This window comes from Paraburkholderia sp. 31.1 (assembly GCF_014397645.1).
GTDB lineage: Bacteria > Pseudomonadota > Gammaproteobacteria > Burkholderiales > Burkholderiaceae > Paraburkholderia > Paraburkholderia tuberum.
In genome coordinates, this window is record NZ_VZQN01000015.1 from 56,789 (window position 1) to 114,179 (window position 57,391).

The window sequence follows — 57,391 nt, forward strand, 5'->3', positions numbered from 1 at the left end:
AGCGTATCCCCTCCTTGCCGTGCTGCGCGGCGACGTAGCGCGTCAGCGCCTCGATACCGGCCTTGCAGACACCGTACGCGCTGTACCCCAGCGCGCCCGCCTGAGCGGCACCGGAAGAGGTATTGATAATCGAACCGCCGCCTCGTGCGCGCATCAGCGGCAGCGCGCACCGCGAGGCCAGCATGGTGCCGCGAAGATTGATGCGCATCGTGTCGTCCCAGACGCCGACGTCGAGTGCCTCGACTGCCGCATCGACCGTACTGGAAAGCGATGTGGCCGCGGCGTTGTTATGCAGGATATCGAGCCCGCCCCAAGTCTTGAGCGTCAGATCGAACAATGCATCGATCGAACTTTCGTCGCCGATATCGACCTGCGCCGGGACCGCGTGCCCCCCCGCTTCGTTAATACGACGAACCTGTTCCTGCGCGCCTTCGAGATTCAGGTCCGCCACGACGACCAAGGCGCCCTCCTGCGCGAGCCTGGCGGCACAGGCAGCGCCGATACCGGATGCGGCCCCGGTCACGATGGCAATCTTTTGCTTCACGCGTTGCATGATCTGCTCCCTGTCTCAGGCCGTTATCGGTGTCCGGCCGCCTGCTGCAACGCGGTCGAGATGAAAGTCGATATCGCCGAACATCTTCTCCATCATCGTCATCTTGCGGAAGTAGTGCCCTACCGGATATTCCTCGGTAAGCCCCATGCCTCCGTGCAACTGGATGCCCTGCGCGCAAACGAAGCGATTGGCGCGCGCGGCAACGGCTTTGGCCGCCGAGATGACGCGGCTGCGTTCGGCCGCCGGGCCGTTCAGGTGCGCGATCCCGCAGTACAGCATCGAGCGCGCTTCCTGCGTGGCCACGAACATCTCAGCCATGCGATGCTGCAACGCCTGGAACTTGCCGATCGGCTGGCCGAACTGCGAGCGTCCCTTGATGTACTCCGAGGTGATCGCCATCACGGCTTCCATCATGCCAAGGCTCTCGGCCACGCTCGCGAGACTGGCGAGTTCCGTTGCCTGCGTGAGCACCTGCAGCGAGCGTTCAGGTCCGACGATCAATGCATCTTCACTGAGCTCGACGTTGTGCAGATCGATATCCGCGGCACGCGATCCATCGAGCAAGCGGTACGACCGGCACGTTACGCCCGCGGCCCGGCGATCGACAAGAAAAACGCCCACGCCTTGCGACGCGCCTTCGACTCGCGCGGTCACGAGCAGCTGGTCCGCCGACGCGCCGGCGATCACCAGCGTCTTCGCGCCGCTGATCAGGTAACCCGAGGCGCTCTCGAGCGCGTGCGTTTGCGCGTGGCATCCCAGCTTGTACCGGCTTCCCGCTTCGCTGTCCGCGAGCGACAGCAGCAGCGTGCCGTCGATGACGGCGGGCAGCAGCGTCTCACGCCGGCGCCGCGCATCGCCTCGTTCGACGATCGTGGCGCAAAGCAGCGCCGTCTGCACGACCGGCTCGAGCGCCATACCGCGGCCGAGCGCCTCCATCACGATCGCCGTTTCGACGAACGAGCACCCGAGACCGCCGACGTCTTCCGGCATCGTCAGCCCGAGCCAGCCAAGTTCGGCATAGGCGCGCCAATGTTCGCGGCTGAAACCCTCTTGCCCCGATGCGATGCGCGTGCGCGCCTCGAATCCATACTCCTGCTGAACGTAGCGCTCTGCGCCGTCCTTCAGCATCGATTGTTCTTCGGAGAAGTTGAAGTCCATGGCTACAGTCCAAAAGCCAGCTTGGCAATGATGTTCTTCTGCACTTCGCGCGCGCCGCCATAGATCGTGGAGGCGCGCGCGATCAGATAGCCCGACGTGCGGCCGCCCATGTAATCTGGCCAATTCTCGTCGACCGCCAGATCGCCCTGCGGCTCGCCGTGGTCGTCGAAACGCATCGCGCGGGGACCGAGTGCGTCCATTTGCAGCTGCGTCACGCGCTGTTGCATCTCCGACCCACTGATCTTCAGCGCAGAGACGACCGCATCGAGATTGCGCTCGCTCTTCTCTTCCGCAAGGATGCGGAGCACCGACCATTCGAGCGCCATCAGGTCCGCTTCGACCTCCGCGACCTTGCGCGCGAAGCCGGGTGTATCGATGAGCCGCACGCCGTCCTCCCGCTCCTGCCCCGCGATGTCTTTCGCGCGTTGCAGCTCGCGTTTGTTGAAGTACAGGAACGCGCTCGCCGTGCGCTCCTTCTCGAGGAGGTACTTCGCATAGGTCCATCCCATGCCGGCCTCGCCCACGAGATGCGACTTCGGCACACGCACGTTTTCGAGGAACACTTCATTCAGGCCCTTGCCGCCCTCGATCGAAACGATCGGACGCACCGTGATGCCCGGTGTGTCCATGTTGACCAGCAGGAAGGAAATGCCTCGTTGCGGCTTGACGCTCGTATCGGTCTTGACGAGGAAGAAGCCCCAATCGGCAATCGTTGCGTCGCTGGTCCAGATCTTCTGGCCGTTGATCACGTACTCGTCACCGTCGAGCACGGCCGTGGTCTTCAGTCCAGCCAGATCCGAGCCCGCGTTCGGCTCCGAAAAGCCCTGGCACCAGAACTCGTCGCCGCGCAGAATAGGCCCGAGAAAACGCTCCCTCTGCCAGTCCGAACCGAACGCGATGATGACGGGCGCCACCATCTGCGTCGACTGCCACCCATAGTCCATGGCATCGGCGTTGTACAGCTCTTCCATGAAGATATGCTTGCGAAGCGCGCTCCAGCCGGTGCCGCCATGTTCGACGGGCCAATGGGGCGCACCCCAGCCGCGCTCGTACAGAATGCGCTGCCATCTGCGGATGTCATCGCGCGCAGGCGGATGCACGCCGACACGCCAGCGGCGTGAAATGTCGGCCGGCGCATGCTCACTGAAAAACGTTCTGACTTCCCGACGAAATGATTCGTCTTCCTCGCTATAGCCGAAATGCATGCCTGACTCCTGAATCTCTTGCGCCCTCGTTGTCTGCTCTGTCGCGCCACTGCGCCGCGCTTGTGCGGGTGCTCCGCCTAGCGGCCTCTGAAAGCCGGGGCGCGTTTTTCTCTCGCGGCGAGCCGGCCCTCCGCGGCGTCCTCGGAGTTCACCGCGAGCGCCACCGCGTTCAGTTCCTGCGCAAGAAACTCTTCCATGCCACCGGGGTTCAACCTGAACAACTGCTTGGTCAGCCCGAGCGAGAAAGTCGGGCCAGCCGCCAGCTCGCCAGCCAGCTTTTCGGCGGCCACGTCAAGCTCGCCGTCCTCGACGAGATGGCTGGCAAGACCCATATCGAGTGCTTCCTTGCCGCTCAGCCGGCGATTCAGATACATGATTTCCTTGGCGCGAAACTCGCCGCAATGACGCGCAAGCAGATAGACCATGCCGCCTTCCGGTAAGGTGGCGCGCATCAGGAAGGCGGGAATGAACTGCGCCGTATCGGAAACGATGAGCTGGTCCGCGCACAGCGCAAAGCTCCAGGCAATTCCCACGGCAACGCCTCGTACCGCCGCGACCACTGGCTTGTTCAGGTTGTACAACCGAAGCGCGATCTTCTGATACACCGCCATCGATGCGCGCGCGTGCGCCACGCTCATCTGCGGTGGCGCGGCGCCGCTGCCCTTGATGTCGGCACCGGCGCAAAATGCGCGGCCTGCGCCAGTGAGAATCACCGCGCGAATCTCCGGATCCTTTTCGATGCGATCGAGGTGGCCGAGAATCAAATCAAGCATTTCCGGCGTCAGCGCGTTGAGCTTCTCGGGGCGGTTCAGACACAGCGTCGCAACCGCGCCGTTCAAAGTGAGTTCAACATCCATGATGGTCGGATCTTCGTCTGAGTTTGGTTCGTCCGTTCGACGGTCTGGTCAACTGCCGCGAGCATGCAGGCGGATCATCCCGTCGCCGAACGGCTCGTCGCGGCGCTTGAGCGCTTCCTTAAGCCCAACCGCTTCCATGTCCGCCTTGAACTGCGCGCGGCGCGGCCCCAGGCTCTGGTGAGCCCGTGAGTCGTTTTCCACCGCGAGCCGCTGAAGCGTGCGCGAACCGGCCAGCTCCAGCCCGATGTTGACAATGCGCTTGTTGGCCGCAAGCAGATCGGCATCGACAAACGACAGACGGCGTGCCAACTCGCCCACCTCCGCTTCGAGCTGCTCTGCCGGCACCGCATCCATGACGAGCCCGATCTTCGCGGCATCGCGGCCCGTCAGCGAGTCGCCAGACAGCAGCAGACGCTTCGCCCACTGCGGGCCGACGTGATAGAACCACATATGCGCAGGCGGCGAGCCGTTCGCGCGCGTGGCGGGAAAGCCGATCCTTGCGTTGTCGGCGGCGATCACCATGTCGCACGCCAGCGCGAGATCCGTGCCGCCCGCAAGACAGTTGCCATGCACCTGCGCGATGATCGGCTTGTGGATATCCGCCATCAGATTGACCGTCTCCGACTGCCGCTCCATCGACCAGCAGTCGTCGTCGAAGCTGCGAATCGTTCCACGATAGTCACCCGGATCAGCGGCGTCCGCGGCCCGATCCGAATACGTCGTCACCAGATCGTAGCCTGCGCAGAAGTCGCGGCCAGCTCCCGACAGTACGATCACGTTCACCGATTTGAGGTCGTCGGCTTCGAGCAACGCCGCCTTGAGTTCCTGCAGAAGCGGATTGTTGATGGCGTTGCGCTTGTCCGGACGACTCAGCGTGATGCGCGCAACGCGTTGCGCCACTTCAAACTTCACGCACTCCGATGTTTTCAGCCATTTGGCCATGGTCGATTCCCTCCAATTGAGGCGATTGCCGTTCACCGGGCAAACTGCGCGCGCAGACTCACCTTGCTGATCTTGCCCGTCGGCAGCCTCGGCAATTCGTCGACGAATGCAATGGCTTTCGGACATTTGTAGCTCGCGATCAAGCCGCGACAGAACTCGATCAATTCGGCTTCGCCCGCTTGCTCGCCACGGCGCAACACGACGATCGCCTTGACGCACTCTCCCCACTTCTCGTGCGGCGCGCCGATCACCGCCACGTCGATGACTGCCGGATGCTGGAGCAGCGCATCTTCGACTTCACGGCTGTAGATGTTCTCGCCGCCGGAAATGATCATGTCCTTCTTGCGGTCGACGAGGAAAATGTAGCCGTCCTCGTCCTGGTAGCCCATGTCGCCCGAGCGATACCAGCCATCGCGCAGTGCTTCCACCGTCGCCACGCTGTTGTTCCAGTAGCCACTCAACTGCGTCTGCGAGCGCAGCCAGACCTCGCCGGTCTGGCCTTGCGGCAGATCGTTGCCTTGATCGTCGACGATGCGCAGGTCGATGCCGGGGCACGGGCGCCCCACCGATGCGAGACGCCGTACCTGTTCCGGAGACCCTTTGGGCTTGACCTCGTGCGCAGGCAACCAGCAGGCGTTGCTCTCGGTCATGCCGTATTGGACCGAAAACACCGGGCCGAGCACCTGAATGCCGCGCGACAGCAGCGGTGCAGGCACCGGGGCTGCCGCCGTGACGATGTTTTCGATGCTGGACACGTCATAGCTCGACAGTTCGGGCACATCGAGGACCGCCTGAAGCATCGCGGCAACCATGAACGTGAAGGTGATGCGTTCTTCGGCGATCGTCTCGAGCATTTGCTTCGGCTCGAAGACGCGATGCACGACCGTCGTGCCGCCCATCCAGGCCACCGAATTAACGAAGCCAATTCCACCGACGTGGAACGCCGGGGTCGTCTGTAGCACGCGGGTATTGCCCGAAAACTCCGTCACCAGCGCGCAGCTTTCGGCGGTGACGCACATGGCATGGTGCGTGCGCACGACGCCCTTGGGACGCCCCGTGGTGCCGCTCGTGTACATCAGGTACGCGTAGTCTTCCGGTTTCGAACGGATCGGCGGCCCTTCCACTGGGCCGGCTTCCATCACCGCCTCGAATGAAACGGCCCATTCCGGCGCGTCGCCAATGCAGATGTACTGCTCGATTTCGGGCAGTTGCGAACGCAGTCCGTTCACGACATCGGCATACTGAGCCTCGAATACGAGCGCCTTTGAGGCCGCGTCCTTAAGAATATAAAGAATCTCCGCGGGGGCCAGTCTGAAATTGACGGTTGCCAGAATGAAGCCGGCCCACTCGCATGCACGGTAGCTCTCGTAGTACTCCGCGCAATTCATCGCGAGGATCGCAACCCGGTCCTGACGCCGCAGGCCGCGCTCATATAGCGCTCCCGACAAGCGGCGTGCACGCTCCGCCAACTGACTGTGCGTCAGACGCCGGTCGCCGTACACGAGCGCAGTGTGGTCGGCATGCAAGCGAGCGTTTCGCTCGACCATCTCGCCAAGGGTTCTCATCTCAATCCCGTCGTTGTTTTGTCAGATCGACTGTTAGCCAGCGAGCGTCTGCGGATCGGCCAACACGGTTCCAATGAATGCGGCGAACCGCGCTGCGTCGGCTCCGTTGATCACTCGATGGTCGTAGCTGAGCGACAGGGGCAGCATCTTGCGCCAGCTGACGCCGCCGTCGTCCGCCGGCGCGGCTGCCAGCCGGGTTTTAGTCACACCGAGAATCGCCACCTCCGGCGCATTGACGATAGGCGTAAAACCAGTACCGCCAAAGCCGCCGAGCGAACTGATCGAAAAGCAACCGCCCGACATCTCTGCCATCGATAAACCCTTTTCGCGAGCCTTCTGCGAAATTGCCGCAAGTTCCGCCGAGAGTTCTTCGACGCTCTTCCGGTCGCAATCGCGCAGCACCGGCACCAGCAATCCGAAGCGCGTGTCCACGGCGACCCCGATGTGGAAGTACTTCTTCAGAACGATGTTTTTGCCGTCACCGTCGAGCGACGCGTTGAATTGCGGGAACTCCTGCAAAGCCCGCACCACTGCTTTGATAAGGAAGACGAGCGGCGTCAGCTTAACCGCCGTGCCCGCCTCGTTACGGGCCTTGCGATAAGTTTCGAGCGACGTAATATCAGCGTCGTCGTGGTGGGTCACATGCGGGATCGTCAGCCAGTTGCGCGACAGGAAGGCTCCTGTGAGCTTCTGGATGCGCGACACCGGCTTGACTTCCACTTCGCCGAATTCGGCGAAATCGACCTGCGGCCAAGGCGGCAGATTCGCGCCGAAAGCGGGGACTGCAGCCTCGCCGGGGCCGGTATTCACATCGGACTGCGGTCGCGTAGCAACGGATTCGACACTCATCGCGGATGCCTCTTCGAACGACTGTTGGACAGCGTGACGGCCTATGGCCAATCAGACGATTTCGGCCAGCACCGTGCCGACGGGATACACTTCGCCAACCTGGGCAACGATGCGCAGCGTGCCCGACGCGGGCGACTCGACCTCCTGAATCGATTTGTCGCTTTCGAGCGCGTAGAGAATCTGCCCTTCGCTCACGGTTGCGCCGTCGTCCGCCAGCCATTCGGCTAGCGTGCCTTCGTTCATGGAAAAGCCCAGTTTGGGAAGCAGCACTTGTGTGGTCATGGCCTTGCTCTATTGATGATGGAATTCCGGGTGTTCGTGCTGGTCATTTCAGCGTCGCGCGAACCGCCGATTCGATTTCGGCCACGCCCGGTACGAACGCGTCTTCGAGCGGCTTCGAGAACGGCACGGGGCAGAATTGCGCGCCTACGCGCTGCACGGGCGCCTTGAGCTCGCGAAAGAGGGCTTCGTAGATACGGGATGCGATTTCCGCACCCACGCCGAACGGTTTGACGGCTTCGTGCACGACAACGGCGCGCCCGGTTTTTGCAACCGAAGTCAGGATAGTTTCGGTATCCAACGGAGAGACAGTGCGCAAATCGATCACTTCGCAGACGACACCATCTTTGGCCAGCACTTCGGCAGCAGCCATGGCTTCCTGCACGCGGCGGCTGTAGCTGATCACCGTCACGTCGGTACCCGCGCGAATCACGTTGGCTTTGCCAAGCGGAATCGCCACGCCGCGCTCCGGCGCACTGCCCGGATTCCAGTAGGTCGGCATGTTCTCGATGAAAAGGCAAGGGTCGTCATCACGGATGCAGGACAGCATCAGGCCATACGCATCGGCAGGATTCGACGGTGTGACGACCTTGATGCCGGCAACGTGCGCGAACCAGGCCTCGAGGTAGTCGGCGTGCTGGCCACCCGTGCCGAAGCCCGCGCCCGTCATGGTGCGGATGACGATCGGCACATTGGTCTGTCCGCCCGACATGAAGCGCAGCTTCGCGGCGTGATTCACGATCATGTCCATCGCGACGGTCGTGAAGTTCATCAGCATGATTTCCGCCACAGGACGCATCCCGACCATCGAAGCGCCGATTGCCGCACCGATGATGGCCTGCTCCGAAATCGGCGTCGAACGCACCCGCGACGTGCCGTATTTCGACGACAGTCCCTTCGTTACGCCGACAATGCCGCCCTCCTGGCCGTCGGCAACGTCTTCACCCAGCACGATTACGTTGGCGTCGGCGGCCATCGCGTCGTCGAGCGCGAAGTTGACCGCCTGGATGGTGTTGATGTTGGTTGGCTGCTGGCTCATGCAAGCACCTCGTCCTTGAAGATGTCGCGCCGAAGCTCCGCGACACCGGGATATTCGCTCGACAGCGTGAATTCGACCGCGGCGTCGATCTGCGCCTCGTGTTCGGCTTCCATCGCAACCAGTTGCTCCTCGGTCGCATGCTTCGCATCGATGAGCCACTGACGGAACAGCGGCACCGGATCCTTCGCGAGCCAGGCGGCCTTTTCGTGCTTGTCCATATAGGCGTCCGGGTCGCCGAACACGTGCCCCTGAAAGCGGAACGTGTTCGCTTCGATCAGCGTCGGGCCGCCGCCGTTGCGCGCGCGTTCGACCGCTTCGTGCGCCGCCTTGTGCATCTGAATCGGATCGTTGCCGTTCACCGTGATGCCCGGCATCTGGTACGCGACGGCGCGCTGGGCGATGTTCGGCACGGACGTGCCGTACGCGTATTTGGTGTGCTCGGCATAGCCGTTGTTCTGGCAGACGAAAATCACCGGCAACTTCCACACGGACGCCATGTTCAGCGACTCGTGGAAGGCGCCAATGTTTGATGCGCCGTCACCGAAGTAGGCCACGGCCACGCGCGACTCACCGCGAATCTGCGCGGCGAGCGCAAGCCCATTTGCGATCGGCATCGAACTGCCGACAATGCCGGTCGTCACCATGACGCCCGACGCGGGATGCGTGACGTGCATCGGGCCGCCCTTGCCTTTGCAGGTGCCCGTCACTCGCCCTCCGAGCTCGGCCCAGAGTTCCTTGAGCGGCACACCTTTGGCGATCATGTCGTGGACGCCGCGGTAGATCGTGCAGATGTAGTCGTCGTCGCTGAGACACACCGACATCGCCGACGGAATCACTTCCTGGCCGCGCGGCGAGTAGTACGGCATCACCAGCTTGCCGGCCTTGATAACGGCGCGAAAGCGCTCATCGTTCTGCTTGATGAGAGCCATGCGCCTGTAGATGTCGACCAGGACTTCGCTGCTGGGCGGCTGATAGGCATTCATTCGTCACTCTCCTGTGTCACCAGATCTTTTGCGCGCCGCTCGCATGCAGCGCCGCGATGTAACCGAACACGAACGATGCGCCGATGCTGCTGCCGGCGCCCGGATAACACCGGCCAACCACGGATGCCGTGCAGTTGCCGGTGGCGTACAGCCCAGGGATTTGCGAACCATCGTCCTTCAGCACGCGCCCGTATTCGTCGGTCACGAGACCGCCTGCCGTGCCCACATCCCCTGGATACATGCGCACGGCGTAGAACGGCCCCTCCTCGATCGGCCCGAGATTGGGGTTCGGTTTGATGGTCGGGTCTCCATGACAGCGATCGAATGCGCGCGAGCCGCGACCGTAATCTTCGTCGACGCCCGTTTCGCAGAAGCCGTTGAAGCGCTTGACGGTCCCGAGCAGCCCAGCACGGTCGATACTGCATTTCGCGGCCAGTTCTTCGAGCGTGTCAGCCTTGATCATGTATCCACTGTCGAGCCACTTCTGCGGAATCTGGCCCGGCATCGCCGTGCCCCACGGGTAGTACTTACGCTGCCGGCTGTCCATCACGACCCATGCGGGAACGGCCTTACCCGTCTGCTTGTGGCGCTGGTACATGCGTTGACCGATTTCCATGTACGCTCCCGCTTCGTCGCAAAAGCGCTCGCCGTCCTGATCGACCATGATCGAAAACGGCAGCGACAGGTCGAGGTGATGCATGAACGGCAGCGGCGAGCCATCCGGCGCGCGTGCACCTTCGGGCAGTTCCTCGTTGGGACCGAGCGACGTCACGACCCACCACGCTTCCTCCATGCAGTCCACTGCGCCGCCGAGCGCAATCGCGGCTTGCAGGATTTCACCGGTATCGCCCGGATTCGCATTGGTCCAGTTCGCGGACGACGGCTGCGGCTGGTACCTGCGGCGCATTTCCGCGTTGTGTGAAAAGCCGCCGGTATTCAGCAGGACGCCTTCGCGAGCGCGCACGCGCAACTCGCGGCCGCTGCGTACCGCGACGATGCCGGTCACGCGTCCGTCCTCGACGATGAACTCGCGCACCGGCGTGTCCGTCCAGATCGGCACGTCCGCGCGCAGCGCCATCTGCAGCATGCGCCCCTGAATCGCCGCGCCGTTGGCCACGAGCTCCTTGCCGGTAATCTTCTGATAGAGCATCCGGCCACCCAGTTGCATCGCCTTGCGCTTGCCGCCCCACGTCCGCTTCATCAGAAACAGTTGCGGATATTCGTCCGAGTTGGCCGGCATCGACGGGCCCTTGTAGCGCGACAGACGCGGCGCCCATTCGCCCAGTTCCTTCACGTCGAACAACCTGGCCAGCAGCGACCGGCCACGCGGCTCGCCACCGGGCAGCGTGTCGTAGTAATCGGACCAGCCGTCCGCGTACACGAACTGCATCCCCTGCTGCTCGAGAAACTCGGCCATCTTCGGGCCGGTGCGCAAGTAAGCCTCGCGTCGCGCGTCAGAAGTCCCCGGCCCTTGATAAGTAACCGCCGCATCGAAGTACTGGCGCGCGCGTTCATAGGAATCGCTGACGCCGTGACGCTTCATCACATGATTGTTCGGAAGCCACCAGACCCCGCCCGAATATCCGGTCGAGCCGCCGACCTTCGCCTGCTTCTCGATGATCAGTGCTTCTTTGCCCACCGACTTGCAGGCAAGCGCCGCACACATCGAACCCCCGCCGCTGCCGACCACCACGAAGTCGTAGGTTGCGTCCCAGTTCGTCGACATCACTCATCCCGCGCGATGAATTCGCGCAGCGCGCGATGGAAGTTCGAAACCGACGATTCCTGCAGCGGATTGGTGCGCAAACCCTTGAAGCCGCGCGACTTCATGCCCTGCTGAACGTTGGTCATGTTCTGGAAGTCCTGCCACAGGATCAGGCCGAAGTTCTCCTGCGCGTTCTCCTTCCAGTCGTCCACGCCGTAATAGAACTCGCGCTTCAACGGCGGCTCCGCCCCAGGCGCGAAGCGCTGCAGCGACCAGATGTCGTAGATGCACGAATCCGGGTTGTCGCCATCCGGCCGCGCGCGATAGAACAACGCGCCGTCCGGGTACGGCAGGAACACCAGATTCGGAAACACGTGCCAGTCCGCTCCCGCGCGACCCAGTTGCTCGAAAGAGATCTCGGGCCAGCCCGCACCCTCGGCGATGGCCGCCTCGCGCTGAAATTCCATCGCCTTCCCAAGGACTTCGAACTGGTTACCCGACGGCGACATTTCGGTCATCAGGCGCTTCGCGGCTTCGTAATCGCGCGCGGTATTGATCGCCTTCAGAGTCTCTTCCATTACCCGGAAAAAGTTCACGAGCCCCTGGCGTACGTCTTCCGGCATCGGCTTGCCGGTTCGCGGCGAGGGCGCGCCGATCATCCGCGTAGCCGTCGAATAACCAAACATCCCATGGCGGCCATAGGAGAAACTGCGCGTCACGTCATCGCCGGCGACGTCGAGCAGTTGCGGATGGGTTGCCGCTACGTGATAACCCTCGTTGAACGCTTCGAGTGCAACCTTCCAGTTGCACGGCAGACGAATCGACTTGTACCAGCGGTAGCGCATCTTTTCGAACTCGAAGCAGTTCGTGATCTCCGGCACCGGGTCGAGAAATTTCGCGAGCGGCTCTGCGTCCGGATCCATATTGATGAACACGAACCCGCCCCACGTATCGACCAGCACGTCCGTGAGACGAAGGTCCCCGTCAGCCATGTCCGGGCAACCTTCCCAATCTTGCCTGTCGAGCACACGCGCAAGACTGCCATCCAGATTCCACTGCCAGCCGTGATAGGCGCAGTGAAATTTCGCGGCCTTGCCACAGCCATTAGTCAGGCGCCGGCCACGGTGCTGGCAGACGTTGAAGAAGGCCTTGATCTGATCTCCCGCGGTTCGCACCACGATGATCGATTCGCCGGCCACGTCGAAGGTCACGAAGTCGCCCACGTTGGAAATCTCTTCCAGACGGCAGGCGACCTGCCAGATTCGCGGCCAGAGGCGCTCTTTCTCGCGCTCGAGAAACTGCTTCGACAGGTAACTGTCCTTCGGGACAAAATCGAGGCGGACAGTGTGCTCACCCGAATCGGGACTGGTGTTACCCATTGTTATCTCCTTCGTCATATGGCCGGCGTAGGCACCGGTTCCGGCTTTTTATGTGGCGGCCGCGCGGTCGACGGCCATATTGCAACTAGCTGTTCAATTATCTTGAACAGCGTTCTGGTCGGTGTCAATCCGGGCGAACGTCAATCGAGCGCCGCGGTCAGTGCCGGGACAGCGTCGAAAAGGTCGGCGCTCAGACCGTAGTCGGCCACCTGAAAGATCGGCGCCTCGCTGTCCTTGTTGATCGCGACGATGACTTTCGAGTCCTTCATACCGGCGAGGTGCTGAATCGCGCCCGAGATACCCACCGCGATATACAACTGAGGCGCGACGATCTTGCCGGTCTGGCCGACCTGATAGTCGTTCGGCACGAAGCCGGCGTCGACCGCGGCGCGCGACGCGCCGACCGCGGCGCCAAGCTTGTCCGCGAGCGCGTCGAGCAGTTTGAAGTTGTCGCCGTTCTGCATGCCTCGGCCGCCCGACACCACGATGTTGGCTGCCGCAAGCTCCGGCCGGCTCGATTTCGTCAGTTCCTGGCCGACGAAACGGGCCTTGTCGAAAGCCGCTGCCGATGCGACTGCGCGCGACGGCGCGGCGGCCGAACCGGTAGCGGCCGCATCGAAGGCAGTCGGACGAATCGTGACGACCTTGATTGCGTCGGACGATTGGACCGTGGCGAGTGCATTGCCGGCGTAGATCGGACGCACGAACACATCGGGGGCCTTGAAAGCGATCACGTCGGAAATCTGCGCGCTGTCGAGCAGCGCGGCTACCCGCGGCATGAAGTTCTTGCCCACGGCCGTGGAGGCCGCGATCACGTGCGTATAACCGCTAGCCAGCGAAACGACGAGTGCGGCCAGATTTTCCGGCAGCCCATGCGCGTATTCGGGTGCATCCGCGACGAGCACTTCGGCGACGCCGGCAACGTTCGCGGCCTGCTCTACCACCGCCGACGCGCCGTGGCCTGCGACCAGTACATGAATGTCGCCGCCGGCAGCGCCCGCCGCCGTGATGGCGTTGAGCGTGGCGCGCTTGAGGCTTGCGTTGTCGTGTTCGGCGATAACGAGAATAGTCATGATCAGATCACCTTCGCTTCGTTACGAAGCTTTTCAATCAGCGCTGCAACATCGGGAACCATCACGCCGCCCTTACGCGCCGGCGGCTCGGTCACTTCGAGAACCTTCAGACGAGGTGCAACGTCGACCCCCAGCGCGTCGGGGCTCAGCGTCTCCAGCGGCTTCTTCTTCGCTTTCATGATGTTGGGCAGCGTCACGTAGCGCGGACTGTTCAGACGCAAGTCCGTCGTGACCACCGCCGGCAGATCGAGCGCGACACGTTCGAGTCCGCCATCGATCTCACGCGTGACGAGTAGTTGTTGACCGTCCACTTCCGTCTTGAACGCGAACGTGGCTTGCGGCCAGCCGAGCAACGCGGCGAGCTTCTGGCCGGTTTGTCCCGCGTCGTTGTCGATGGCCTGCTTGCCGAGCAGCACCAGTTGCGGAGTTTCCCGCGCGGCCACGGCGGCCAGCAGCTTGGCGACCGCGAGCGGCTGCAGATCCGCATCGCTTTCCACCAGCACCGCGCGATCAGCCCCCATCGCGAGCGCCGTACGCAGCACCTCCTGCGATTGCGCGGTTCCCGCCGACACCACGACGACTTCACTCGCCACGCCCGCTTCCTTGAGGCGCACCGCCTCCTCCACCGCGATCTCATCGAATGGGTTCATGGCCATTTTCACGTTGGCCAGATCGACGCCCGAACCATCGGACTTCACCCGAGGTTTCACGTTGTAGTCGATCACGCGCTTCACCGCGACCAGTATTTTCAATTTGACGCTCCGAACGCTTTGTTGAACAATGTTCTATATTCTGAACTCATCTTTTTGTAGCTGTCAACGAGAAGAATGAGGAGAACGTCGCTTGTCGCTCAATTCGACGCCCTCGTTCGACACCATGGAGACGACCAATGAAGCTCTATCGATGTGAACGGTTTGAAGGTATTGCGGGTCTGGCATTGCGCGAGGAACCCGATCCGGCGCCGCCCGGCGCTCATCAGGTCCTGGTACAGGTCAATGCGAGTTCGTTGAATTTCCGCGAGTTGCTGCTGATCAACGGTGCGTATCGCGACTGGATGGCGCCCAACTTCATTCCGGCCTCGGACGGCGCGGGCGTCGTGCTTGGCGTCGGCCCAGGCGTGCGGCGCTTCCGACCCGGCGACCGGGTGATGGCCAATTTCGCGCAGAACTGGCACGGCGGCACCCGCCCGCAACACGCGGATACGCTGGGCCGCGGCGCTATCGTCGAAGGCATGCTGCGCGACAAGGCGGTGCTGAGCGAGGAAGAACTGGTTAGCGTTCCGGATCATCTTTCCGACGAGGAGGCCGCAACGCTGCCTTGCGCCGCGCTCACCGCATGGAACGCGCTGTGCCAGCATGCGCCGCTGCTGCCGGGCCAAACCGTGCTCGTACAGGGCTCTGGCGGGGTATCGCTGTTCGCTCTGCAGCTCGCCCGTCTGTTCGGCGCGCGCGTGATCGCGACTTCGTCGAGCGAAGCGAAGCTCAAACGGCTTGCCGAACTCGGCGCCGACGCCACGATCAACTACCGCGACACGCCGAATTGGGATGACGCCGTGCTGCGCCTGACCGATGGCTTTGGGGTCGATCTGGTCGTCGAGGTGGGCGGTGCCCAAACCTTCGGCAAGTCCATTGCCGCCGCTCGCGACAGCGGGCGCATCAGCGTGGTCGGACTGCTGACCGGCGCCCCTTCTCCCGGCGAAGGATTCTTCACGCGCGGACTGTCGATCGCGCCGATCCGCGTCGGCTCCCGTCAGGATTTCGAAGCGATGAACCGCGCGATCGGACTGCACAAGCTCAAGCCCGTCATCGACTCGGTTTATGACTTTGCGCGCGTACCGGATGCGCTGCGGCACCTCGAAAGCCAGCAGCATTTCGGCAAGATCGTCATTCGCCACCGGTAACCAGCCTTCGCATGATCCACGGAGTCAGACTATGAAACTCTTTTCACTGGAAGGACAGATTGCGCTCGTCACCGGCGCGTCGCGCGGCCTCGGTTTCGCCATGGCTAACGCGCTGGCTGCAGCGGGTGCGACGGTAATACTGTGCGCGCGTTCGCGCGCGAGCCTCGAAACCGCTGCGGAATCGATTCGTAAAGCGGGCGGCGACGTCGATATCGAACCGTTCGACCTCACCGATCAGGGCGCAATCAGAAACGGCGTTCGCAACGTCCTTGCACGCCACGGACGCATCGACGTCCTGCTCAACAATGCCGGCATTTGCGAGTGGAGTGATTTTCTGCAGTCGAACCTCGACATGTGGCAAAGAACGATGGATACCAACGTTACGGCCGCCTACGTGCTCGCGCAGGAAGTTGCGCGCCAGATGATCGAACGCGGACACGGACGCATCATCAACGTCGGGTCTTATGTGTCGGTGCTCGGTCGCGAGAAGCTGCAGGCATACGTGGCCAGCAAGCACGCGATTGCCGGACTGACGAAATCGCTCGGCGCGGAACTGGGCCGACACGGCATTCGTTGCAACGGCATCTGCCCCGGCTACTTCCTCACCGAAATGGCCGAGCCTGTCACGTCCAACCCGCGGATGAAGGAAATCGTGCGTTCGCATATCTCGGTGGGACGCTGGGGGAATCCCGAGGAACTCGGCGGCGTCGCGGTTTTTCTCGCCTCCGAAGCGAGTTCCTACATGAATGGGCAAATGCTGATGGTCGACGGCGGGGTCTCGGAGATCCTGAGCTTCTCGATGTCCGTGGTGTAGCGCAACGAGCGGTTCGCCCCAACGCGCCGCGTGACCTGCAGGCAAACCGGCCCGCTATCTCCACAGATAGCCGGCCAATTCTTTTGTCCTGCCAGGGTGCCGCTTGAAGAGCGGCACCCGTTCGCAGTCACGACCGCAGCGTTGCCTCACCGCTACAGGCCTCGACCTTCGTGGAACCGGCGGCGCCGCCCTTCGCCACAGCTTTACGCGAAATGCCTTGCAGCAGGAAATGCGACAGCGCCGGAATGAGGATCAGCGCGCCGATCATGTTCCACAGGAACATGAACGTGAGCAGGATGCCCATATCGGCCTGGAACTTGATCGGCGAGAACGCCCACGTTATGACGCCGGCAGCCAACGTCACACCGACCAGCGCCACGACCTTCCCGGTGAACTGCACCGCGTGCCGATAGGCTACACGCAGCGGCTGCCCAGCGCGCTGATACGCGAGCTGCACACTCAGCAGATAGAGCGCATAGTCGACGCCGATGCCCACGCCCAGCGCGATCACCGGCAGCGTTGCCACCTTCACGCCGATGCCGAGCTTGACCATCAGCGCCTCGCACAGCACCGACGTGATCCCGAGCGGCACGACCGCCACCACGACCGCGCGCCAGTTGCGGAACGTGATGAAGCACAGCAGGATCACCGCTGCATACACCATCAACAGCATCGTGCGGTTCGCCTTGGCAACAACGACGTTCGTCACCGCGTCGATGCCCGCCGACCCGGCGACCATCAGGAACTGATGATCGGCGTCGCTATGGGTTTTCGCGAACGCCTCTGCAGCCTCCATCACGCGCGACAGCGTCGCCGCTTTGTGATCGGTCAGATAGGCGATGACCGGTGCGGTGCCGCAGGTCTGGCTCAGCAGATCAGGATGATCGAGCAGGATCTGCCACACCGTCTTGTTCACGATCGAAGGCACGCGGTCGATCGTGTACCACTTCGGGTAGCCCTCGTAGAACCCGGCCGTCACCCAGCGCGCGAGACCGCCGACCGAGGTGGTGGTCTGCACCCCCGGCACGCCCCGCAGTGCGGTTTCGAGCCGATCCGCCTCGAGCACCAGCGGGAAGTTGTTGGCGTCGCAGGTGCCGTGCGACGACTTGCCGATCACGACGAACAGGTCGCTCGACAGACCGTAGTGCGCGTTGGTGTACGCGTTGTCGAGGTTATAACGCGACTCCGGCCTGAGTTCCGGCGCGCCCGAATCGAGGTCGCCGATCTGCAGGTGCTGACTGATCGACCAGCCGAACACCGTGAGCGCCGCCGCACAAACGATCGCACCGACAGCCCAGCGGCGCTCGGTGAAGCGATCAAGCAGATTCCACAGCGCGCCCGCCGACGAGGTGCCGCGCGCGTCGTTCTGCTCGCCACGCACGCTGCGTCGTGCAGCCGACGGACTCACACCAATGTATGACAGTAGTACCGGCAGCAGCAGCAGGTTGGTGAAGACCAGCACGCCGACGCCAACGCTCGCGGTAAATGCCAGATCCTTGATTACCGGAATGTCGATCACCATCAGCACGGCAAAGCCAACCACGTCCGCGAGCAACGCCGTGAGACCGGCGAGGAAAAGCCGCCGGAACGTGTAGCGCGCCGCCACGTAGCGATGCGTGCCACGCCCGATGTCCTGCGTGATCCCGTTCATCTTCTGCGCGCCGTGCGAGACGCCGATCGCGAAAACGAGAAACGGTACGAGCACCGAGTACGGGTCCAGCACATAGCCGAGCGTGCGAATGATGCCGAGCTGCCAGACCACCGCAATCAGCGAACACCCCACCACCAGCAGCGTGCTGCGATAGCAGCGCGTATAGAGAAAGATCACGACGAGGGCGATCCCCGCGGCCGCGCCGAAGTACATCGCTACCAGCTTGAGTCCGTCGATCAGGTCGCCGATCAGTTTCGCGAAGCCCACCACGTGAACCCGGACCTCGCCGCGGCCCTCCGCTTTGATGACCTCGTCGATCCGGTGCGAGAGCTTCGCGTAGTCGAGCGGCTTGCCGGTATCGGCGTAATGATCGAGCAGCGGCAGCTGGATCATGCTCGAATGCAGATCGTTCGACACGAGGCTGCCCGCGATGTTGGCGCGGGCAACGTTGGTGCGCAGCTGTTCGACTGCCTGCGCGGACCCGTCGAAGCCGTCCGGCATCACCGGTCCCCCTGCGAAGCCGCGCTCCGTGACCACGTTCCAGCGCACGATCGGCATCCAGAGCGACTTCACGCCAGGCCGGTCGACGCCCGGAATCAGGAACAACGCGTCGTTGATACGCCGCAGCGCCGCGAGATATTTCGGATCGTAGATGTCACCCGACGGATTCTCGACGACGATCCGCAGCGAATTGCCGAGTCCTTTCAGATCCGCCTTGTTGGCGAGGTAGTTTTTGATGTACGGATGCGACAGCGGAATCATCTTCTCGAAGCTCGCATTCACATCGAGCCGCAGCGCCTGAAATCCCAGCACCGCCGTGATGATCGCGCAGATGATGATGAGCCACGGACGCTGGTTGAATATCAACCGCTCGAGCGCGTTACCCGAGCGCGTATCGAAGCTGGCAAGATCCGCCACCACGGGCATCTTGTCGAATTGGGCATTGTTGCCGCCAGCCATGTCTGCTCCCCCTAGTGCAACTTCGACAATGCGATCCGCGACAGGCCGGCCGCACCGGCCAGCACCGCGGTGTCGCCGCGCAGCGCCATGGCGAAGATGCCGCCTGGCTGGCTCGCGCCGAGTGTATGAAACGTTGCCCCCTGGTCGACGCTCTCGAGCAGCTCGCCCGCCTGGGTCGCGAGAATAAGGTGGCCGTTCGGCAGTTCAGCCGAAGCGAGAATGCTCGCGCCGGTCGGCAGCGTGATCTTGTCCCACGTCGCGCCGCCGTCGGTGGAGCGATACGCGTTGCCGAGCAGACCGTAGACGATCAGCGCATCGCCCGACGAAGCGAGACCGAAGAAGCTACCCTTCGACGGCGTAGGCACCGCGACGAAACGCTGCTTGTCGGGATCGAGCTTGAGCAGCAGCCCCTGTTCGCCCGCGATAAAAAGCGTGCCGTTGATGCGGCGCATCGCATGCAGATTCAGTGCGTTGGGATTGTCAACTCGATCGAACCAGGGCACCCAGCTGTTGCCGCCGTCGTCGGTATGAAAAATGATGTTGAACGAACCGATGACCCAGCCGGAACGCTCGTCATCGAACCAGACGTCGAGAAACGGACGGCCTCCCTGGTCCGCTTCAAAGCGCTCGGCCTCTTCGCGCGATGCCTTGAGATCAGGTGAATCGCCCTGTTGCTTCGCGTAGTACTCGCTCATCAGCCTGGCCGCCTGCTGGCCGTCGAGCTGTCGCGTCCAGCTATTGCCACCGTCGGTGGTATGGAGCACCTCGCCGTCGTGTCCGACCGCCCAGCCCAGCGCGGCCGACTTGAACGTAACGGCCACCAGATCGGAACTCACCGGCACCTGTACCTGGCGCCAGTGCACGGCGGCGTCGTCCGATACGAGAATTGCTCCGCGCGGACCTACCGCGACCAGGCGCTGTCCGGCCTGCGCCAGCGCCATCAGCGGTTCATGCGCGGCCTGCGGGTTGATGACGGCGGGCGAGCGCATCGGGTCGGCGAATTCGGCGTAGACCGACCCGCTCGCGGCGCATGCCGCGGCGACGATTGCCAGCCAACGAAACAGGGTCTTGCGCATTGTGTCTCCTTCACAGTAACTGGCGATCGATCACGCGAACAGTCCTGAGCTTTTTATGAAAACTTCTTTGTGCGCCACGTCTCACATTATTGCGCTGCGCCGTACCCACGTAGCGCAGTTCCCAATCCCACAACGCTTCCTGACCGTCCTTCGGCACCGGGAACGGTTTGCCGCCGAATGCGCCGGAAACGAACAGGCCATTCTTTTCGAGCTTCGCGTTCTGCTGGTGATGCGTCCCGCCAGGCAAGCCGGGCAGGACGCATCACTCAATACCTCATCCTCAACTCGGCCCGCAATTAGCGCACACCCGCGGATTGCATACGCTCCGGCGTGAAGTAGTCATTTGGGAAATTCACGTTGAAGAAAATCCCGGGCGAGTCCGCCGGATGGCTGCCGAAGATATAAATGCCGCTGTTGAAGTCGTAGAACCAGTTACCGAGCGAATACGGCACCTTGTAGTCGTACGCGGGAACCGTGGTCTCAAAGCCGGCGCGATAGAGCTTGCCGGACTGGTCGTAGGCATCCATCATTCCCCCGCCGCCATCTTCGTCGAAGTACAGCGTCTTCCTGCTGTAGATGTGACGCGCGCCCGGCTTGAGCGTCAGATCCACGACCCATACGCGGTGCAGCTCCCACCGGACATAATCGGGATTCACGAAATGCGGCGTGGTGATCTTGCTGGCCGGCGTGTCGTACTGCTGCTTGTAGTCGTTGTACGGAATGTACATTTCCTTCTTGCCGACCAGCTTCGCGTTCCAGCGATCGATCTTGCCGTAGAACAACTGGATGTCGTCCATCGTGATCGCGCCGGAATAGCCGGGGTTCGGCGTGTCGTAGGCGAGATCGGGCGCCACGCGCACGCGGCGTTGGCCCGGGTTGTATTCCCACGATTGCTGATCGTGATCGGCCGAATCCGTGAAGTACCAGAAGAGCGTCGTGTCGCCAATCAGGCGGGCCGGTGACGCGTAGTCGTTATATACCTGATACCAGATCGCGAGAGGGCCCTTCTTGCGAAACTCCGCTTCGTCCTTCGGCTCGAAATACGGATAGAGCAGCGAACTCTTGAACTGCGCAGCAAGAATCGGCGTGCCGCTCGAATCGACGAGCCACGTCTTCACGTTGTTTTTCTGGGCCGTTCCGACGTAGCGTAATTCCCAGTCCCACAGCGCCTCCTGACCGTTTTTCGGCACCGGGAACGGCTTGCCGCCGAACGCCCCATCGATATAAAGGCCGTTTTTTTCGAGCTTGGCACTTTCCGCGTCCTTTTCCGAGTTCTGGAGATACCAGTCCGGATACGAAACCGAGCGGTGTGTCGGGTAAACGTCCATCCGGTAAGTCGGATAGCGCTTGAACAGCTCGATCGAGGCGGCACTCAGTTTGTCGGCGTATTGCTGATAGTTCTGAGCCGTGATTTGCAGAACCGGCTTTTCACCGGGAAACGGGTCGGCCCATTTTCCGGAGTCGGCCTTGAACCCGGTCGGAAAGTCCTTGATGCCCCCCGTGTATGCTGGAATCGTGCCGTCCTTGTTGCCGGCAATTTCCGCGCCGAACGGCGTGATCCCACTCTCGATCGCCAGCGTATACGGTGAGGCCCAAACCGCGGCGAGTATCGCCAGCGCCTTAAGAAGCTTTGGGAAACTTTTCACACGTGCCTCCATCATCAAAACGTTGTCTGATAGGTGATGCCGATCCACGACTTGTCGCTGTACGGTGCACCGAGCGCCGTCGCGGCTCCCGCCGTTGAGTACCCCTTCTTGTTCATGTAGTAGGTGTAGGTAATGTCCACCTCATGCTTGTTGTAGATCGTGAAATCAAGCCCGACCACGAAGGTGTTCTGCCCCTGTGCTTCGGCCGCTGGCGCGATGACAGATGAGTAGCCCTTCAGATTCAGATTAACGAACAGCGGCATCGTCAAATCAACCCCAGGGAATACCTGATACCACTGCGGGCTCGCACCAACGCCGATCCCGGCCCAGAAGCGCGTCGAGCAGTTGTTAAACGCGGAGTTGCCCGATGCCGAGCATTGGCCCGTGGTGTCATAACTGGAGTTGGCAAAATTCCGCGCATTCGATTGCACGCTTAGCAGCTGGTTGAACGCGAATTCCGCCTGCAGGAACATGTTGTCCCACAAGGGCGTCTTGCCGAACGACTGCGTGACGTTCAGCAGACCGTGCAGCGTGCGACCCGTCGGCGCATCGTTGACCGTCGTCGTGTTGACGGCATTGAGTGGCATGTTCCAGCGATACGACAGCTCGCCTGCCACTGCCGAGCTGCCGATCGCACTGTTGAAGCCAGCGCCGATCAGGTTCACGTCGTTGCCGTACTTCGCCGTAACACCGGGAAGGTTGGTGCCCGGGAAGAGTTCGGGTCCGGCACCCGGGAGTAGCACCGCCGCCCACGGCATCTTCATGGCGAAGTGGCGGTACGTAAATTCATAGGTCGTTGCGATCGAATCGACACGCCACTTGCCGTCGATGCCGATATCGCCGATCTGGCCTTTCGTCGGCGCGATGCGCGGAATCGCGAATGTGCCCAGCCCCGGAATGTTTTGGTAGCTGGCGATCGGAGGGCCGTAAAGAATAGGATCGGCACCGCCGAAATACGTGCCGCCTTCAGGCAGCCGATCGTGATTCCATTCGAACGTGTACTGCGCGCCGAGAGAGAACGTGTCGGTAATGTTCGTCGTCACGTCGGCCTGAGCCGTCGGCAACACGATTTCCTTGAGCGAAGCGCTCGGGCTCTGCGTCAGTTTCATCAGGTCGAGCGGCTGCTGACCGATGGCCACCGAGTTCGCGCCACCCAGCGTAGCAAACGCCGACTGCCCCCAGGTGACTGCCGTCCGGCCGAGCTTGACGTTGACAGAGTGACCACCGAGGTCAAAAGTGTGGAACACGAACGCATCACGCAGCTCCGCGCTCGGCCCCTGGTAGTACTTCTTGATGTAGCTGGTGTACTCGTTGTTCGGATAGTTCGGAGGAAATGCAGGATTGCTCGTATTGTGATTCTTGAACGTCGGGTCGTACCACGCGTCCATACTGATGCGGAAGCCGGACGTGTCCTTGTACTTGAAATCGAATTCGCTGTAGAGGTTCAGCATCGACTGGATCGTGCTGAACTTCGGCGTCGATAGATCGCCTTCGTCGTAGGTCGGGCTGTTCGTGTAGAAGTGGCTCGGGTTCTGAAGCCGGATGCCGTAGTCCGCACGCACCGTGTTGTCCCATTCCATGTCGATGTCCGGGTTCGGCACATCGAAGTGGAAGGCGTTGGCGTTCGCGCTCCACAACCCGCACGCTGCAGCGATGCAGGTCGCGTGCACGCCAAGGCTGATCGCACTTGGCTTTAGACTCTTCTGTTTCATGCGTCTCCTCTTGTCTTTGTCGCGCTGCCGCAGAAAAGGCCCAGGCCGTTGGACTGCCGCAGACTTTTGCAATGAAGCGAAACCGGCCTCCCTACCTCGTCAGCATCGCGCCTCGGATACCTCCGACAGCGTCACCAGAATGCGAATGCTGTTCGGAAAGATAAACGCTCGAAACTCGACTGTCAACGCTCGCTCACCCCTAAGTGATGCAATTTTCCGAACGACGTTCAAAACGCGGGGTAAACGTGGATTTGAGTTTGGTGATGAACTCGAAGCGGTCCGCGCATGGCCGCGTGACGCTGACGAGACAGTGGCGACGCTTGCATTTGCGAGGTGTCCGATTCGACTGCGCAGATTGACGATGCAAACCATGGATGGCTTTCGGAAAACCGTCCGAGCCGATGATGAATCGATAGGCAGGCCGGGCGCAGCCCGGATTCTTCGATTCTAGTCCGGTACGCGGTACAGGCCACGATGAGCCGGCCTTCCGTCTTTCCATTCAAGCGCGAAAGCAGGACGAATCGCGGAAGCAGCAGAAAATGCTTGTGCGATCGGATCAGTTTCCTTTGCAGTCCTTTTGTATAGGCTGCTCATGGACCGCGATCAGACGAATCCCTTATCCCGTTCCTGCGTAGAAGTGCCTTTCTGGTTTGCGGGGAGGAGGCGGGAACACGCGCCATGCCCCGTCGTCGTGCCGAAAGAAGAATATCGCGAGGGAGTTCTCAGCGGCGGACGACCGCGCAAGTACACACCTCGTCTGGCCTGAATTTGCGAAAGTACATCGGGTGATGTGCACCGAGGTGGTTGCAGTGGGCGCAATCCACTTGTCGATCAGCCAACGCAAAGAACCTTCCCCAACCTTCATGTCCAGCTCCTTCTACGGCCTGTGCGCGCTGCTGACATCACAACCACGAACGCAAATTGGCGACTCTAACCGGCCAACCCCAAACCCTGCGAATCTGCTGCTTCGGCTTGCGACACAGCGGGAATGGTCGGTTCCGGCGTAATGTGTCGATTGACTAAATAGTAGTAGTCAGCCGACCCATTATCAAGCCCAGATGACACTAGGGAAAATGCTGGTATGGACAAATCTACCCTTTATTCGGGTAGGATATGTGATGTTGCGAGTGACTGGATCAGCCTCTATCTAAAGGCTAATTAGTCGTCAGACACATATTAATTCGTCATCTGACTATCATCAGATTAATGCCGGCGCTGCCCGATCTGGATCGAACGCCGCTCGTATCAGGCGAGGTATAGCCCGCAGATACACATCCCGGACTGGCAACAAGCGAGAGGACAGCAGACGCCAAGGAGACCACAACAGATGAAAGACCTGACCATCTCATCGGCAGACCTCGGCAGCACGGCAGCAGACGGGCCCAAACGGCGCGGGAACAGAACGACCCGCGTGCCCGCCATCATCGAAGTGGCGATCGAGGTCTTCGCATCCGAAGGTAACGCTGGTTTCACTCAACGCCGCATTGCCAGCGAGGCAGGGATTCGACTGAGGACCTTGCAGCACTACTTCAGCACCCGCGAAGAACTATTGCGGGCCACGATCGAGGCATACACGGATCGCTATTTCGAGCACTATCGGACGATCGCCCAAGACAAATCCCGGCCACCGGAAGCGCGACTGGATGTCATCGTCGACGAGGCGTTCTCCGTACTGACGGCGAGCGGCGGAAACCGCGTTAGCGCCTTTGTGCTGGAATGCTGGAGCCTCGCAGAGCACGAGCCCTTTCTGCATGCCCTGATGGCGAAATCTACCGCGGATTTTCAGGGTCTCCTGGCGGAACTGATCGCGCAGATCAACCCAACCTTGCCCTCGGGAGAATGCACGTTGCGCGGCGCCCTACTCCTTTCACATCTGCACGGTCTGGTCGTCTTTCTTCGCCGGTCCGGCGCGGACACAGTGAATGCGGACTCATTCCGTCACGCCATGAAGGTCGTCTGGCGAGCGTTGAGCAAGGCATCTCCATAGAACTACAAGGCAGGTTCTTGTGCCAGAATCGCGCCCGGATGGAGCGGTCGGCGCGCCATGTGACGGGCGCACCGAGCCGCAGATCCCTTCTACAGACGCACATGGTCACAATGGCCAGCTCAGGCCATTGTGACCGATCCTCAGCGGACCACGTCCCAGACAAGAGGCAAGTGGTATAGCGTGCCGTTCACACCTCCGTGGACACCCGCTTTCTCGCCAGGCTTGATCTGGAAATCGGGAATCCGCTTAAGCCATTCCTGAAGGAAAACCTTCAACTCCACGCGCGCAAGGAACGAGCCGGGACAACGATGCGCGCCATTGCCGAACGTCGAATGAATCGGCGTGGGCCGAGCGAAATCGACGCTCAGCGGATCGTCGAACTTTCTCTCGTCCAGACCGTGCAGTGTGGTCGGCATGATGATCATGTCACCCGTCTTCATCTGCACGCCCTTGTACTCGAAATCGTGTGTGATCCGCCGCCCTTGATTGACCACCGGGAAGCGCCGCAGAAGCTCGTCCACGGCCTTCTGCGTCAGTTCGGGGTTGTCGATGAGCTGCTTGCGGTGGGCCGGGCTCCCGGCGAGGAATCGCGCGATAAAGCCCATTGCCGAGGCAACCGTGTCGAGGCCGCCAATCAGCACGAGACCACAGAGCCCCCGCACTTCTTCGTCGGTGAGCGCGCGCCCGTCGATCTTCGAATGGACAATCTTGCTGATGAGATCGTCACCCGGGTTCGCGCGGCGTTCCGCAATCTTCACCCCCAGGTACTGAAAGATCGCACCGAGCGCCTTGAGCTTCTCGTTGGCATCGACCGGGCGGACCATCTTGTCAGCGAGGCCGAGCAAGTACTCGCGATCCTCGGCGGGCAGCGCCACCATGTTCATGAAAATGCCGATCGGAAGATGCTGCGCAAACCCCGATACGAATTCCACCTCGCCCTTAGGATAAAAGCCGTCGATCAGTTCGATCGCCATTTCGCGCGCCTTCTCCTCGAGCTTGCCGATTGCCTGCGGCATGAACGCGGGCGCGATCAGCGCGCGATAGGCGGTGTGCTGCGGAGGATCGAAGAAGATCGGCGGCAACGGTTGATGCTCGACGAGCGGCACTGTCAGCTGCTTCGACGAGAAATTCTCGTAGTCCTTGAGGATGTGATAGATGTCATCGCCGCGCGTCGCGATCCAGTGTCCGCCGTTGCGGGGTGTCCAGAGAATGTCGGGAATGCCTTCGGCGTGCAACTGCTTGAGCGAGAGATGGTAGTCGTCTTCGGCACCCGGCGGATTGTAGATATCGATGTCGAACACTCGTTCAGGCAATACGTGCGCGGGAATTGGCGCCAGATCCGGAGTCCCGCCATGAGCAGCTACTGACATCAGTTGTCTCCTTTCTTCGAATCGACCGGCATGGGCGGTCGGGACCATTCTTGTCGTCTGATTAACTGCAATTACAGGAACGCACCGTACAGTTCGAGATGGTGTTCGGTGTTTCCCCAGGTCATGTCGATGCAGGTGAGCCGCTTCACGTACCACCCCACCGCCAGTTCGTCCGTCATGCCCATTCCGCCGTGCAGTTGCACCGCTTGCTGAGCGACGAAGCGTGCACTACGGCCAATCAGCGCCTTTGCGGCAGTCACAGCACGATGGGCTTCCAGCTCGTCGTCATCGCCAAGTTTCGCCGCCGCAAAGTAGACCATCGATTTCGCCTGCTCTACGGCGGTCAAAATATCGGCGGCGCGATGCTGCAGCGCCTGGAATTTGCCGATCGGCGAACCGAACTGCTTTCGCGTGCGCAGATATTCAAAGGTCAGATCGCTCAGCCGCGACATCGCGCCCACCGCTTCCGCGCACAGCGCGAAAATACCTTGATCGACGGTCCACTCGAGCAAGGCATAGCCCTGATCGATGGCGCCGATCACAGCCGTTACACCGACGTGTACGTCGTCCAGCACCACCTCGGCGACACGCTGCCCGTCGAGTGCCGGAAATCCTTTGACGCTCACGCCTTGCGTTCGCGCATCGACGGCGAAGAGTGTGATGCCGTGCCTGTCGGTCTGCTCGCCTGCGGTACGCGCCGAAACCAGCAGAATGTCCGCGCTGTCGCCGTGCAGTACGACGCCTTTGCGTCCGTTCAGGATGAACCCGTCACGCGTTGGCTCGGCCCTCGTCGCAACGGTCCACAAATCGAAACGCGCACCAGGTTCGAGCGTCGCGAGCGCGGTCTTCAGGCTGCCGTCGGCGATACCGGCCAGCAGCTCGGCCTTGCGCGCCTCGTGTCCTGCGCGCCCGATCAGCTTCGCGCCGATCACGGCCGTCGAAACAAACGGCTCCAGTACGAGCCCACGGCCGAAGGCCTCCATCACGAGCATGGTCTCGACCGGCCCCGTGCCAAGGCCGCCATGATCCTGCGGCACGTTCAGCGCCAGCGCGCCCATTTCGGCCAGCGTCGTCCAGTGCGCAGCCGACCAGCCCTCGGGCGTAGCGGCGAGACGGCGCCTCGCCTCGAAGTCGTATTCCTTTTCGACGAAACGGCCGACCACGTCGGCCAGCATCTGTTCCTCTTCAACCAGCGTGAAGTCCATGGCGTGTCCTCAGATGCCGAGCGCCTGCTTGGCGATGATGTTTTTCTGCACTTCAGTCGAACCGCCGTAGATCGAAATCTTGCGCCAGTCCAGGTAGTGCGCGGCCAGCGCGTTGAGCAGCTCGCCGTTCGCGGTTTCGCCGCGCCAGTGCGCCTCCAGCGCTTCGCTTACAAATGGCACCGCATAGGGGCCTGCGCATTCCATGATCAGCTCCGTAAGCTCCTGCTGAATCTCCGAACCGCGGATTTTCAGCACCGAAGCCTCCGGTCCGATGGGACGTCCTGCAGTTTCGGCTGAGACGACGCGCAGCAGCGACCATTCGTGCGCGATCAAATCGATTTCCACCCTGGCGATGCGATCGCGAAAGCGAACGTCCTCGATGAGAGGCTTGCCGTGCTTACGCTCGGTGCTGGCAATCTCCTTCAGACGTCGCATGAAACGCTTGCAGTTGCCGAGGCCGGCGATGTTGGTCCGCTCGTGGCCGAGCAGATACTTGGCGATCGACCAGCCGCGATGCTCCTCACCGACGAGATTGCTCACTGGCACTGCCACATTGTCGAAGAACACTTCGTTGACGTCGTGGCCGCCGTCAAGCGTGCGGATGGGTCTGACCGTAATGCCGGGCGTCGACATATCGATCAGCAGGAACGAGATGCCTTCCTGTGGGCGGCCGCTGCCATCCGTGCGGACCAGGCAGAAAATCCAGTTCGCCCATTGGGCAAACGAGGTCCAGATCTTCTGGCCGTTGACGACGTAGAACGGTTGACCGTCGCGCTCGACACGGTCCGCACGCGTCTTGAGCGACGCCAGATCGGAACCCGCACCCGGCTCGGAGTAACCCTGACACCACCAGTCCTCCATCGAGATGATGCGCGGCAGGAACCGTTCGCGCTGCGCGTCGGTGCCGAACTTCTGGATTACAGGTCCAACCATCGAAAGGCCAAACGGCATCTGGCGCGGCGCGCCGGCGGTAAAGCATTCCTCGTCGAAAATGTTGCGCTGCGCGGCATTCCAGGCGGCGCCGCCGAATTGCGCGGGCCATGCAGGTGCGCCCCATCCCTTCCCGGCCAGAATGCGTTGCCAGCGCACGTAGTCTTCGCGCGGCACATGGCGGAAGTTCAGCACCCGTTCACGAATGTCGTCGGGCAAATGAGTCGCTACGAATTCGCGCACCGTGGCGCGAAATTCCTTGTCGGCGGGACTCTCTTTCAGGTCCATTTCAGCCTCCCGCCGGGCCGCCCCCAAGGGAGGCTGAAGCCCCCCCGGGGGGCCGCGAACAACAGTGAGCATGGGGGTCGTTTCATTTCAGGCTCCAGTCGCGGCCCTGCAAAGCTCGTTGGCGCTGCCGGGCGCGGTTTCAGGCAATTTCCACGATTCCGTTGTTCAGCACCACCACATCGCGTGCGTCGACGCGCGCCCGCAGATGCAGACGCGTGTCACTGTCCCGCCAGAACTGGAAGCGCACTTCTTCGCCGGGGTACACCGGCGCGGTCAGGCGCAAGGCGAGTCGCTTCAGACGCTTTGCATCGTTGCCCGCGAAGGTGCGAATCGCGGCGTAACCCGCCATGCCATAGGTCGCGAGGCCGTGAAGAATGGGCCGCTTGAATCCGGCTTTAGACGCCACCTCCGGGTCCGCGTGCAGGGGGTTGGCGTCGCCCGAAAGGCGGTAGATCAACGCTGCATGCGCGCCGGTCGAAAACACGTATTCCGCGTCCGGCGCGCGCTCCGGCACAGCCGGAAGCGCTTCGGGCGGCGCGTCGCTCGCGCCCGACCCGGCGCTGAACCCTCCGTCGCCGCGCAGAAAGGAGACCTGCCGGACTTCGGCAAGTTGTTCGCCCGTCGAGGCGTCGATGATGTCACGCTTGAGTTCGACGATCGCGCCCTTGCCCGCGCCCTTGTCCGAGATGCGGCTCACCCGCGTCTTGCTGACGATGGTCGCTGCAACCGGCATCGGGCGCATGAAGCGAACGTCCTGCTCACCGTGCACGAGCTTCAGGTAGTCGATGCCCGTACGCGATTCGCGCATCCACGATTTCGGCCATGCGAACGCGGCCGCGCAAGTCGGCATCGCTTGCAGGTCCTTTTCATAGACGTAGCGCAGCTGTTCTGCGTCCAGCGGGTCTGCGCCCAACCCGAGACCCAGCGAATACAGCATCACGTCGCGCTCGCTATATGTCTGCGTGACATCTTCGATCGGCCAGTTCTTGACGACTTCGTAGTTCAGCATGAGGTGGTAGTCCTATGTGTGCTCAGTAGTCCGTGAAGTTGGGCTTGCGCTTCTCGAGAAAGCTCGCCATGCCTTCCTTGTAGTCATCGCACTGGTTGGCGATCGGCATGTCCAACCCGGCGTGTATCACCGCCTCGTGGGGCGTCTGGAACGGCACCTCCCAGACCTGCTCCTTCATGATGCGCATCGAGCGCGGCGAGCAGTACTCCGCCATTTCACGCGCGTACGCATAGGTCTCCTCGACCAGCTTGTCCGCCGGAATTGCCCGATTCACGAGTCCCATACGTTCGGCTTCGCGCCCCTTGATCTTGCGTCCCGACAGCAGCAGGTCGAGCGCGTGTGCCTGGCCGACGTGACGCGCGAGTATCCAGGCCATGCCGTATTCCGCGCTCAGGCCGCGGCGCGCGAATGCCGTCGTGATGGTCGCGTCTTCGGACGCAAAGCGGATGTCGCAGAAAAGGGCGTGGATCAGGCCAATGCCGACGGTGGCGCCGTTGAGCATCGCGATCACCGGCTTCGGAATCGCCGGGTAGTAAGAGCAGCGCGTTTGCCAGTCGGCGCGCTTGCGCATATCGAACGGACGCGGGAGCTTCGTCATGAGCGCGGCGGGATCACCGCCGAAGCTGTGAATATCGCCGCCCGCGCAAAACGCCTTGCCCGCGCCGGTGAAAACGATGACGCGAACGCCACGGTCCGCGCCCGCCGCCTGCATCGCCTCGTACACTTCGGTCGCCACCTGGTCGTTCCAGGCGTTCATGTGTTCCGGACGGTTCAGCGTGATCGTCGCTACCCGGTCCTTGACGTCGTACAGAATGGTCTCGAAGCGCATGATCTCCTCCTCGAAGTTCAGAATGAACGCGGCAGGTCGAGCACGTGCTCGGCGACGTAGGACAGAATCAGGTTCGTCGAAATCGGCGCCACCTGATAGAGCCGGGTCTCGCGGAACTTGCGCTCGACATCGTATTCGCAAGCGAAACCGAAGCCGCCATGGGTCTGCAGACAGGCATTCGCGGCTTTCCACGAAGCCGTGGCCGCAAGATGCTTCGCCATGTTCGCTTCCGCGCCGCACGGTTGATGGTTGTCGAACAGTTCGCAGGCCTTGTAGCGCATCAGATCCGCCGCGCGCACGTCGATGTAGGCCTCGGCGATCGGGAACTGGATGCCCTGGTTCACACCGATGGGCCGGTCGAACACGATACGCTCGCTGGCGTACTTCGACGCGCGCTCGACGAACCAGTAGCCGTCGCCGATGCACTCGGCCGCGATTAGTGCGCGCTCGGCGTTGAGTCCGTCGAGGATGTACTTGAAGCCCTTGCCTTCCTCGCCAATCAGGTTCTCTTCAGGAATCTCCAGATTGTCGAAGAACAGCTCGTTCGTCTCGTGATTGACCATGTTCGGAATCGGCCGCACGGTCAGGCCATTGCCGATAGCCTGGTGCAGGTCCACGAGAAAGCACGACAGCCCCGCCGACTTCTTCTTCACGTCCGACAACGGCGTGGTGCGTGCGAGCAGGATCATCATGTCCGAATGCTGCACGCGTGATATCCACACCTTCTGGCCGTTCACCACGTACCGGTCGTCTCTTTTTACAGCAGTGGTCTTCAGCTTCGTCGTGTCCGTTCCGGTGGTCGGTTCGGTCACAGCCATCGATTGCAGACGCAATTCTCCGCTCGCGATCTTCGGCAGGTAGTTGCGCTTTTGCGCCTCCGAGCCGTTTCTGAGCAGCGTATTCATGTTGTACATCTGGCCATGACAAAAGCCAGAGTTGCCGCCGTTGCGGTTGATCTCCTCCATGATCACGGACGCCTCGGTCAACCCGAGGCCGGAACCGCCATACTCCTGAGGGATCAGCGCGGCCATCCAGCCGGCCTTCGTCAGCGCGTCCACAAACGCCTCGGGATAGACGCGCTCGTGATCGATACGGCGCCAGTACTCGTCCGGGTACGCCTTCGAGAGGTCGCGCAAGGCGTCGCGCAGTTCCTGATATTGATCGGGTGGGGAAATTCGGCTCATGAATGGTTTCCGTTTGCTTGGCTGGACGCGCGGCTCACGCTGCTGGATCGATCAGTCCGCCTGCATTGGCGAGCTGGGTCAGATGATGTTCGGTCGAACCGAACTGGATATCGATCACGCTCAGGCGTCTCAGGTAGTGACCGATCTTGCACTCCTCGGTCATCCCGATGCCGCCGTGCAATTGCACGCCTTGTTGACCGACGAAGCGGCCCGAGCGCCCGATCTGCACTTTCGCCGCCGACATACTGCGATCGCGTTCCGCCGCGTCCGGCTCCTCGCTCATCATGGTCGCGAAGAGCGCCATGCTGCGCGCCTGCTCCACCATGACGAGCATGTCGACTGCACGATGCTGGAGCGCCTGGAATGATCCGATAGGCACCCCGAACTGCTTGCGGACCTTCAGATACTCCACGGTTTCTTCGTGCGCAGCTGCCATTGCACCTACGGCTTCCGCGCTCACCGCCGCGATGGCGTGCGCAACGACCGTTTCTATCAGCGGCAACGCGGCGCCCGCGGTGCCCAGAACGTCGCTATCTGGAACGCGCACGCCGGACAACTGAATGTCTGCCGCACGCAGCCGGTCTTGCGTCGGATACGGGTGGCGCGTCACGCCCTCTGCGTCGGCCCTGACCACGAACAGCCCGATGCCGTCACGCTCGCGCCTCCCACCGGACACGCGCGCCGACACCACGAGAAGATCGGCGCTACCGCCGTGGAGCACAACGCGCTTGGCGCCGTCGAGCACCCAGCCGGCGGCTTCGCGTCGTGCGGCGGTCGCAACGTCCGCCAGGTCGTACCGCGCCTGCGTCTCGCTGTGCGCGAACGCCATCTGCAACTCGCCCTGCGCAATCTGCGGCAGAATCGCCGCGCGTTGCGCCGCGTTGCCGCCAAGCCGCACCAAGCCGCCGCCCAGCACGACCGTCGCGAGATACGGTTCGACCGCGAGAGCGCGGCCCAACGCCTGCATCACGATCATCGTTTCGACAGGACCGCAATTACTGCCGCCGTATTCCTCGTCAAACGAAAGGCCCAGCAGACCCATGTCGGCGTAACGCGCCCAAAGCTCGCGGCTGAAACCGTCCGGCTCAGCGAGATACTTCGCGCGCTGCTCGAACCCGTACTCGTCTTTGACGAGCCGGTCGACGCTGTCCTTGAGCATGCGTTGCTCATCGGTGAAATCAAAGTCCATATCTGATGCTTCTCCGCAGTTCGCCCGTCGCTCAAAGTCCGAGTACGGACTTGGCGAGAATGTTCTTCTGAATCTCGTTGGAGCCGCCCACGATCGAGACGTGGCGCGCGAAGTAGTGATTCGGCGCAACGGTGAGCGCCCATTCGGGTTCGCGAACCGGATCGGCAAGCCCGCGCAGGAAGTCGAGGTCGAGCGGTAGAGCATCCGGCCCTGCCACCTCGAGGAGCAATTCAGCTGCGAGTTGCTGCAGCTCCGAACCCTTGATCTTCAGGATTGAAGTCTTCGGGTCGGGCACATGGCTCTGCTGCGCGCTGCTCTCGGCGATCACGCGCATCTGCGTCATCTCCAAGGCCTTCAGTTCCACCTCGACAGCCGCAACACGCTCACGAAAACGCGGGTCGTCCCACAGCACACCGTCGCCGCAGGGCACGCGCTTCGCAAGATCCTTCGCGTGACGCACGCGCATCTTCGAAACTCCCACGCGCGCAATGCCGCTGCGTTCGTTGCCAAGGAGATACTTCGCGTAGTCCCAACCCTTGTTTTCCTCGCCAATGCGATTCGCAACCGGCACGCGCACGTTGTCGAAGAACACCTCGTTGGTTTCATGGTGGCCGTCGATCGTGACGATCGGGCGAACGGTCAGGCCCGGTGTCTTCATGTCGATCAGCAGGTACGTGATGCCCTGCTGCTTCTTGCCGCTCGAATCCGTGCGTACGAGACAGAACATCCAGTCCGCGTGATGCGCCGTCGAAGTCCAGAGCTTCTGGCCGTTGATGACATAGTGGTCCCCGTCGCGCACCGCCTGGGTTCGCAGCGCGGCCAGGTCCGAACCGGCTCCGGGCTCGGAGAATCCCTGGCAGAACCAGTATTCGAGGCTCGCGATGCGAGGCAGGAAATGGCGCTTCTGCTCTTCGCTGCCGAACGCGATCAAAACCGGACCGATCATGTTCACGTTGAATGACAGCGTCTCGGGCGCCGGGGCCATGTGCAGCTCTTCCTTGAAGATGTATTGCTGCACCGCGCTCCAGCCCGTCCCGCCCCACGCCTTGTCCCACGCTGGCGTCGCCCAGCCGCGCTCGTAGAGCATGCGTTGCCAGCGGCGCAGGTCGGCCGCCGAATAGCGCTGCCCCAAGGTAGCTTTGCGTCGGATGTCGGCCGGCAGCGCTTCCTTGAAGAAGGCTCTGACCTCATTGCGGAACGCCAGCTCTTCGTCGGTATATCGCAGATCCATGAGTGTCTCGTTTCGTCTTTATGGGTCGCCTGTCGGGTGCGGCTCAGGCCAGCGTTCCCGCTTCTTTCAACTCGCCAATGCGGCCCGGTTCGAGCCATGCCGCCAGCGCGGCGTCGATCGTGGTCGCGTCGGGCGCCTCGGGCGCCGTCGGCTTCGTGGGCACCGTGGCGGAGAAGCGCGGCGCCGGCGCGGGCTGCACGATGCCGTCCACTTCGATGAACGTGCCGCGCGCCTTCAGATGCGCATGCCCGGGTGCCTCGGTCCACGACAGAACCGGTGCGAAGCACGCGTCCGTGTGTTCGAGCAAGGTGGTCCATTGCTCGCGTGTGCGTCGCTTGAATTTCAGCGCGAAAAGGGCGCGCGCGGCGGGCCAGTTGCTTGCGTCGAGCTGCGTACCCAGCGTTTGCGGATCGATGTCGAGCAGGCGGAGGAGTTCGAGATAGAACTTGTCCTCGATGGGACCGACCGTAATCCACTTGCCGTCCGCGCATTCATAAACGTCGTAGAAGTGCGATCCCGAATCCGTGATATTCGTCCCGCGCCCGTCGCGCCAGATGCCGGCAGCCTGCATGCCGAAGAACGTGGTAGCAAGGTTGGCCGTACCGTCGACGATCGCGGCATCCACGATCTGTCCGGCGCCGCCGTTGCGCGCATGCAGGATCGCCGACAGGAGCCCCATTGCAAGGTACAGCGAACCGCCCGCATAGTCGCCGATCAGATTCAGCGGTATCGACGGTGGCTGATCGCGGCGGCCAATTGCGTTGAGGACGCCGGTGATTGCGATGTAGTTCAGGTCATGCCCGGCGTACTGCGCGAGCGGACCTTGCTGGCCCCATCCCGTGATGCGTCCGTAAGCGAGCTTCGGATTGCGTTCGAGGCAGGCCTGCGGACCCAGCCCGAGTCGCTCGGTCACGCCGGGCCGGAAACCTTCTATCAGGGCATCGGCGCGCTCCACCAGCGTGAGCACGAGTTCGACGGCCTGCGGGTCTTTCAGGTCGAGCGCAATCGTCTTCCGGTTGCGCAGCAACAGGTTGTAGCGCAGCGGACGCTCGATACCGAGCTTGACCGGCTGGCGACGTTCGATGCGCAACACCGTCGCACCCAGATCGGCGAGCAGCATCGCCGCCATGGGCCCCGGGCCGATGCCGGCCAGCTCGATGATTCGAACTCCTGCAAGCGGACCCATGGTTCAACCCTTGCGAGCGTGGGCGCGCATGGCGTCCCATTGCTCGTCGGTCCAGTCCTGCATCGCACGGAAGGTCGGGCCGCCAACACCCTGCATCCAGCGGCCGCCGTCGATCACGATCATGTCGCCGGTGATGTAGCCGGAGCCATTGGACGCCAGATAAGCGTAGAGATTGGCAAGTTCCGCGTGATCGCCGAAGCGCCTCAGCGGCACCGAGCGCTCCTGCGGCTCGACCTGCGAGCCCGGCGGGTACAACTGCTCCCATGCGCCCGGCGTCGGGAACAGTCCGGGCGCCACCGCGTTCAGGCGAATGCCCTTCGGGCCCCACTCGACCGCAAGGCTGCGGGTCATGGCGAGAATACCCGCCTTCGCGGCCGCGGACGGCACGGTAAAGGCCGAGCCGGTCATCGTGGGCGTCGATACGGTACTGATCACGTTGCCCGGGTGACCCGCGTCGATCCAGCGCTTGCCCGCCGCGATCGTGCAATAGAAGCTGCCGTGCAGCACGATGTCGAGCACCGCATCCACCGCGCGCGCCGACAGGCTTTCCGTGCGCGCGATGAAGTTGGCCGCCGCGTTGTTCAGCAATACGTCGAGCGGACCATCGCGCCAGATGGTCTCCATCATCGACTCGACGGACTCGGCGCTGCGCACGTCCGCCTGCACCGTCGTGACACGCGCGCCAGGCACGACGCCGCGAAACTCGTCGGCCGTCGCGTCCAGCACTTCCTTGCGGCGACCGCAGATGAAGAGATCGGCGCCCAGTTCGAGGTAGCGCAGGCCGATACTCTTACCAAGGCCGGTGCCTCCCCCGGTGATGAGGATTCTTTTGTTCTTCAGCAGGTCAGGCGTAAACATATGCGTTGAACTTCCAGTAGGGACAGCAACGGAGAATGGCGGCGTCAGGCACCCGTGAAAACCGGCTTGCGTTTTTCCATGAAGGCCGTCACCGCCTCCGCGTGGTCGCTCGTTTGACGGGTCAGCGGATTGAGGTCAGTTTCGAGGCGGCATGCGTCTTCGATCGAATTGCCCGCATTGACGAGGCTCGCCTTCAGGAGCGCCAGCGTCACTGGCGGATAGTTCGCGAAGCGCGCCGCGGCCTCGATCGCCGCATCGAGCGCGCCGCCGCTCGCGACCACCTCGCTGACCAGGCCGATGCGGCGCGCCGTGGCCGCGTCGATGACATCGCCTTTCAGCATCAACTCACGCGCCTTGCTGCCGCCGACCTTTTGCGGCAGCGTCCATAGAATTCCAGTGTCGGGAAGCAGTCCGACCTTGCCGAACGCACATGAGTACTTCGCGGTATCGGCACCGACCACGACATCGCATGCAGCGGCCAGCGAGAGCCCCGCTCCGTAGCACGTGCCCTCCACCGCCGCGACGACCGGCTTCGTGCCCGTATAAATCAGCTTGAACAGACGCACGCCCACCGCGATGCGCTCACGAAGCGCCAGCAACTGTAGAGTGGTCGCGTGCATTTCGGACAGGTCGCCGCCCGCGCAAAAATGGCCGCCCGCGCCTGTCAGCACAATGGCGCGCGTTTGCGGATCGTTGTGCATCAGCCGGTGCAAGACCTCGGTCAGCGCAACGCGCATCCTCATGGAGAACGCGTTACGGCGCTCGGGATAGTTCATCGTGACAATGCTCACGTCGCCTTGACGGCGCACCTGCACGATCTCGTCGGCGCCCGCGGCTTTTTCCTTCTGCTCGATACTCATCGCATTGCTCCCCGCGCTCACTCACCCGTGAAGACCGGTTTGGTCTTTTCCATAAACGCCTTACAGGCAGCCTGATGGTCTTTCGACTGACGCAGGATGGGCTGATAGTCGATCTCGGCTCGCAGCGCGCCTTCCATGGTCGTCGCCGCGTTGGTCAGCGCGTCCTTCAGCAGCGCCACGCCGAGCGGCGGCAAGTCGGCAAGACCGCGCGCAACTTCGATTGCCTTTGCGCGCGCAGTACCCGGCCCGACGACTTCGTTGGCAAGGTGAATCGTGCCGGCCTTGTCTCCGTCGATTTCAGTGGCGAGCGAGAGCATCTCCCTCGCGCGAGCCATGCCGATGCGCTTCGGAAGCGTCCACAGAATACCGGTGTCCGGAATCAGGCCGACGCGCAGAAACGCCGCGCAAAAGCGCGCATTCGATGCAGCCACGACATAGTCGGTCGCGACCACGAGCGACAGCCCGGCGCCGAAGGCTACGCCTTCCACGGCCGCCACGACCGGCTTGGGTCCCGCCTGCATTTCACGCACTACCACGCACGACTCCGCCAGAATCTCGCGGCTTTGCAGGATCGTGCGCTGCGTCATCTCGGAGATGTCGGCGCCGGCGCAAAAGTGCTCGCCCGCGCCCGTCAGGACGATTGCCCGCGAGTCCGGATCGCCCACCATCAGCCGATGCATCGTGTCGCGCAACCACTGACGCATCTGACGTCCCATCGCGTTGCGGCGTCGGGGATTGTTTAGCGTCACGATCGCGACCGGTCCCTCGCGGGTCACCTCGATCAGCGACGTCGTATCGTTTTCTGCCGTTTCTTTTTCGCTCATGTTGGCTTCCTTCAGTCGGCCACGAACACCGGCTTGCGCTTTTCCATGAAGGCGCTCACTGCCTCCTGGTGTTCGCGGCTGCGGCGCAGGATGGGCTGCAGGTTGACTTCCGCTTCGATGGCGTCGTCGAGCGTACGGATGCCCGTCGCGAGCGCGGCCTTCAGGTGCGCGGTGGCCACCGAGGGCAGTTCCGCGTACAGTTGCGCCACCTTCGAGGCCGCGTTCAGCGCCTCGCCGGGCTCGACGACCTGATTGGCAAAACCGGTCTCGCCCGCTTCGACGCCGTTGAACTCACGAGCACTCAACATGAGCTCGCGTGCAAGGCCACCGCCCACGCGCTGCGACAACGACCAATAGAGCCCCGTATCGGGCAGCAGTCCGACCTTGACGAACGCGCTCGCGTATCGCGCGGCCGTCGATGTGACGACGTAATCGCAAGCGGCGGCGAGCGACAGACCAGCGCCAAACGCAAACCCTTCGACGGCGGCGACGATCGCTTTCGGGCCTTCCACCATCAGTCTGAATATATCGAGCGGCAGTTCATTGCGCTGTCGATATTCGAGCACCTTGCGCGTCTGCATCTCCGAGATGTCCCCACCCGCGCAAAACGTATTGCCCGCGCCGGTCAGTACGATCGCACGGCAGGCTTCCTCATGATGCATCAGGCGATAAAGCTGCGCGTACAACGTCTCGCGCATCTTTAGCGAAAACGCGTTTCGCCGTTGGGGATAGTTCAATGTGACGATCGCGATTGCACCGTCTTGCCGGACCTGTACGATCTCTGCTGCATCGTTGCTGGTCTCTTCGCTCATCTGTCCGTCTCCTGTCGATCGCGGTTAGCGCTTTAGCGCTTACTCCGATCCCATGCAAAGCTGTTGACAGTGACCCTGGCGGGCGGCGTGTCTCACAGCGTGTCTTTACAGGGTTTCCTGCGTCCCGAGAATCACCGTGGCCTGGCTCGAGAGCACACCACCGTTACCGTGCGCGATCGCCAGCTTCGCACCGGGTATCTGGCGCTCACCAGCGCGGCCCGTCAACTGCCGCATCGATTCTTCCATCAGGAACAGCCCATACATGCCGGGGTGAACGCAGGACAAACCGCCGCCGTTCGTATTGACCGCGAGCCGGCCGCCCGGCGCGATGCCGCCGTCTGAAACGAAGTGGCCGCCTTCGCCTTTAGGGCAAAAGCCGAGGTCTTCGAGAAACAGAATGGTGTTGATCGTGAAGGCGTCGTACAGCATCGCGACATCGATATCGTTCGCCTTCACGCCCGCCATTTGATACGCACGCCTGCCCGATTCCGCTGCGGCAGTCACCGTGAGATCCGGCATGCTCGCGATTTCGCGGTGCGAAGTGGCCGAAGCTGCGCCGAGCAGATACACCGGCTTGTCGGTGAGATCACGCGCTCGCTCGGCGCGCACCATGACGATCGCTGCCGCGCCATCCGTCACGAGGCAGCAATCGCGCACGGAAAGCGGATCCGACACGAGGCGCGCGCCCATCACGTCGTCGATCGACAGGGGCGTGCGCATATACGCATCCGGATTCAGTTGCGCCCACTTGCGCGCGGCGACGGCCACCTCGGCCAGATGCTCACGCTTCGTGCCGTACTGATGCATATGACGCGCCGCCGCAAGCGCATACGACGACACCGGATTCATCGGCTTATACGGGCTCTCCCACGGCGAAGGACGCGACGACTGCACGAGCTTGCCCGCCGCGCTGCGCTGATTGCTCCCATATGCAATCAAGGCAACATCGATCTGTCCCGTACACAACGCCATGGCCGCCGTGTGCGCGTAGATTTCGAACGCCGATCCGCCGCTTCGGTTGTTGTCGGTGAACTTCGGGTTAATACCGAGGTATTCGGCAAACGTGAGACCCGACAGCATGTCGTCCGGCGTGCACACGAAAAGGCCGTCTACATCGCCAGGCGTAAGTCCCACCTGGGCGAGCGCGTCAACGGACGCACGCGCAGCAAGGTCCAGTGACGACAAGCCAGGTGCTTCCCCCATCCCATAGGTGGCGCCTGCCACCAGTGCGGTACGCCCGCGCAAGTTGAATTCCATTCGATCTACCTTTCATCGGTGTGACCGGCTGTTGACGGCCGGCTGCGGGTTAGCGGGCGTCAGGCTGGTTCGAACACAAGCAATGCCGCATCCCCTCGGTACACGATCTTCGCCTGCACCGGCATGCCAATGCGCACGGCCTCCGGCTCGATGCCCTCCACACAACTCAGCATGCGCACACCTTCTTCCAGATCGATCACTGCGACGTTGTAGCTGGGCGTGGGCGATTTCTGGCGCACCACGGTAGTGGAATAAACCGTCCCCTTCCCGCAGGCTTCGACCCACTCCAGATCGCGCATCCCGGTAACCGGCTCAGCCACCCGCGGGTAGAAGACATAGCGGCCGCTGCCGCGGCTGCGCTGGATCATCAAGCGGCCCTCGGCCAGGAATTTCTGATAATCGACTTCAGGACAAAGAGAGTCCATTCCCCGCTCCTCCAAATTGTTTTGCCATGGGCTCGCGCCGAATCGAGCCGTTCTGTCGGGCCAAAATGGAACAAATAACCGAACACTGTTCCAAATATTAAACGCACTGGGAGCGCGCTGTCAACGGCGGGAAAGCCCTGCCGTGCCCCGCCGCGCAAGGCTGAAACTACATCCCGACCAAATTCCCGACGCACCTCGGACAAACCCGCGGGAGCCGGTTTCAGCGCTTGACGATCACCCGGCCCTTCGTTTAATTTATCGAACATCGTTCATAAAAGTGAAGACTTCGAATGTGATCAGGAAGTGGTCGGCGGGGGCGACGTATCCCCACTCCGGAGACGAATCCGGGGCCGGCCCGAAAAAACCGTTAGCAAGAGAGCTCGAAGTGACATACGAACTAACAGACGACCAGCTTCAGATCCGCGACCTCATCCGTCGCGTCGCACGGGAGCGCGTGGCGCCGCGGGCCGACGAGATCGACCGTACGGCCGGGTATCCGCACGACATGTACGCACTGCTCAAGGAGCTTGGCCTCTTCACGTTGCCGTTTCCTGAGGCGTATGGCGGTGCCGGCAGCGTGATGTCGGCGTGCATCGCGGTCGAGGAGTTCGGGCGGGTTTGCTACAACACGGGCTATCTGCTGGTCGTGCAATGGACACCGTTCGGAGCGATTCTCGAAGGCGGCACGGAAGAGCAGAAGGCTCGCCTGCTGCCGGGTCTCGCCTCCGGTGACTTACGCGGTGCTCTCTCCATTACCGAGGCTCAAAGCGGCTCCGACGTTTCGGGCATTCGCACGACAGCGCGCCGCAAGAACGGCGGCTATGTGCTCAACGGCTCAAAGATCTGGTGCACGAATTCGCATATCGCCGACTTCATTCTCGTCGCCGCCAGGACGCTCGACGAGGAAGGACAGGCGCTGGGGATCAATCTTTTCATCGTCGATCGCAACACGCCGGGCCTGACGATCGGCAACGAAGAAGACAAGATGGGCGCGCGCGGCGTGGCGTCGTGCCCCCTTTATTTCGACGATGCCTTCATCCGCGCGGAAGACCGTCTCGGGCCGGAAGGCGGCCAGGGGTTCAAGGTGGCAATGGAGGCGCTCAATACGAGCCGTCCCATCGTGGCCGCGCGCGCGGTTGGCATCGCGCAGGGCGCGATCGATCACACCGTCAAATTCATTCAGGACCGCGTTGCATTCGGCCAGAGCATCAGCAACTTTCAGGGTGTGCGCTGGATGATCGCTGACATGGTCACCCAGACCGAGGCCGCGCGCCAACTCGTCTATCGCACGGCGTCGCTCGTCGATGCGGGCGTTAGCGGCCGTGAACTCGCCCCAATGGCGGCGATGGCGAAGATGTTCGCGTCGGATGTCGCCATGAAGGTCGCGACCGATGCCGTGCAGCTATTCGGCGCCGCAGGCATCTCCAACGAGTACCCGATCAACCGTTATTTCCGCGACGCGAAGGTGGTGCAGATCATCGAAGGCACCAACCAGATCCAACGCAACATCGTCGCGGACAGCGTGCTGGGCCGCATCAAGAAGAACTGACAACGACAGCTCAGCTAACAGCCGAGCCGACAACGACAGAGGACAGGCAATGGAAGAAATCGAAACGGTTGGTCTGGGAATTCACTGGGAGGACCTGCCCGTTGGACGCAGGTTCAAGACCGTGGGCCGCACGGTGACCGAAACGGATGTCGTGAATTTTGTTTCGGTGACAGGCATGCTGGAAGTTCTGTTCACCAACACCGAGTTTCTTCGCGAGCAGTCGGCCATCAAGGGGCGCGTCGCGCCGGGCGCGCTGGTCTTCACGCTGATGGAAGGGCTGCTCACGCAGGCCACCATGCAGGGCGTCGGCTTCGCGTTCCTCAACATGGAACTCGACATCAAAGGCCCGACCTATGTGGGCGACACGATTCACGTGGAATGCGAGGTGATCGAATGCAGGCCTAGCAAGGGGCGCCCCGGACTTGGGCTGGTGCGCACCCGTAACCGCGTGATCAGGCAGGACGGCACGGAAGTGATGGTGTACACGCCGCTCAGACTCGTTAAAGGCAAGGAATACAAGGCCTGAGCATGGAAAATCCCCAACAACCCCTCGAACCGGCGACCGGCCCGTTAGCCGGTGTCCGCGTGATCGACCTGACCATCAACGTGCTCGGTCCGGTCGCCACGCAGCTACTCGGCGACATGGGCGCGGACGTCATCAAGATCGAACCGCCCGAAGGCGACCAGAACCGCAAGAATGGCCCTGGCCGCAATCCCGACATGGCAGTGTTCTATACGATCATGAACCGCAACAAGCGCAGCGTGATCCTGAACCTGAAGCAGGCCGAATGCCGCGAAGCGCTGCTCAAGCTCGTCGAGACCGCCGACGTCATCGTGCACAGCATGCGCCCGAGTGCCGCCGAGCGCCTCGGCATCGACTATGAAACCGTGCGGGCGCGCAACCCACGCATCGTGTATGCGTCGGGTGCCGGCTATCGAATCGACGGACCCTACAAGGACCGCCCCGCTTTCGACGACGTGATTCAGGGCGAAACCGGCATTGCCGCGATGAACCGCGACGCGGACGGCTCGCCGCGGTACTTCCCCACCGTGATCGTCGACAAGTTCTGCGGCTACGTGCTGGCGTCGTCGATCGGCATGGCGCTCTATCACCGCGAGCGGACCGGTGTCGGCCAGCTCGTCCATGTGCCGATGTTCGAAACGATGCTGCAATTCAATCTTTTCGAGCATCTCTGGGAAGGTGCGCTGGGCTCCAATGACGGAACCGGCCTGGGCTATCCGCGCATGTTCTCGCCGCACCGCCGGCCCTATGCGACAAAAGACGGGCATATCTGCCTGCTCGCCGTGAATAACGAGCAATGGCGCCGCGTGCTGTGCGCAATCGATGCAGCGCATCTGCTCGACGACCCGCGCTTCCACCACATGGCCGAGCGCATGCGCAACATCAGCGAGCTGTATCGCATCGTCGGCGACGCCATCCGCAACAAGACGACTGCGGAATGGAATGCGATCTTCGCCTCGGCGGACGTGCCGCACGGTCCCGTGCGCGACCTGAAAGACCTGATGCACGACGCGTACATCAAGGAGACCGGGTTCTTCCAGCGCTTCGAGCACCCGACCGAAGGCGACATGGTCATGACCTCGATACCGGTGCACTTCTCCGAGTCGCCCGGCAACGTTCGCTATCTGCCGCCGAATCTCGGCGAGCACAGCACCGAGGTTCTGGTCGAAGCGGGATATAGCGCGGACGAAGCGAGCGCGCTCCTCGCCCTGGCCACAGGAAGGGGCGAAGCCGTATCGGAAGCGCTGAGCAAGGATTAACTGGCGCGACAGCGCCTCGCACATCACGGAGGGAATCAATGAAGGGGCTCAAGGAGAAGGTCGTCGTCGTCACTGGCGCGGCAGGTGGGATCGGTTCCGCCATCAGCAGACGATTCGGCGACGAAGGTTCGACCGTCGCGCTGTTCGACCTGAACGAAGAAGGCGCCGTGCGTGTCGCGGCGGAAATCGAGGCGGCGGGCGGCAAGGCGCGAGCCTACCGCGTCGACATCACGGATCACGAAGGTGTGCATGCTGCGGTGGCGAGAGTCGAGGAAGAACTGGGACCGATCGAGGTTCTCGTGAACAACGCCGGCTGGGACATGGGTGCGTTCTTCCTGCAAACCGAGAAACCGTTCTGGGACAAAGTGGTGGCGATCAATCTGTACGGACCGCTGAACATGCACCATGCCGTGCTGCGACGGATGGCCGAACGTGGCCGTGGCCGCGTCGTCAACATCTCGTCGGATGCGGGACGCGTGGGCTCCTCGATGGAAGCGGTGTACTCGTTCTGCAAAGGCGGCCTCATCGCCTTCACGAAGACGATGGCACGCGAAATGGCCCGCCAGATGATTCCCGTCAACGTCGTTTGCCCCGGCCCGACCGCGACCCCGCTTCTCGACAACCTCGCGCAGGGCGAGAAAGGCGAGCGCATCAAGGCCGCCCTCGTGAAGGCCGTGCCGTTCGGCCGCATGGGCGAACCTGGCGACATCCCGGGCGTGGTGGCCTTTCTCGCGAGTGACGACGCCGCGTTCATCAGCGGTCAGGTCATCAGCGTGTCGGGCGGTCTGACGATGGCTGGATAAACGGCTCCGCGAACGCAATCAATCAACAACATTGGAATACGACATGGAATTCAAGGACATCGGCTATCAGGAGGCGGACGGGGTCGCGACGATCACCATCAATCGCCCGAAGGTGTACAACGCATTCAGCGCCAACACCGTCGAGGAGCTCATCAAGGCCTTCGGCCTCGCGGGATGGAACAAGGATATCGGCGTCGTGGTGCTCACGGGCGCAGGCGACAAGGCGTTCTGCACGGGCGGCGACCAGTCCGGCGACGGCTACAACGGGCGCGGCACCGTCGGGCTGCCGATCGAGGAACTGCAAAGCATCATCCGCGACATTCCGAAGCCCGTGATCGCACGCGTGAACGGCTATGCAATCGGCGGCGGCAACGTGCTGGTGACGCTCTGCGATCTCGCCATCGCTGCCGAGACCGCGGTCTTCGGTCAGGTCGGCCCGAAGGTCGGGTCGGTCGATCCGGGCTTCGGCACCGCCTACCTCGCGCGCATCGTCGGCGAGAAGCGCGCGCGGGAAATCTGGTACCTGTGCCGCAAATACAGCGCGAAACAGGCGCTCGACTGGGGTCTCATCAACGCCGTCGTGCCCGCGGAACAACTCGACGCCGAAACGAAGAAGTGGTGCGACGAGATTCTGCAGATGAGCCCCACCGCTATTGCGCTCGCCAAGCGCTCGTTCAATATCGATACCGAGAACATCCGCGGCATCGGCGCGTTCGCGATGCAGGCGCTTGCGATGTACTACGACACCGACGAATCGAAGGAAGGCGGCAATGCGTTCCGCGAAAAGCGCAAGCCGGAGTTTCGCAAGTACGTGAAGTGACCGGCGCAAATGCCGGCAGGGCGACGCTCGGCTTCGGCGTCGCCCTTTGCGCATACGCGCGCCGAAGTTCAGTATTTGCGGAAGTTCACGCCGACACGCGTGCCAAGCCCCGGGAGCCGGTTGATGGGGCGGCTGCCATGCTCCGGGGCGGCTTCGCCCCATGCGAACCACACGTCAGGCTCGCGCGCATCGCCCACGCGCCGCCAGCGGCCGTCCACCTGCGGATTCTTGAGCGTCCCGAGACCGACCAGACGCCCGCGCGGATCGGGCATGAACTCCCACTCTTCGCCGAACGCTGAGTAACGGATGCCTTCCTGCCAATACCCATTCGCGCCGAAATCGATGGTGCCCGTCACGTCATAGGTAAAGCGCACCTCGCCCTTCTCGTTGCCGAGAATCGCGAAGCCGAACATGTCGTTACCGAGCGTGAAGTGCCCGAAGTCGATGCTGCCATCCTTATAACGCGTCGCCCACGTGTACCAGACGAGTTCCAGCTTCTCCTGCACCAGCGCATCTTTCGTCTTGTAGATCTCGCCGCCCTCGTACATATGGATCGGATCGAAGCCGATCATGCCGCGGACCTTCTTTCCGAGTATCGTCCCTTCCATCTCGAAGATGTTCGCGACGTAGTACATGCCCGCGTCGCGGCCCGGCAGATACCAGTGCATGCCGGGCTTGACGAGCTTGCCCTTGATATCCATGCCGTTCTCTTCGTACCAGCTGCAATCCTCGGGCGTCCAGGTGACGTGAAAGCGATTGCCGGGCGCCTGCGGGTGGCTTCGCCAGTGGATGCGCTCCTCTTCGAGCGTTCTTGCGAATCCATCGTTCGGCACCGATTCCTTGCCTACCGGATGCATATGCATGCCGTCGTCGTGGCCGAGCGTCGTGCACAGGTAGAAACGCCGCCGCGTGTCCTTCGCGTCGGTCCGCAGGCCAGCGGGAATCCGCCGCATCGGGCAATAGATCTCGCCATCCTCGTCGCGCAGCGTTCCCCACAGGTAGAGCGCTTCGGGCGGCATGCCGAAGTAGGCGCGGTTGGACAGCATGTCCTCGATGGTGGGCTCGAAGGCGCTGACAAGAGGCTGCCAGCCAAAGTCGCCGCGGCGCGGCATGGATAGTTTGGTGTCGCTCATGGTCGTTACACCCGTCACGATGGTGAAGTGGTTGGAGCGGCTCACTATAGGTATCCTCGCGCGTGGCTGAAAACCGGTCGATCCGCTCGTCTGGCCACGAGCACGCCCGGCGCGCGATCAGCACAGGGGCACAGGAGCTAACGTATTGATTTACCGGCTTTCTCTGCGGTCCGGAAACGCGCGCTGCCTGCGCGCACGAAAGCTTCGTTACATGCAACGATCATGTGCGATATATTGAACGTCGTTCGCATTTAATACTGATCCCGGACATGCCAAAGTCGTCTGCCGAACGCGTCGCCGCTTATCGCACCCGCAAGAAGTCCGAAGGCATGGTGAGCCTGACACTGGTCGTCCCGGCAGCCGACGTCGCCCTCTTCAGCCAGTTCGCCGCGCAACGCCGCGAAAAGCTGCGCGACAACATGCATCCTGGCCAAGCCCCGCGCCAGCAGTGGCTCTCGATGCTGGCCGCGATGACGCCTGCGCTGCCCCCAACTGCCGAGTCGCGCCGCAAGCGCAATGCGATCGGCGCACCGATCACGCGCGCGCAGACGCTCTTCATGGCGCTGCTGAAGCACATCATCGATCTGGGATGGCCGGCAGGACTACCGCTCGGCTCCGAGCAGGAATTGATGAAGGTCCATGGAGTAAGTCGCGCTGCGTTGCGCGGAGCGATCCGCTTGCTCGAGCACCACTGCATCGTGAGGGTGCAGCGCGGCACCGCAGGCGGCGTGATCGTCGCCCAGCCGGACCTGAGCGCGACGATGCAGGCAGTCAGCGTCTATCTGGAGTATGCGGGCATCGCGCCGCGCGATATTCTCGCGACGCGCCGCACGCTCGAACTGGCCGTCCTGGATCTCGTCATCGAACGGCTCGACCATGAAGGTGAGCGACGCGTGCACGACCAGGTTCAGGCCGAGGCGCAACTCGACGGTCGTGCCGGCGCCGATGAGTTGCTGCGATTTCATTTCCTGCTCGCTGAACTTTGCGGCGATCCCGCACTGCGTCTCTTCGACGGCATCGCCCTGCAACTTGCCGATGCGCATTCCACATTTCATCGGCGCAGCCGAACGGACCGCGACCGCGTCGTGGCGAGGATCAAGGAATACCATCGCGAGATCGCGCGCGCGATCATTGCCCGCGATAAAGAGCAGGCTCGCCGGCAAATGGCCGACTACATCGCGGGGATCAGGACGTGGCTGGAGTAGCGGCCGCGCTGCGCTTGCGTGTTCGCCTCAACGATCACCGATCCCGATCCGTCGCCGTGCTAGCCATCTACGGCGTCAGCGTGCTCAGCCGGTTCGACGCCGCCACCGCGTCGTCGATCATCTCGTCGAAAATTGCCTCGACCTTCCTGACCGCGTCGGCAAACACCGCGGCATGCCCATAGTCGATCATGCCCTTGCGCGTGTCGCCGGTCACGTAAGCCTGGTGCGCGAGTGCGCCCATCACGTGAGGGCGGAACCGCTCGAACTCGCTCACCTGCGCGCGATCCAGTTCCATGACCGCCTCGGCGCTCTCGTTGCGCAGCACACGGTGATGATCGCGAATCGCAGACTTGACCACGACGCTTTCGCTGCCGTCGCCCGCCACCACCTTCGCCTTGACTTCAGGATGAATCCACAGCTCCTCGGCGACCATCATGCGCGTGCCCATGATGACCGCGTCGGCGCCCATCGCCAGCACGCCCGCAAGCTGCCGCCCGGTGCCGATGCCGCCGCCGATCACAACCGGCAAGCCAATCTCCCGCGGCGCCTGCGCGGCCTGCACGATGCTACCGATCTGGTAGATGCCTGGATGGCCGCCGCACTCATTGCCGACGACGATCACACCGTCGACGCCCATCCGCACCGCCGTATGTGCATAGCGCACAGCGGGCACCTTGTGCAAAACCTTGATGCCCGCCTCCTTGAGCAACGGCACGACCGCTTCGGGGCTCGCACCGGCGGTCTCCACGCAGGCAACGTTCTCTTCGATCAGAATGCGGATCTGTTGCTTGACGCGCTCCACTCCGCCCGCTTGCCGCGATATGTAGAGATTGACGCCGAAATTCTGTGCACCGGTGAGTTCACGACAGGTGCGCAACTCGTTGCGGAATTCGTCGGAATCAGGAAAGCCCGCGCCGACGATAAAGCCCATGCCGCCTGCGTTGACGACGGCCGCGACATACCGTGCGTCGGACACGCGCGGCCCAAGACCGCCGCAAAGTATCGGGTGACGAATACCGAGCAGATCGGTGATTCGCGTCCTGAACATCTGGGGGCGCACGATGTCCTTCCCTCCTGCAGGTCAGCGAAACGAGATCGTGTGGCCGCCATCCACCGCGATCGTCTGGCCGTTGATATAGCCGCCCGAACGCGATGCGAGCATCACGGCTAGCCCGGCGATCTCGTCGACCTCGCCGAAGCGCTGTGATGGATTGCGACCCCGGTACCATTCGACCATCGCCTCGTCCTCCCATTGCGATCGCGCCATCTCGGTCTTGAAGGTGCCAGGCGCGATGCAATTGGCAGTGACACCCTTTGCGGCGAATTCCATCGCGAGGTTTCTCACGAGCTGCATGTCGGCGGCTTTGGTGAGCCCGTAGGTTCCCGTCACGGCATCGCCGAACAGGCCAACCACGGATGCCACCGAAATAAAGCGCCCATAGCCACGCTCGATCATGCCGGGCACGGTCATCTGCGCGAGCCAGATATTGCTCTGGACGTTGACCTGCATGAACTTGTTGAACGTTTCGTCTTGCAGATCGAGTGCCGAGCCTATCCACGGGTGAATCGCCGCATTGGCCATCACGATGTCGACCCTGCCCCACTCGCCGTTCGCCGCAGCCACGAGACCTTGCAACTCCGCTTTTCGGCCGATGTTGCAGGCAAACGGCAAGGCCACCGGAGTTCCGACCTTTTCGTTGATGGCTTGCGCGGCGGTTTCGCAGGCGTCGGCGTTACGGCCGGAAACGACGACTTTGGCGCCATGTTCCGCCATGCCGAGCGCACTGGCATAGCCGATGCCGCGACTCGATCCGGTGACGATTGCGACCTTGTCCGTGAGGTCAAAAAGCGATGAGGGCATACGTACTCCACAAAAATGGAGGCTTGTCGATGAAAGCCCTCGCGTCGCGCGCTTCGCTCAGGCAAGCGATTATTTCCCCACCTGCCACGCCATGCCGCCGCTTTGCTTTCTTTGCGCCAATGCCGCCTTCTCGATCCGCAACGCCTCTTCCAGCGAAGCTAACGCACCCTGATCGATCACCCGCTTGACCATCGCGACGAGGTCGGGGCGGCGGCTCGCAATCGTCTTCGCTAGTGACGCTGCCCGCTCCATCAGTTGCTCGTGGCTGACCACCTCGTTCACGAGGCCGATGCGCAACGCCGTGGCCGCGTCAATCGGATCGCTCGTCAAGCTGAACTGCTTCGCCCACCGCGGACCCACGATATACGGCAACCTCGCGGTCATGCCGCCCCCCGCGAGCGCGCCGATTTTCGTGTGCGTGTCGGCAAAGCGCGCACGCTCGGACGCGATGATGAAATCGCACCCCATTGCAAGTTCCAGCCCGCCTGTAACGGCAGCGCCGTTGACCGCCGCGATTACCGGCTTGGTGATGCGCGGCCACATATCGATCATGTCCGCGACCCGCGTGCGCGGCGCATCCGGCGCGGAAAAATCATTCAGGTCGAGCCCAGCACAAAAGGCCGGATCGGCGCCCGTCACGATTAGGACGCGCAGGCTTTGGTCCGCTTCGAAACGTTGCAATGCGTCGACCAGCGCTTCGGTCAATGCGAGGTTCAGTGCGTTGCGGGCCGCGGGCCGGTTCAGTGTCAACGTGAGAACCGTTTCGTCACTCTGCACGCCGAGCAGATCGGTTGCTTTCGCGTTCATGGCAATGCCTCGAAAGGGTTCACGCCGCCGCGACCAATGCCTCGTGCTGAATCTGGCGTGCGTAGCGATTCAGGTGGTAGTCCGCGTTGCCGAACAATGCGTCGAGCACCAGATGACGGCGATAGTGATGGCCCACCTTGTATTCATCCGTGATGCCGTAGCCACCGTGCAACTGGATACCCTGTTGCGTGACGAACTTCGCGCCACGCGTGGTCTGTGCCTTGCAGCCCGAGATTTCGACGCTCCGGTTCTCCCTGTCCTCGCTGATAGAGAGCAACGCACGGTGCAGTGTTGCGCGCGCCTGCATCGCTTCGATCGCCATGTCGGCCATCCGGTGTTGCAGCGCCTGGAAGCTGCCAATCGCCACCCCGAACTGCTTGCGCGTTTTCAAGTACTCCGACGCGAGCTCGATAGCGTCTTCCATATCGCCCACCAGTTCGGCACAGATCGCAACGACCGCTTCGTCAACGGCGGCCTGCAGTCCTTCGAACGCTCGCCCAGCCTCACCCAGAACATTCGATTCTGCGACGATCACACCATCGAGCAGCAAGTCGGCAGATGGCGTGCCGTCGAGCAACGCGCAAGTCTTCAGCGTCACGCCTGCCTGCTTCGGATCGACGACGAAAACCCCGATGCCGTCCGTAGCATCGGCTGCACCCGCCGCTCGAGCGACGACGAGCAGACGGTCTGCAACGGGCGCTCCAACCACGAGCGTCTTATAGCCGTCCAGCCGCCACGACCCGTCCTCTGTCTTCTTCGCGGCGGCCGTCACGTAATGCACCTGACCCCGCGCTTCACGTTCACTGTGCGCGACTGCGTAGACAGTCTCGCCCGAAACGATCTCGCCAAGTATCGCCTCGCGCTGCCCGTCTCGCCCGCAGCGCGTGACAAGCGACGCAGGAAACACACCACACATCACGTATGGTTCCAGCACCAGCGCGCGCCCGATCTGCTCGGCCACGATGGCGCTTTCGACTGACGAGAAACCGAGCCCGCCCAATTCATCCGGCACCGCGACACCGAGCCAACCCATTTCGCCGAACGTATGCCACGTCTCGCGCGAAAATCCGCCTCCTTGCGAAGCAAGATTGCGACGATGTTCGAACGTATAACTCTTTTGCAAGAAACGTTGCGCGCTTTCCTGCAACATCCGCTGTTCGTCGCTCAACTCGAAGTCCATGCTGCACCCTCTTTATGCCGGCAATTGATGCGATCCCACGTCTCGGGGATCGAAGACCGTCGTGACTCGATACGGCGTCAAAGATCGAACAGTGCTTTGGCGATGATGTTTCGCTGAATTTCGGCCGTCCCGCCATAGATCGAGCAAGCCCGTCGATAGAAGACCTCTGCCGCCAGGCCTGGCGCGTATTCAGGTCCGATGAACCGGGCCTCGCGCAGCTCTCGCTCTTCATTCGGATCGGGATAGAACACGGCGCCGTAATCGCCGATCACCTCAAGCAGCATCTCCGTGAGCTTCTGATGGAGTTCAGATCCGCGCACTTTGAGCATGGATCCGATCGCCATACCGCCGCTGCGCTCGTCTATCCCTTGATGCAGGATTTTCTGCACCGCCATGTCGATCGCGCGAACCTCCAATTCGTGCTGCGCGAAACGTGCCGCAAACGTCGGATCCTGGATCAATGGCTTGCCGGCCATCCGTTCGCGCGAGGCGTAGTGCCGGATCTTGCGCAGATAGCGCTTGAGGGCAGGCGCTTCAGCGCCAAGAAACGCCCGCTCGTTAAACAGCAGAAACTTGGTGTATCCCCACCCCTTGTTGACCTCGCCAATAAGGTTTTCAGCGGGCACACGCACGTTGTCGTAGAAGACTTCCGCCAGGTGATGGCAGCCATCGAGCGACGCGATCGGCCGTACGGTAACGCCCGGCGACGACATGTCGAGCAGCAGGAAGGAAATGCCCTTTTGTGGCTTCGCTTCGCTATCCGTGCGGACCAGCACGAAATTCCATTGACCGTAGGCGCCGAAGCTGCTCCAGATCTTCTGTCCATTGACGATGTAGTGGTCTCCATCGCGAACCGCCGTCGTACGTAGCGATGCAAGATCGGAACCCGAGCCCGGCTCTGAAAAACCCTGTACCCAGAACACTTCACCACGCTGAATAGGAGGAAGAAAGCGGCGCTTCTGCTCTTCGTTGCCAAACTCGCAAATCACGGGTCCGACGAGCGACACGCCCGCCTGATTCTGTATCGGTGCGCCTGCCAGATAGCATTCTTCCTCGAAGATGTAACGCTGCATCGCGGTCCACCCCGTGCCGCCGTCAGCAACCGGCCAATGCGGCACCGACCAGCCGTGCGTTTCGTGCAAGATGCGAGTCCAGCGCTGTGAATCGTCGTCACCTGCCAGAAAGCCCTGCTGCCCGCGAAAGGCCAGGTCGGCCGGCAAATGCTCGTTGAGGAACGCACGAACTTCTTTGCGGAACGCGATGTCCGCGGGATCTACGCGAAAATCCATGGTTTAGCTTCCAGCGTTTTCAGTACGTTGAACCGCGGCGCGCGCCTCGATCTGCGCCCGCTGCTGCGCCAGCGTTGCCGACCAATGTGCGCGGCGTGGGCGGCACGCAATAAAGCTCGTCCACGACACCGCGCCGTCGCTCGAGCACATTGCGTTGGCTGATTGCGCTCTTTGCACTCAATTCGCCGTTATCGAGCGTCGGCTGCTCGCTTTCGAGCACGATGCGCACAATGCGCGTAGAACTGCCGCCAGGACGCGCGGCGAGCTGGTCGAGTCCGGTCTGGAAGAACGCGCGCACGCCGCGGCTGTTGATGATCTGGTCGGCGCCCGGCATCGGATCGTGAAGGTCGTCGCAAAGCGCACGGCACGCTTCGATGTCAGGGAAGACGAGCGCGCTCAGGTAGTCGCGGTCGTGCCCGGCAATCACGATATCCCGCGCATACGGGCCCCACACGTTCAGCGCGTACAGTCGCAACTCGGCGACGTTGACCCAGGTGCCCGAGGACAGCTTGAAATTTTCCGCAATGCGTCCGTCGAAGCGCAGTCCCAGTTCGAGGCGCTGCGGGTCGATGAACGTTGCTGCGTCACCGGAGCGGAAATAGCCTTCCTCGTCGAACGCGGCGGCGGTGCGCTCGGGATCTTTCCAATAGCCGGGCGTCACACAGTCGCCGAGGAAACGGATTTCCAGCTTTGCGCCGACCGGCGCCACCTTCACTTTGACGCCGGGCACGGGCAACCCCGCAATCGCTTCGCGTCGCGGATCCCAGGCCGCCGATAGCGGCGTTGGGCCTGCTTCCGTGCTGCCGATGCCCGACATGATGAGCACACGCTGGCCGATGGTACGCACCGCGAGCTCGTCGAGTTGAGCCCAGATGTATTTCGGCAGACTTGCGCCGCCGTAGTAGATGAGCGCGAGTTTGCTAAAGAATTTCTCGCGCAGTGCCTTGTCCGCCTGCAGATGCGGAATGAGCGAGGCCAACCCTTGCGGCGTATTGAGGTAGACCGCCGGCGCGATTTCACGCAATGCCTGCACCGTCGGGCCAATTTCCTCCGGCGTTGGCTTGCCTGGGTCCAGGTAGTAAGTCCCCCCGCCGTACAGCACCATGCCGAAGTTATGCGTGCCGCCAAAAGTGTGATGCCAGGGCAGCCAGTCGACGAGATCCGATGGCCCGTCCTGAAGAAACGCGAACACCTGGGCGACTTGCTGTCGATTGCTGCACAACATGCGCTGCGGATAGATCACGCCTTTCGGTGCGCCTGTCGTTCCCGAAGTAAACATGATCTTGCCCACCGTATCCGGGCCGACTGCCTTGAACGCCTTGTCGACGTCGGCTGTAACCGGCGTCTTCAGCCACTCCGCGACGCGCGAACCGCCACGACCCTCCGGCAACGGACCGACGACGACACATTCCACGTCGCCGAACACCTCACGCAATGCGCGGCCATACTGCGCGCCGTCATCTGCGAAGACGAGGCCGGGCGTGCATACGGCCGCGAGTTGCCTGAGCTTCGAAAAGTCCTGCGATAACAGCGAATACGCGGGCGTCACCGGGATATAGGGAATCCCGACGTGCAATGCGGCGAGCGCGAAGAGCGCGTGTTCAAAGCTTCGATCGGAAAGAATCATCAACGGACGAGACGGCGACAATCCTCGATCGAGCAGCGCCTGCCCCAGCGCACGCGCACCGTCGAACGCCTGGCGGTAGGTCAGAGACTCCCATGACCTACCGTCCGGCGTCCGCCGCGCGAGCAACGCGCGCTCGGGCGTGACGCTCGCCCAGTGTTCGAGCCGCTCCGTCAAGCGGACGGGATACGCCTGGAGCGGTTCCTTCAGTTCATACACCACGCTTCCGTCTGGCCTTCGCTCGACGATGGCATCCATGCTGCCGACGCGAATCGGGCGAAACGGCACATCCATCAGGGCGTCGTGCGAAGCCGTACCTGCATCCATCTGAGTCGTCCTGTTGTTATCTGGCAAGTCATGTCCCGCGAGCGCTCGCATCGCCTTCCGATACCTGGAAATGTTGCGGGCCAAGTTCAACCAATAATTGAACGTCGATCATCTTGTTGAACAAGAATAACGCGAAATCCCAGCCACGTCTATCCGTCGTCACCCACGAGGAAGGCCTGATAGCACACACCCAATCTGGCGCGAATGACGCGCGCAATGTCCGGCACGATCGCAGCCTTGCGCATCGCGCAACAACGTGGACAGAAAACAAAAATTGCGCTAATTTCCGAACGCCATTCTCATTGTTAAACACGACACCGGAATTGCTCGATGGCGATTTGCTGGCACTGCCGACCGGTTCGATCGACGACTGGCTGCGTCTTGCTTATACCGATGTTCCCGAAAGGCTCTGGCCTGCGGCATCCCGGTCGCTGCTGGCGCATCTCGAACGACTCGACGAACAACGTCGTCCGACTTCGCAGGCATGATTGCGATCGTCATGCATGCATCGGCTGCCACGCCCGCCAAAACCGAGGGCGCGGGCGGCCTTGTTCGACGGCCGTCTTCTTTCGGACTCAGCTCTCTTCTACAAGCGCGGCCAGCCGGCCACGAATGAGTGCGCGCGCCTCGGCGACCATCCGACTCACGAGTTCCGCGCAGGTGGGAATGTCCTCGATAAGCCCGATTGCGAGGCCAGCCGGAAACGTTCCGTCTTCGGTGTCACCCGTCTCGTACACTCGCTTACCGCGCTCACCGCTCACCAGCGGCTTGAGATCCGCAAACGTCACACCCTCTTTTTGCTCGAGTTCCAACACCTGCTCCGCTACCGAATTCCTGAAGATACGCGACGTGTTCTTCAGCGTGCGGAAGATCAACGCCGTATTGCGCTCGTCATGCTCTACGAGCCTGCGCTTGACGTTCTCGTGAATCGGCGCCTCCCGCGTTGCCATGAAGCGCGTACCCATATTGATCCCATCCGCGCCGAGCGCGAGCGCGGCGACCATGCCGCGCGCATCGGCAATGCCGCCTGACGCAAGCATCGGAATATGCAGTTTCGCGGCCGCGGCCGGCAACAGGATCAGATTGGGCACGTCGTCCTCGCCCGGATGTCCGGCGCACTCGAATCCGTCCACGCTCACGGCGTCGCAGCCCAACGCCTCCGCTTTCAGCGCGTGACGCACCGACGTGCACTTGTGGATGACCTTGATTCCCGCAGCCCTGAATGCGGGCATATATGGCTCGGGATTGCGTCCCGCCGTCTCGACGATCTTTACACCGTTCTCCACGACCGCTTGCACGTACTCGTCGTACGGCACTGGCTTGATGGTCGGCAGAATGGTCAGGTTGACGGCGAACGGCTGATCCGTCATTGAGCGAACCCGGGCGATCTCGTTGCGCAGCGCATCGGGCGTGGGCTGCGTCAGAGCAGTGATGGTGCCGAGCGCACCGGCGTTCGAGACGGCGGCGGCAAGTTCAGCGCGACCCACCCACATCATGCCCCCTTGAACAATAGGGTATCGAATCCCAAGCAGCTCTGTAATGCGCGTTTTCATGTGCTGATCCCTGTGTAAGTGCAACCTGATCTTTCGACCGGCAATGGTCGAACGCCGCGTGTAAGATGCGCCGGTAGTTTGTATTTACGAACACCGTGCAATTATATACACTTCCTCCACATCGCCGACACTCGTGTGCCGCACTCGCGGACGCCGATGCGATTGCACGAGGCATGAATGATCAGGAGAGTTGATGAATAAACGAGACAATCAGATTGGCGCTGAGGAAGTGTCGATTCGCCCCACGCCGGACGAGGCGGAACAAGCCGTGCGCACGCTGATCCGATGGGCCGGTGACGATCCCGAAAGGGAAGGTCTCATTCAAACACCTGCACGGGTCGCGCGCGCATACCGCGAGTTCTTCTCGGGCTATGACTCCGATCCGATGCAAATTCTCGCCACCACGTTTTCCGAAGTGGATGGCTACGACGAGATGGTGGTGCTAAAGGACATCCGTTTCGAGAGCTACTGCGAACACCATATGGTGCCTATCATCGGACGTGCGCACGTTGCCTACTTGCCCGAGCATCGCGTGGTCGGCATCTCCAAACTCGCGCGCCTCGTCGATGTCTATGCCAAGCGCCTACAGATTCAGGAGAAGATGACCGTTCAGATCGCCGATGCGCTGAACACCGTGCTGCAGCCGAAGGGAGTCGCTGTCATTCTCG

Annotated in this window: 53 protein-coding genes (2 of these 53 cut by a window edge); 11 read left to right on the forward strand and 42 right to left on the reverse strand. The window is 62.2% G+C overall.

Going from position 1 to position 57,391, the window contains the following annotated elements; all coding sequences use genetic code 11:
• From F6X37_RS13745 to F6X37_RS13810, 14 genes are all read right to left on the reverse strand, one after another.
• Positions 1-553, reverse strand: the 5' portion of a protein-coding gene (locus F6X37_RS13745) for an SDR family oxidoreductase (protein ID WP_187611686.1). 281 nt of this gene lie to the left of the window's left edge; the window shows 553 of its 834 coding nt (coding positions 1-553); it begins with the start codon at positions 551-553; its stop codon lies beyond the left edge, outside the window.
• 15 nt (positions 554-568) lie between these two features.
• The gene (locus F6X37_RS13750; RefSeq protein ID WP_187611687.1) at positions 569-1,711 is read right to left on the reverse strand and encodes an acyl-CoA dehydrogenase family protein; all 1,143 of its coding nucleotides are present in this window, start codon (positions 1,709-1,711) and stop codon (positions 569-571) included.
• Between the two features lie 2 nt (positions 1,712-1,713).
• Positions 1,714-2,916 carry an acyl-CoA dehydrogenase family protein gene (locus tag F6X37_RS13755; protein ID WP_187611688.1) on the reverse strand — a complete coding sequence of 401 codons (1,203 nt, stop codon included), beginning with the start codon at positions 2,914-2,916 and terminating at the stop codon, positions 1,714-1,716.
• A gap of 77 nt (positions 2,917-2,993) precedes the next feature.
• Complete coding sequence (locus tag F6X37_RS13760; RefSeq protein ID WP_187611689.1) at positions 2,994-3,773, reverse strand: enoyl-CoA hydratase/isomerase family protein; 780 nt, start codon at positions 3,771-3,773, stop codon at positions 2,994-2,996.
• A gap of 48 nt (positions 3,774-3,821) precedes the next feature.
• Entirely contained in the window at positions 3,822-4,715 is an 894-nt protein-coding gene (locus tag F6X37_RS13765) for a crotonase/enoyl-CoA hydratase family protein (RefSeq protein WP_090808822.1), read from the reverse strand.
• Positions 4,716-4,747: 32 nt separating this feature from the next.
• The gene (locus F6X37_RS13770; RefSeq protein ID WP_187611690.1) at positions 4,748-6,280 is read right to left on the reverse strand and encodes a class I adenylate-forming enzyme family protein; all 1,533 of its coding nucleotides are present in this window, start codon (positions 6,278-6,280) and stop codon (positions 4,748-4,750) included.
• 33 nt (positions 6,281-6,313) lie between these two features.
• Positions 6,314-7,129, reverse strand: a complete 816-nt coding sequence (locus F6X37_RS13775) for a 2-oxo acid dehydrogenase subunit E2 (protein WP_187611691.1) — start codon at positions 7,127-7,129, stop codon at positions 6,314-6,316.
• 51 nt (positions 7,130-7,180) lie between these two features.
• The gene (locus F6X37_RS13780) at positions 7,181-7,411 is read right to left on the reverse strand and encodes a biotin/lipoyl-containing protein (protein WP_018425497.1); all 231 of its coding nucleotides are present in this window, start codon (positions 7,409-7,411) and stop codon (positions 7,181-7,183) included.
• Positions 7,412-7,454: 43 nt separating this feature from the next.
• Complete coding sequence (locus tag F6X37_RS13785; protein ID WP_187611692.1) at positions 7,455-8,447, reverse strand: alpha-ketoacid dehydrogenase subunit beta; 993 nt, start codon at positions 8,445-8,447, stop codon at positions 7,455-7,457.
• Complete coding sequence (locus tag F6X37_RS13790; RefSeq protein WP_187611693.1) at positions 8,444-9,430, reverse strand: thiamine pyrophosphate-dependent dehydrogenase E1 component subunit alpha; 987 nt, start codon at positions 9,428-9,430, stop codon at positions 8,444-8,446. Before F6X37_RS13790 ends, F6X37_RS13785 begins: the two co-directional genes overlap by 4 nt.
• 16 nt (positions 9,431-9,446) lie before the next feature.
• Complete coding sequence (locus F6X37_RS13795) at positions 9,447-11,156, reverse strand: FAD-binding protein (RefSeq protein ID WP_187611694.1); 1,710 nt, start codon at positions 11,154-11,156, stop codon at positions 9,447-9,449.
• Positions 11,156-12,514, reverse strand: coding sequence for an aromatic ring-hydroxylating oxygenase subunit alpha (locus F6X37_RS13800; protein ID WP_187611696.1), 1,359 nt, complete (start codon positions 12,512-12,514; stop codon positions 11,156-11,158). The genes F6X37_RS13795 and F6X37_RS13800 overlap by 1 nt, the downstream gene beginning before the upstream one ends.
• 140 nt (positions 12,515-12,654) lie before the next feature.
• Positions 12,655-13,587, reverse strand: coding sequence for an electron transfer flavoprotein subunit alpha/FixB family protein (locus F6X37_RS13805; protein WP_187611697.1), 933 nt, complete (start codon positions 13,585-13,587; stop codon positions 12,655-12,657).
• A 2-nt stretch (positions 13,588-13,589) separates the two neighbouring features.
• Positions 13,590-14,339 (reverse strand): electron transfer flavoprotein subunit beta/FixA family protein, encoded by a 750-nt coding sequence (locus F6X37_RS13810; RefSeq protein ID WP_184050247.1) that lies wholly within the window; start codon positions 14,337-14,339, stop codon positions 13,590-13,592.
• 137 nt (positions 14,340-14,476) lie between these two features.
• Here F6X37_RS13810 and F6X37_RS13815 point away from each other — a divergent pair, with 137 nt between their 5' ends.
• A complete protein-coding gene (locus tag F6X37_RS13815; RefSeq protein ID WP_187611698.1) occupies positions 14,477-15,487 on the forward strand; it encodes a zinc-dependent alcohol dehydrogenase family protein in 1,011 nt (336 codons plus the stop codon).
• Between the two features lie 31 nt (positions 15,488-15,518).
• Positions 15,519-16,301: an SDR family oxidoreductase gene (locus tag F6X37_RS13820; protein WP_187611699.1), complete on the forward strand. Its 783-nt coding sequence runs from the start codon at positions 15,519-15,521 to the stop codon at positions 16,299-16,301.
• 127 nt (positions 16,302-16,428) lie between these two features.
• On the opposite strand, the gene F6X37_RS13825 is transcribed toward F6X37_RS13820, so the two are convergent.
• Genes F6X37_RS13825 through F6X37_RS13845 form a run of 5 tightly spaced genes read right to left on the reverse strand, consistent with a single transcriptional unit; the run spans position 16,429 to position 23,346 of the window.
• Entirely contained in the window at positions 16,429-18,912 is a 2,484-nt protein-coding gene (locus tag F6X37_RS13825; RefSeq protein ID WP_187611700.1) for an efflux RND transporter permease subunit, read from the reverse strand.
• 11 nt (positions 18,913-18,923) lie between these two features.
• Positions 18,924-19,988, reverse strand: a complete 1,065-nt coding sequence (locus F6X37_RS13830; RefSeq protein WP_187611701.1) for a WD40/YVTN/BNR-like repeat-containing protein — start codon at positions 19,986-19,988, stop codon at positions 18,924-18,926.
• A 10-nt stretch (positions 19,989-19,998) separates the two neighbouring features.
• Positions 19,999-20,235: a DUF1329 domain-containing protein gene (locus F6X37_RS36835; protein WP_262419903.1), complete on the reverse strand. Its 237-nt coding sequence runs from the start codon at positions 20,233-20,235 to the stop codon at positions 19,999-20,001.
• A 49-nt stretch (positions 20,236-20,284) separates the two neighbouring features.
• Positions 20,285-21,634 (reverse strand): DUF1329 domain-containing protein, encoded by a 1,350-nt coding sequence (locus F6X37_RS13840; protein ID WP_316251962.1) that lies wholly within the window; start codon positions 21,632-21,634, stop codon positions 20,285-20,287.
• 14 nt (positions 21,635-21,648) lie between these two features.
• Complete coding sequence (locus F6X37_RS13845) at positions 21,649-23,346, reverse strand: DUF1302 domain-containing protein (RefSeq protein WP_262419904.1); 1,698 nt, start codon at positions 23,344-23,346, stop codon at positions 21,649-21,651.
• Positions 23,347-24,673: 1,327 nt separating this feature from the next.
• Here F6X37_RS13845 and F6X37_RS13850 point away from each other — a divergent pair.
• Positions 24,674-25,333 carry a TetR/AcrR family transcriptional regulator gene (locus F6X37_RS13850; protein ID WP_187611704.1) on the forward strand — a complete coding sequence of 220 codons (660 nt, stop codon included), beginning with the start codon at positions 24,674-24,676 and terminating at the stop codon, positions 25,331-25,333.
• Positions 25,334-25,473: 140 nt separating this feature from the next.
• Here F6X37_RS13850 and F6X37_RS13855 read toward each other — a convergent pair whose 3' ends face one another.
• The 15 genes from F6X37_RS13855 to F6X37_RS13925 all read right to left on the reverse strand — a co-directional run bounded on the left by F6X37_RS13855 (position 25,474) and on the right by F6X37_RS13925 (position 40,790).
• Entirely contained in the window at positions 25,474-26,703 is a 1,230-nt protein-coding gene (locus tag F6X37_RS13855; RefSeq protein ID WP_187611766.1) for a cytochrome P450, read from the reverse strand.
• Positions 26,704-26,774: 71 nt separating this feature from the next.
• On the reverse strand, positions 26,775-27,908 hold the full coding sequence (locus F6X37_RS13860; protein WP_187611705.1) for an acyl-CoA dehydrogenase family protein: 1,134 nt from the start codon (positions 27,906-27,908) through the stop codon (positions 26,775-26,777).
• A 9-nt stretch (positions 27,909-27,917) separates the two neighbouring features.
• Positions 27,918-29,126 carry an acyl-CoA dehydrogenase family protein gene (locus tag F6X37_RS13865; RefSeq protein WP_184062012.1) on the reverse strand — a complete coding sequence of 403 codons (1,209 nt, stop codon included), beginning with the start codon at positions 29,124-29,126 and terminating at the stop codon, positions 27,918-27,920.
• A 139-nt stretch (positions 29,127-29,265) separates the two neighbouring features.
• A complete protein-coding gene (locus F6X37_RS13870) occupies positions 29,266-30,135 on the reverse strand; it encodes a MaoC/PaaZ C-terminal domain-containing protein (protein WP_187611706.1) in 870 nt (289 codons plus the stop codon).
• Between the two features lie 22 nt (positions 30,136-30,157).
• Entirely contained in the window at positions 30,158-30,964 is an 807-nt protein-coding gene (locus F6X37_RS13875) for an enoyl-CoA hydratase (RefSeq protein WP_187611708.1), read from the reverse strand.
• A 17-nt stretch (positions 30,965-30,981) separates the two neighbouring features.
• The gene (locus F6X37_RS13880; RefSeq protein ID WP_187611710.1) at positions 30,982-32,148 is read right to left on the reverse strand and encodes an acyl-CoA dehydrogenase family protein; all 1,167 of its coding nucleotides are present in this window, start codon (positions 32,146-32,148) and stop codon (positions 30,982-30,984) included.
• A gap of 34 nt (positions 32,149-32,182) precedes the next feature.
• A complete protein-coding gene (locus F6X37_RS13885) occupies positions 32,183-33,337 on the reverse strand; it encodes an acyl-CoA dehydrogenase family protein (protein WP_187611711.1) in 1,155 nt (384 codons plus the stop codon).
• Between the two features lie 31 nt (positions 33,338-33,368).
• Positions 33,369-34,568: an acyl-CoA dehydrogenase family protein gene (locus F6X37_RS13890; protein ID WP_184064298.1), complete on the reverse strand. Its 1,200-nt coding sequence runs from the start codon at positions 34,566-34,568 to the stop codon at positions 33,369-33,371.
• Positions 34,569-34,611: 43 nt separating this feature from the next.
• Positions 34,612-35,754: a CaiB/BaiF CoA transferase family protein gene (locus tag F6X37_RS13895; protein WP_187611712.1), complete on the reverse strand. Its 1,143-nt coding sequence runs from the start codon at positions 35,752-35,754 to the stop codon at positions 34,612-34,614.
• 3 nt (positions 35,755-35,757) lie between these two features.
• Complete coding sequence (locus tag F6X37_RS13900) at positions 35,758-36,612, reverse strand: SDR family oxidoreductase (RefSeq protein WP_187611713.1); 855 nt, start codon at positions 36,610-36,612, stop codon at positions 35,758-35,760.
• Between the two features lie 44 nt (positions 36,613-36,656).
• The gene (locus tag F6X37_RS13905; protein WP_187611714.1) at positions 36,657-37,472 is read right to left on the reverse strand and encodes an enoyl-CoA hydratase/isomerase family protein; all 816 of its coding nucleotides are present in this window, start codon (positions 37,470-37,472) and stop codon (positions 36,657-36,659) included.
• A gap of 17 nt (positions 37,473-37,489) precedes the next feature.
• Entirely contained in the window at positions 37,490-38,296 is an 807-nt protein-coding gene (locus F6X37_RS13910) for an enoyl-CoA hydratase/isomerase family protein (protein ID WP_187611715.1), read from the reverse strand.
• 11 nt (positions 38,297-38,307) lie between these two features.
• Positions 38,308-39,108, reverse strand: a complete 801-nt coding sequence (locus F6X37_RS13915) for an enoyl-CoA hydratase/isomerase family protein (protein ID WP_187611716.1) — start codon at positions 39,106-39,108, stop codon at positions 38,308-38,310.
• A gap of 105 nt (positions 39,109-39,213) precedes the next feature.
• Positions 39,214-40,365: a thiolase gene (locus F6X37_RS13920; protein WP_187611717.1), complete on the reverse strand. Its 1,152-nt coding sequence runs from the start codon at positions 40,363-40,365 to the stop codon at positions 39,214-39,216.
• A 59-nt stretch (positions 40,366-40,424) separates the two neighbouring features.
• Entirely contained in the window at positions 40,425-40,790 is a 366-nt protein-coding gene (locus F6X37_RS13925) for a Zn-ribbon domain-containing OB-fold protein (protein ID WP_018425526.1), read from the reverse strand.
• 385 nt (positions 40,791-41,175) lie between these two features.
• Between F6X37_RS13925 and F6X37_RS13930 the strand changes: the two genes are divergently transcribed.
• The 5 genes from F6X37_RS13930 to F6X37_RS13950 are packed head-to-tail and all read left to right on the forward strand — an operon-like array spanning position 41,176 to position 45,744.
• Entirely contained in the window at positions 41,176-42,339 is a 1,164-nt protein-coding gene (locus tag F6X37_RS13930) for an acyl-CoA dehydrogenase family protein (RefSeq protein WP_187611767.1), read from the forward strand.
• Positions 42,340-42,388: 49 nt separating this feature from the next.
• The gene (locus F6X37_RS13935) at positions 42,389-42,865 is read left to right on the forward strand and encodes a MaoC family dehydratase (RefSeq protein ID WP_187611718.1); all 477 of its coding nucleotides are present in this window, start codon (positions 42,389-42,391) and stop codon (positions 42,863-42,865) included.
• A 2-nt stretch (positions 42,866-42,867) separates the two neighbouring features.
• Positions 42,868-44,121 (forward strand): CaiB/BaiF CoA transferase family protein, encoded by a 1,254-nt coding sequence (locus F6X37_RS13940; RefSeq protein ID WP_187611719.1) that lies wholly within the window; start codon positions 42,868-42,870, stop codon positions 44,119-44,121.
• A gap of 38 nt (positions 44,122-44,159) precedes the next feature.
• A complete protein-coding gene (locus F6X37_RS13945; RefSeq protein ID WP_184061969.1) occupies positions 44,160-44,924 on the forward strand; it encodes a glucose 1-dehydrogenase in 765 nt (254 codons plus the stop codon).
• Positions 44,925-44,967: 43 nt separating this feature from the next.
• Entirely contained in the window at positions 44,968-45,744 is a 777-nt protein-coding gene (locus F6X37_RS13950) for an enoyl-CoA hydratase-related protein (RefSeq protein ID WP_184032198.1), read from the forward strand.
• A gap of 68 nt (positions 45,745-45,812) precedes the next feature.
• Here the strand turns inward: F6X37_RS13950 and F6X37_RS13955 are convergent, their stop codons facing one another.
• The gene (locus F6X37_RS13955) at positions 45,813-46,877 is read right to left on the reverse strand and encodes a hypothetical protein (RefSeq protein WP_221307639.1); all 1,065 of its coding nucleotides are present in this window, start codon (positions 46,875-46,877) and stop codon (positions 45,813-45,815) included.
• 224 nt (positions 46,878-47,101) lie between these two features.
• On the opposite strand from F6X37_RS13955, the gene F6X37_RS13960 reads away from it, so the two are divergent.
• Entirely contained in the window at positions 47,102-48,082 is a 981-nt protein-coding gene (locus F6X37_RS13960; RefSeq protein WP_316251963.1) for a FadR/GntR family transcriptional regulator, read from the forward strand.
• A 67-nt stretch (positions 48,083-48,149) separates the two neighbouring features.
• Here the strand turns inward: F6X37_RS13960 and F6X37_RS13965 are convergent, their stop codons facing one another.
• From F6X37_RS13965 to F6X37_RS13990, 6 genes are all read right to left on the reverse strand, one after another.
• The gene (locus tag F6X37_RS13965; protein ID WP_187611720.1) at positions 48,150-49,142 is read right to left on the reverse strand and encodes an NAD(P)H-dependent flavin oxidoreductase; all 993 of its coding nucleotides are present in this window, start codon (positions 49,140-49,142) and stop codon (positions 48,150-48,152) included.
• A gap of 21 nt (positions 49,143-49,163) precedes the next feature.
• Complete coding sequence (locus F6X37_RS13970; protein WP_187611721.1) at positions 49,164-49,943, reverse strand: SDR family NAD(P)-dependent oxidoreductase; 780 nt, start codon at positions 49,941-49,943, stop codon at positions 49,164-49,166.
• A 69-nt stretch (positions 49,944-50,012) separates the two neighbouring features.
• Positions 50,013-50,750, reverse strand: coding sequence for an enoyl-CoA hydratase (locus tag F6X37_RS13975; protein WP_187611722.1), 738 nt, complete (start codon positions 50,748-50,750; stop codon positions 50,013-50,015).
• Positions 50,751-50,769: 19 nt separating this feature from the next.
• Positions 50,770-51,930: an acyl-CoA dehydrogenase family protein gene (locus F6X37_RS13980; protein WP_187611723.1), complete on the reverse strand. Its 1,161-nt coding sequence runs from the start codon at positions 51,928-51,930 to the stop codon at positions 50,770-50,772.
• Positions 51,931-52,007: 77 nt separating this feature from the next.
• Positions 52,008-53,219, reverse strand: coding sequence for an acyl-CoA dehydrogenase family protein (locus tag F6X37_RS13985; protein WP_187611724.1), 1,212 nt, complete (start codon positions 53,217-53,219; stop codon positions 52,008-52,010).
• A 19-nt stretch (positions 53,220-53,238) separates the two neighbouring features.
• A complete protein-coding gene (locus F6X37_RS13990; protein WP_262419905.1) occupies positions 53,239-55,170 on the reverse strand; it encodes an AMP-binding protein in 1,932 nt (643 codons plus the stop codon).
• Positions 55,171-55,286: 116 nt separating this feature from the next.
• Between F6X37_RS13990 and F6X37_RS37940 the strand changes: the two genes are divergently transcribed.
• Positions 55,287-55,658, forward strand: coding sequence for a hypothetical protein (locus F6X37_RS37940; RefSeq protein ID WP_410451325.1), 372 nt, complete (start codon positions 55,287-55,289; stop codon positions 55,656-55,658).
• An 87-nt stretch (positions 55,659-55,745) separates the two neighbouring features.
• Here F6X37_RS37940 and F6X37_RS14000 read toward each other — a convergent pair whose 3' ends face one another.
• Positions 55,746-56,723: an NAD(P)H-dependent flavin oxidoreductase gene (locus tag F6X37_RS14000; protein WP_187611725.1), complete on the reverse strand. Its 978-nt coding sequence runs from the start codon at positions 56,721-56,723 to the stop codon at positions 55,746-55,748.
• A gap of 193 nt (positions 56,724-56,916) precedes the next feature.
• Here F6X37_RS14000 and folE point away from each other — a divergent pair, with 193 nt between their 5' ends.
• Positions 56,917-57,391 carry the 5' portion of a GTP cyclohydrolase I FolE gene (folE, locus tag F6X37_RS14005; protein WP_187611726.1) on the forward strand. It continues 161 nt past the right edge of the window, so 475 of the gene's 636 nt are visible here — the first part of the coding sequence; the start codon lies at positions 56,917-56,919; its stop codon lies off the right edge, out of view.

Bases quoted from the DNA above. Each gene is read 5' to 3' on its own strand.
- F6X37_RS13750 (WP_187611687.1), bottom strand. From the start codon at position 1,711: ATGGACTTCAACTTCTCCGAAGAACAATCGATGCTGAAGGACGGCGCA.
- F6X37_RS13755 (WP_187611688.1), bottom strand. From the start codon at position 2,916: ATGCATTTCGGCTATAGCGAGGAAGACGAATCATTTCGTCGGGAAGTC.
- F6X37_RS13760 (WP_187611689.1), bottom strand. From the start codon at position 3,773: ATGGATGTTGAACTCACTTTGAACGGCGCGGTTGCGACGCTGTGTCTG.
- F6X37_RS13765 (WP_090808822.1), bottom strand. From the start codon at position 4,715: ATGGCCAAATGGCTGAAAACATCGGAGTGCGTGAAGTTTGAAGTGGCG.
- F6X37_RS13770 (WP_187611690.1), bottom strand. From the start codon at position 6,280: ATGAGAACCCTTGGCGAGATGGTCGAGCGAAACGCTCGCTTGCATGCC.
- F6X37_RS13775 (WP_187611691.1), bottom strand. From the start codon at position 7,129: ATGAGTGTCGAATCCGTTGCTACGCGACCGCAGTCCGATGTGAATACC.
- F6X37_RS13780 (WP_018425497.1), bottom strand. From the start codon at position 7,411: ATGACCACACAAGTGCTGCTTCCCAAACTGGGCTTTTCCATGAACGAA.
- F6X37_RS13785 (WP_187611692.1), bottom strand. From the start codon at position 8,447: ATGAGCCAGCAGCCAACCAACATCAACACCATCCAGGCGGTCAACTTC.
- F6X37_RS13790 (WP_187611693.1), bottom strand. From the start codon at position 9,430: ATGAATGCCTATCAGCCGCCCAGCAGCGAAGTCCTGGTCGACATCTAC.
- F6X37_RS13795 (WP_187611694.1), bottom strand. From the start codon at position 11,156: ATGTCGACGAACTGGGACGCAACCTACGACTTCGTGGTGGTCGGCAGC.
- F6X37_RS13800 (WP_187611696.1), bottom strand. From the start codon at position 12,514: ATGGGTAACACCAGTCCCGATTCGGGTGAGCACACTGTCCGCCTCGAT.
- F6X37_RS13805 (WP_187611697.1), bottom strand. From the start codon at position 13,587: ATGACTATTCTCGTTATCGCCGAACACGACAACGCAAGCCTCAAGCGC.
- F6X37_RS13815 (WP_187611698.1), top strand. From the start codon at position 14,477: ATGAAGCTCTATCGATGTGAACGGTTTGAAGGTATTGCGGGTCTGGCA.
- F6X37_RS13820 (WP_187611699.1), top strand. From the start codon at position 15,519: ATGAAACTCTTTTCACTGGAAGGACAGATTGCGCTCGTCACCGGCGCG.
- F6X37_RS13825 (WP_187611700.1), bottom strand. From the start codon at position 18,912: ATGGCTGGCGGCAACAATGCCCAATTCGACAAGATGCCCGTGGTGGCG.
- F6X37_RS13830 (WP_187611701.1), bottom strand. From the start codon at position 19,988: ATGCGCAAGACCCTGTTTCGTTGGCTGGCAATCGTCGCCGCGGCATGC.
- F6X37_RS13845 (WP_262419904.1), bottom strand. From the start codon at position 23,346: ATGAAACAGAAGAGTCTAAAGCCAAGTGCGATCAGCCTTGGCGTGCAC.
- F6X37_RS13850 (WP_187611704.1), top strand. From the start codon at position 24,674: ATGAAAGACCTGACCATCTCATCGGCAGACCTCGGCAGCACGGCAGCA.
- F6X37_RS13855 (WP_187611766.1), bottom strand. From the start codon at position 26,703: ATGTCAGTAGCTGCTCATGGCGGGACTCCGGATCTGGCGCCAATTCCC.
- F6X37_RS13860 (WP_187611705.1), bottom strand. From the start codon at position 27,908: ATGGACTTCACGCTGGTTGAAGAGGAACAGATGCTGGCCGACGTGGTC.
- F6X37_RS13865 (WP_184062012.1), bottom strand. From the start codon at position 29,126: ATGGACCTGAAAGAGAGTCCCGCCGACAAGGAATTTCGCGCCACGGTG.
- F6X37_RS13870 (WP_187611706.1), bottom strand. From the start codon at position 30,135: ATGCTGAACTACGAAGTCGTCAAGAACTGGCCGATCGAAGATGTCACG.
- F6X37_RS13875 (WP_187611708.1), bottom strand. From the start codon at position 30,964: ATGCGCTTCGAGACCATTCTGTACGACGTCAAGGACCGGGTAGCGACG.
- F6X37_RS13880 (WP_187611710.1), bottom strand. From the start codon at position 32,148: ATGAGCCGAATTTCCCCACCCGATCAATATCAGGAACTGCGCGACGCC.
- F6X37_RS13885 (WP_187611711.1), bottom strand. From the start codon at position 33,337: ATGGACTTTGATTTCACCGATGAGCAACGCATGCTCAAGGACAGCGTC.
- F6X37_RS13890 (WP_184064298.1), bottom strand. From the start codon at position 34,568: ATGGATCTGCGATATACCGACGAAGAGCTGGCGTTCCGCAATGAGGTC.
- F6X37_RS13895 (WP_187611712.1), bottom strand. From the start codon at position 35,754: ATGGGTCCGCTTGCAGGAGTTCGAATCATCGAGCTGGCCGGCATCGGC.
- F6X37_RS13900 (WP_187611713.1), bottom strand. From the start codon at position 36,612: ATGTTTACGCCTGACCTGCTGAAGAACAAAAGAATCCTCATCACCGGG.
- F6X37_RS13905 (WP_187611714.1), bottom strand. From the start codon at position 37,472: ATGAGTATCGAGCAGAAGGAAAAAGCCGCGGGCGCCGACGAGATCGTG.
- F6X37_RS13910 (WP_187611715.1), bottom strand. From the start codon at position 38,296: ATGAGCGAAAAAGAAACGGCAGAAAACGATACGACGTCGCTGATCGAG.
- F6X37_RS13915 (WP_187611716.1), bottom strand. From the start codon at position 39,108: ATGAGCGAAGAGACCAGCAACGATGCAGCAGAGATCGTACAGGTCCGG.
- F6X37_RS13920 (WP_187611717.1), bottom strand. From the start codon at position 40,365: ATGGAATTCAACTTGCGCGGGCGTACCGCACTGGTGGCAGGCGCCACC.
- F6X37_RS13925 (WP_018425526.1), bottom strand. From the start codon at position 40,790: ATGGACTCTCTTTGTCCTGAAGTCGATTATCAGAAATTCCTGGCCGAG.
- F6X37_RS13935 (WP_187611718.1), top strand. From the start codon at position 42,389: ATGGAAGAAATCGAAACGGTTGGTCTGGGAATTCACTGGGAGGACCTG.
- F6X37_RS13940 (WP_187611719.1), top strand. From the start codon at position 42,868: ATGGAAAATCCCCAACAACCCCTCGAACCGGCGACCGGCCCGTTAGCC.
- F6X37_RS13945 (WP_184061969.1), top strand. From the start codon at position 44,160: ATGAAGGGGCTCAAGGAGAAGGTCGTCGTCGTCACTGGCGCGGCAGGT.
- F6X37_RS13950 (WP_184032198.1), top strand. From the start codon at position 44,968: ATGGAATTCAAGGACATCGGCTATCAGGAGGCGGACGGGGTCGCGACG.
- F6X37_RS13955 (WP_221307639.1), bottom strand. From the start codon at position 46,877: ATGAGCGACACCAAACTATCCATGCCGCGCCGCGGCGACTTTGGCTGG.
- F6X37_RS13970 (WP_187611721.1), bottom strand. From the start codon at position 49,943: ATGCCCTCATCGCTTTTTGACCTCACGGACAAGGTCGCAATCGTCACC.
- F6X37_RS13975 (WP_187611722.1), bottom strand. From the start codon at position 50,750: ATGAACGCGAAAGCAACCGATCTGCTCGGCGTGCAGAGTGACGAAACG.
- F6X37_RS13980 (WP_187611723.1), bottom strand. From the start codon at position 51,930: ATGGACTTCGAGTTGAGCGACGAACAGCGGATGTTGCAGGAAAGCGCG.
- F6X37_RS13985 (WP_187611724.1), bottom strand. From the start codon at position 53,219: ATGGATTTTCGCGTAGATCCCGCGGACATCGCGTTCCGCAAAGAAGTT.
- F6X37_RS13990 (WP_262419905.1), bottom strand. From the start codon at position 55,170: ATGGATGCAGGTACGGCTTCGCACGACGCCCTGATGGATGTGCCGTTT.
- F6X37_RS14000 (WP_187611725.1), bottom strand. From the start codon at position 56,723: ATGAAAACGCGCATTACAGAGCTGCTTGGGATTCGATACCCTATTGTT.